At 61.4% G+C, this 57,671-nt stretch carries 43 protein-coding genes and 6 pseudogenes (1 of these 49 running past the window's edge); 23 read left to right on the top strand and 26 right to left on the bottom strand.

Annotated elements, in window-relative coordinates; all coding sequences use genetic code 11:
- From hisS to X750_RS138425, 5 genes are all read left to right on the top strand, one after another.
- Positions 1 to 1,214, top strand: partial view of a histidine--tRNA ligase gene (hisS, locus tag X750_RS138405; RefSeq protein WP_023748620.1) — the 3' portion only. Its footprint begins 340 nt before the window's first position; 1,214 of the gene's 1,554 nt are visible here — the last part of the coding sequence; its start codon lies off the left edge, out of view; the stop codon is at positions 1,212 to 1,214.
- 87 nt (positions 1,215 to 1,301) lie between these two features.
- On the top strand, positions 1,302 to 2,423 hold the full coding sequence (locus X750_RS138410; protein WP_023748619.1) for an ATP phosphoribosyltransferase regulatory subunit: 1,122 nt from the start codon (positions 1,302 to 1,304) through the stop codon (positions 2,421 to 2,423).
- Positions 2,420 to 3,121: an ATP phosphoribosyltransferase gene (hisG, locus tag X750_RS138415; protein ID WP_023710119.1), complete on the top strand. Its 702-nt coding sequence runs from the start codon at positions 2,420 to 2,422 to the stop codon at positions 3,119 to 3,121. The genes X750_RS138410 and hisG overlap by 4 nt, the downstream gene beginning before the upstream one ends.
- A 231-nt stretch (positions 3,122 to 3,352) precedes the next feature.
- Entirely contained in the window at positions 3,353 to 5,113 is a 1,761-nt protein-coding gene (locus X750_RS138420) for an AMP-binding protein (RefSeq protein WP_023748618.1), read from the top strand.
- Positions 5,114 to 5,209: 96 nt separating this feature from the next.
- Positions 5,210 to 6,313 (top strand): calcium:proton antiporter, encoded by a 1,104-nt coding sequence (locus X750_RS138425; protein WP_031243557.1) that lies wholly within the window; start codon positions 5,210 to 5,212, stop codon positions 6,311 to 6,313.
- 109 nt (positions 6,314 to 6,422) lie between these two features.
- Here X750_RS138425 and X750_RS138430 read toward each other — a convergent pair whose 3' ends face one another.
- The gene (locus X750_RS138430; protein WP_023704464.1) at positions 6,423 to 7,331 is read right to left on the bottom strand and encodes a hydrogen peroxide-inducible genes activator; all 909 of its coding nucleotides are present in this window, start codon (positions 7,329 to 7,331) and stop codon (positions 6,423 to 6,425) included.
- Between the two features lie 140 nt (positions 7,332 to 7,471).
- On the opposite strand from X750_RS138430, the gene katG reads away from it, so the two are divergent.
- A complete protein-coding gene (katG, locus tag X750_RS138435; RefSeq protein ID WP_023704463.1) occupies positions 7,472 to 9,667 on the top strand; it encodes a catalase/peroxidase HPI in 2,196 nt (731 codons plus the stop codon).
- Between the two features lie 64 nt (positions 9,668 to 9,731).
- Here the strand turns inward: katG and X750_RS138440 are convergent, their stop codons facing one another.
- The gene (locus tag X750_RS138440; RefSeq protein ID WP_023681822.1) at positions 9,732 to 10,409 is read right to left on the bottom strand and encodes an MIP family channel protein; all 678 of its coding nucleotides are present in this window, start codon (positions 10,407 to 10,409) and stop codon (positions 9,732 to 9,734) included.
- Between the two features lie 319 nt (positions 10,410 to 10,728).
- Here X750_RS138440 and X750_RS138445 point away from each other — a divergent pair, with 319 nt between their 5' ends.
- The 7 genes and pseudogenes from X750_RS138445 (at position 10,729) to X750_RS138470 (ending at position 16,657) form a co-directional block, all read left to right on the top strand.
- Positions 10,729 to 12,018: an RsmB/NOP family class I SAM-dependent RNA methyltransferase gene (locus tag X750_RS138445; protein ID WP_023704462.1), complete on the top strand. Its 1,290-nt coding sequence runs from the start codon at positions 10,729 to 10,731 to the stop codon at positions 12,016 to 12,018.
- A 72-nt stretch (positions 12,019 to 12,090) separates the two neighbouring features.
- The gene (locus tag X750_RS138450) at positions 12,091 to 12,543 is read left to right on the top strand and encodes a TspO/MBR family protein (RefSeq protein ID WP_023704461.1); all 453 of its coding nucleotides are present in this window, start codon (positions 12,091 to 12,093) and stop codon (positions 12,541 to 12,543) included.
- 82 nt (positions 12,544 to 12,625) lie between these two features.
- Complete coding sequence (locus tag X750_RS138455; RefSeq protein ID WP_031243555.1) at positions 12,626 to 13,084, top strand: PaaI family thioesterase; 459 nt, start codon at positions 12,626 to 12,628, stop codon at positions 13,082 to 13,084.
- Entirely contained in the window at positions 13,084 to 13,749 is a 666-nt protein-coding gene (locus X750_RS138460) for a 5'-methylthioadenosine/S-adenosylhomocysteine nucleosidase (RefSeq protein ID WP_023745697.1), read from the top strand. The genes X750_RS138455 and X750_RS138460 overlap by 1 nt, the downstream gene beginning before the upstream one ends.
- Positions 13,750 to 13,804: 55 nt before the next feature.
- Positions 13,805 to 15,367, top strand: a complete 1,563-nt coding sequence (guaA, locus tag X750_RS138465; protein ID WP_023738283.1) for a glutamine-hydrolyzing GMP synthase — start codon at positions 13,805 to 13,807, stop codon at positions 15,365 to 15,367.
- 291 nt (positions 15,368 to 15,658) lie between these two features.
- Positions 15,659 to 15,909 (top strand): annotated as a pseudogene (locus X750_RS1000000167185) (Arm DNA-binding domain-containing protein); the annotation flags it as partial.
- A gap of 199 nt (positions 15,910 to 16,108) precedes the next feature.
- Positions 16,109 to 16,657 carry a hypothetical protein gene (locus X750_RS138470; protein WP_023738284.1) on the top strand — a complete coding sequence of 183 codons (549 nt, stop codon included), beginning with the start codon at positions 16,109 to 16,111 and terminating at the stop codon, positions 16,655 to 16,657.
- Between the two features lie 172 nt (positions 16,658 to 16,829).
- On the opposite strand, the pseudogene X750_RS1000000167180 reads toward X750_RS138470, so the two are convergent.
- Together X750_RS1000000167180 and X750_RS138475 are read right to left on the bottom strand one after the other, a co-directional pair.
- A pseudogene (locus X750_RS1000000167180) lies at positions 16,830 to 16,955 on the bottom strand (MucR family transcriptional regulator); the annotation flags it as partial.
- Positions 16,956 to 17,410: 455 nt separating this feature from the next.
- Entirely contained in the window at positions 17,411 to 18,757 is a 1,347-nt protein-coding gene (locus X750_RS138475) for a family 1 glycosylhydrolase (RefSeq protein ID WP_023738285.1), read from the bottom strand.
- 712 nt (positions 18,758 to 19,469) lie between these two features.
- Here X750_RS138475 and X750_RS138480 point away from each other — a divergent pair.
- The 7 genes from X750_RS138480 (at position 19,470) to X750_RS138510 (ending at position 27,126) form a co-directional block, all read left to right on the top strand.
- Positions 19,470 to 20,684, top strand: a complete 1,215-nt coding sequence (locus tag X750_RS138480) for an ROK family transcriptional regulator (protein ID WP_023753922.1) — start codon at positions 19,470 to 19,472, stop codon at positions 20,682 to 20,684.
- Complete coding sequence (locus X750_RS138485; protein WP_023748614.1) at positions 20,681 to 21,934, top strand: M20/M25/M40 family metallo-hydrolase; 1,254 nt, start codon at positions 20,681 to 20,683, stop codon at positions 21,932 to 21,934. The genes X750_RS138480 and X750_RS138485 overlap by 4 nt, the downstream gene beginning before the upstream one ends.
- Before the next feature lie 31 nt (positions 21,935 to 21,965).
- Positions 21,966 to 23,027 (top strand): substrate-binding domain-containing protein, encoded by a 1,062-nt coding sequence (locus tag X750_RS138490; protein ID WP_023748613.1) that lies wholly within the window; start codon positions 21,966 to 21,968, stop codon positions 23,025 to 23,027.
- A 68-nt stretch (positions 23,028 to 23,095) separates the two neighbouring features.
- A complete protein-coding gene (locus X750_RS138495; RefSeq protein ID WP_023729114.1) occupies positions 23,096 to 24,157 on the top strand; it encodes a substrate-binding domain-containing protein in 1,062 nt (353 codons plus the stop codon).
- Between the two features lie 35 nt (positions 24,158 to 24,192).
- Positions 24,193 to 25,161: an ABC transporter permease gene (locus X750_RS138500; protein WP_023748611.1), complete on the top strand. Its 969-nt coding sequence runs from the start codon at positions 24,193 to 24,195 to the stop codon at positions 25,159 to 25,161.
- Positions 25,162 to 25,173: 12 nt separating this feature from the next.
- Positions 25,174 to 26,373 (top strand): alanine racemase, encoded by a 1,200-nt coding sequence (locus X750_RS138505; protein WP_023726201.1) that lies wholly within the window; start codon positions 25,174 to 25,176, stop codon positions 26,371 to 26,373.
- A gap of 9 nt (positions 26,374 to 26,382) precedes the next feature.
- Positions 26,383 to 27,126 (top strand): ATP-binding cassette domain-containing protein, encoded by a 744-nt coding sequence (locus X750_RS138510; RefSeq protein ID WP_023748610.1) that lies wholly within the window; start codon positions 26,383 to 26,385, stop codon positions 27,124 to 27,126.
- Between the two features lie 23 nt (positions 27,127 to 27,149).
- Here X750_RS138510 and X750_RS1000000167175 read toward each other — a convergent pair.
- Positions 27,150 to 27,403 (bottom strand): annotated as a pseudogene (locus tag X750_RS1000000167175) (MBL fold metallo-hydrolase); the annotation flags it as partial.
- A 4-nt stretch (positions 27,404 to 27,407) separates the two neighbouring features.
- On the opposite strand from X750_RS1000000167175, the pseudogene X750_RS1000000166060 reads away from it, so the two are divergent.
- A pseudogene (locus tag X750_RS1000000166060) lies at positions 27,408 to 27,521 on the top strand (peptide ABC transporter ATP-binding protein); the annotation flags it as partial.
- A 158-nt stretch (positions 27,522 to 27,679) separates the two neighbouring features.
- On the opposite strand, the pseudogene X750_RS1000000165135 reads toward X750_RS1000000166060, so the two are convergent.
- A pseudogene (locus X750_RS1000000165135) lies at positions 27,680 to 27,880 on the bottom strand (GMC oxidoreductase); the annotation flags it as partial.
- Positions 27,881 to 27,956: 76 nt separating this feature from the next.
- A complete protein-coding gene (locus X750_RS1000000167170) occupies positions 27,957 to 28,139 on the bottom strand; it encodes a hypothetical protein (RefSeq protein WP_050588819.1) in 183 nt (60 codons plus the stop codon).
- Between the two features lie 4 nt (positions 28,140 to 28,143).
- On the opposite strand from X750_RS1000000167170, the pseudogene X750_RS1000000165130 reads away from it, so the two are divergent.
- Positions 28,144 to 28,659, top strand: a pseudogene (locus X750_RS1000000165130) (ABC transporter permease); the annotation flags it as partial.
- A 204-nt stretch (positions 28,660 to 28,863) separates the two neighbouring features.
- Here X750_RS1000000165130 and X750_RS138520 read toward each other — a convergent pair.
- From X750_RS138520 to X750_RS1000000167165, 14 genes are all read right to left on the bottom strand, one after another.
- The gene (locus X750_RS138520; protein ID WP_023704358.1) at positions 28,864 to 29,715 is read right to left on the bottom strand and encodes a sugar phosphate isomerase/epimerase family protein; all 852 of its coding nucleotides are present in this window, start codon (positions 29,713 to 29,715) and stop codon (positions 28,864 to 28,866) included.
- A complete protein-coding gene (locus tag X750_RS138525; protein WP_023667740.1) occupies positions 29,712 to 30,737 on the bottom strand; it encodes an ABC transporter permease in 1,026 nt (341 codons plus the stop codon). The genes X750_RS138520 and X750_RS138525 overlap by 4 nt, the downstream gene beginning before the upstream one ends.
- Positions 30,734 to 31,741: an ABC transporter permease gene (locus X750_RS138530; protein WP_023708371.1), complete on the bottom strand. Its 1,008-nt coding sequence runs from the start codon at positions 31,739 to 31,741 to the stop codon at positions 30,734 to 30,736. The genes X750_RS138525 and X750_RS138530 overlap by 4 nt, the downstream gene beginning before the upstream one ends.
- Complete coding sequence (locus X750_RS138535) at positions 31,734 to 33,248, bottom strand: sugar ABC transporter ATP-binding protein (RefSeq protein WP_023704356.1); 1,515 nt, start codon at positions 33,246 to 33,248, stop codon at positions 31,734 to 31,736. The genes X750_RS138530 and X750_RS138535 overlap by 8 nt, the downstream gene beginning before the upstream one ends.
- Before the next feature lie 80 nt (positions 33,249 to 33,328).
- Positions 33,329 to 34,321, bottom strand: coding sequence for a substrate-binding domain-containing protein (locus tag X750_RS138540; RefSeq protein ID WP_023704355.1), 993 nt, complete (start codon positions 34,319 to 34,321; stop codon positions 33,329 to 33,331).
- Positions 34,322 to 34,684: 363 nt separating this feature from the next.
- Positions 34,685 to 35,764: a substrate-binding domain-containing protein gene (locus X750_RS138545; RefSeq protein ID WP_023686867.1), complete on the bottom strand. Its 1,080-nt coding sequence runs from the start codon at positions 35,762 to 35,764 to the stop codon at positions 34,685 to 34,687.
- Between the two features lie 950 nt (positions 35,765 to 36,714).
- Positions 36,715 to 37,467 (bottom strand): GGDEF domain-containing protein, encoded by a 753-nt coding sequence (locus X750_RS138550; RefSeq protein WP_031243550.1) that lies wholly within the window; start codon positions 37,465 to 37,467, stop codon positions 36,715 to 36,717.
- A 165-nt stretch (positions 37,468 to 37,632) separates the two neighbouring features.
- Positions 37,633 to 38,340, bottom strand: coding sequence for a thermonuclease family protein (locus X750_RS138555; RefSeq protein WP_245271914.1), 708 nt, complete (start codon positions 38,338 to 38,340; stop codon positions 37,633 to 37,635).
- 13 nt (positions 38,341 to 38,353) lie between these two features.
- Complete coding sequence (locus tag X750_RS138560; protein WP_031243547.1) at positions 38,354 to 39,553, bottom strand: ABC transporter substrate-binding protein; 1,200 nt, start codon at positions 39,551 to 39,553, stop codon at positions 38,354 to 38,356.
- A gap of 97 nt (positions 39,554 to 39,650) precedes the next feature.
- Positions 39,651 to 40,406, bottom strand: coding sequence for a transglycosylase SLT domain-containing protein (locus X750_RS138565; RefSeq protein ID WP_023748603.1), 756 nt, complete (start codon positions 40,404 to 40,406; stop codon positions 39,651 to 39,653).
- A 36-nt stretch (positions 40,407 to 40,442) separates the two neighbouring features.
- Complete coding sequence (locus X750_RS138570) at positions 40,443 to 40,814, bottom strand: hypothetical protein (protein WP_031243544.1); 372 nt, start codon at positions 40,812 to 40,814, stop codon at positions 40,443 to 40,445.
- Between the two features lie 68 nt (positions 40,815 to 40,882).
- The gene (locus tag X750_RS138575; protein WP_156932456.1) at positions 40,883 to 43,384 is read right to left on the bottom strand and encodes an Ig-like domain-containing protein; all 2,502 of its coding nucleotides are present in this window, start codon (positions 43,382 to 43,384) and stop codon (positions 40,883 to 40,885) included.
- A 726-nt stretch (positions 43,385 to 44,110) separates the two neighbouring features.
- A complete protein-coding gene (locus X750_RS04335) occupies positions 44,111 to 47,038 on the bottom strand; it encodes a VCBS domain-containing protein (protein WP_023748599.1) in 2,928 nt (975 codons plus the stop codon).
- The gene (locus tag X750_RS1000000167165; RefSeq protein WP_023704346.1) at positions 46,959 to 47,657 is read right to left on the bottom strand and encodes a DUF5801 repeats-in-toxin domain-containing protein; all 699 of its coding nucleotides are present in this window, start codon (positions 47,655 to 47,657) and stop codon (positions 46,959 to 46,961) included. Before X750_RS1000000167165 ends, X750_RS04335 begins: the two co-directional genes overlap by 80 nt.
- A 1,959-nt stretch (positions 47,658 to 49,616) precedes the next feature.
- Here X750_RS1000000167165 and X750_RS138595 point away from each other — a divergent pair.
- Positions 49,617 to 50,555, top strand: a complete 939-nt coding sequence (locus X750_RS138595; protein ID WP_023748597.1) for a transglutaminase-like cysteine peptidase — start codon at positions 49,617 to 49,619, stop codon at positions 50,553 to 50,555.
- Between the two features lie 85 nt (positions 50,556 to 50,640).
- Here the strand turns inward: X750_RS138595 and X750_RS138600 are convergent, their stop codons facing one another.
- The 5 genes from X750_RS138600 to X750_RS1000000166560 all read right to left on the bottom strand — a co-directional run bounded on the left by X750_RS138600 (position 50,641) and on the right by X750_RS1000000166560 (position 57,476).
- Positions 50,641 to 51,282: a ribbon-helix-helix domain-containing protein gene (locus X750_RS138600; RefSeq protein ID WP_023667950.1), complete on the bottom strand. Its 642-nt coding sequence runs from the start codon at positions 51,280 to 51,282 to the stop codon at positions 50,641 to 50,643.
- Positions 51,272 to 52,561, bottom strand: a complete 1,290-nt coding sequence (locus X750_RS138605; protein ID WP_023738302.1) for an HlyD family type I secretion periplasmic adaptor subunit — start codon at positions 52,559 to 52,561, stop codon at positions 51,272 to 51,274. The genes X750_RS138600 and X750_RS138605 overlap by 11 nt, the downstream gene beginning before the upstream one ends.
- Before the next feature lie 45 nt (positions 52,562 to 52,606).
- Positions 52,607 to 54,739, bottom strand: coding sequence for a type I secretion system permease/ATPase (locus tag X750_RS138610; RefSeq protein ID WP_023691465.1), 2,133 nt, complete (start codon positions 54,737 to 54,739; stop codon positions 52,607 to 52,609).
- 37 nt (positions 54,740 to 54,776) lie between these two features.
- Positions 54,777 to 56,225 (bottom strand): TolC family protein, encoded by a 1,449-nt coding sequence (locus X750_RS138615; protein ID WP_023704343.1) that lies wholly within the window; start codon positions 56,223 to 56,225, stop codon positions 54,777 to 54,779.
- A 1,107-nt stretch (positions 56,226 to 57,332) separates the two neighbouring features.
- Entirely contained in the window at positions 57,333 to 57,476 is a 144-nt protein-coding gene (locus X750_RS1000000166560; RefSeq protein WP_023709548.1) for a hypothetical protein, read from the bottom strand.
- Between the last annotated feature and the right edge of the window lie 195 nt (positions 57,477 to 57,671).

Here is a 57,671-nt window from a genome sequence, read left to right as displayed (position 1 = left end):
GGGTGTTCCGCAACGAAAAGCCCGGCCCGGGCCGCTTCCGCCAGTTCATGCAGTTCGACGCCGACACGATCGGTACGCCGGGCGTCGCAGCCGACGCCGAGATGGCCATGATGATGGCCGACGTGATGGAAGCGCTTGGCATCAAGCGTGGCGACTACGTCATCCGGGTCAACAACCGCAAGGTGCTTGACGGCGTGCTGGAGGCGATCGGCCTTGGCGGTGACAACAATGCCGGCCGCCGGCTGACGGTGCTGCGCGCCATCGACAAGCTGGACAAGCTCGGGCCGGAAGGCGTGAAGCTTCTGCTTGGGCCGGGCCGATGGGATGGCGGCAAGGAAGGCGAGGGCGACTTCGCCAAGGGCGCTGGTTTGGACGACGGGCAAGCTGAAGCAGTTCTTCTCGCCACGGCAAGGAACGCACAGGTCGACCAGGTTTCCATAGTGAGCTCGAACTCGACTTACCAAGAAGGCGTCGGCGAGCTCGCGACGATTGAAGCCCTGGTCAGGGCGGCCGGATATGGCGAAGATCGCATCGCCATGGACCGCTCCGTCGTGCGCGGCCTCGAATACTACACCGGCCCGGTCTTCGAAGCCGAATTGCTCGCCGAAATCCCCAACGAAGACGGCCAGATCGTGCGCTTCGGTTCGGTCGGTGGTGGCGGCCGCTATGACGGGCTGGTCTCGCGCTTCCGTGGCGAGCCGGTGCCGGCGACCGGCTTTTCGATCGGCGTCTCCCGCCTGATGACGGCGCTGAAGAACCTCGGCAAGCTGGACACCACCGATGTCATCGCGCCGGTCGTCGTGCTGGTCATGGACAAGGATACGGGAAGCCTTGGCCGCTACCAGAAGATGGTCGCAGAGCTACGCGCCGCCGGCATCCGCTCAGAGATGTATCTCGGCGGCGCCGGCATGAAGGCGCAGCTGAAATACGCCGACCGCCGCGGTAGCCCGGTCGCCATCATCCAGGGCGGCGATGAGCGCGCCAAGGGCGAGTTGCAGATCAAGGATCTGATCGAAGGCGCGCGCATGTCCGCTGAAATCGCCGACAACGCTGAATGGCGGGCTGCCCGCCCGGCGCAGGTGACGGTGGCGGAGGGAGAGCTGGTCGCCGAGGTNATGCGTGGCGCGAGGCACCCCCCTCTGGCCTGCCGGCCATCTCCCCCTCAAGGGGGGAGATTGGATGTCGCGCATGGTTTCGCCAATCTCCGGCGTTGAAGAAGAGGCGCTGCGCTCCGAGCTGCCAATCTCCCCCCTTGAGGGGGAGATGGCCGGCAGGCCAGAGGGGGGTGCCTCGCGCCACGCATGACCTCCCGCTATCCCGCCATCGCATTCGAAATCACCAAACTCTTCGCCACCCGCAACACCCATGCGGTCGAGGTCGCGGTGCTGCAGCCGGCCGACCCATTCCTCGACATGGCCGGCGAGGATCTGCGCCGCCGCATCTTTCTCACCGAAAGCGAGACCGGCAAGACGCTGTGTCTGCGGCCCGAATTCACCATCCCCGTCTGCCTCGACCACATCGCCTCGCAGGCCGGCACGCCGCGCCGCTATTCCTATCTCGGCGAAGTGTTCCGCCAGCGCCGCGAGGGCGGCAACGAGTTCTTTCAGGCCGGCATCGAGGATCTCGGCGACCGCGATACGGCCGAGGCCGATGCGCGTTCGCTGGCCGATGCGCACGCGCTGCTGCAGCTGGTGCTGCCGGCGCAACCTCTTGCGATCACGCTCGGCGACCAGACCATCTTCGAGGCGGTGCTGGCGGCCCTCGGCCTGCCGCGCGGCTGGCGCATGCGACTTGCGCGCGCCTTCGGTTCGGCGCCGATGCTGCAGGCAGCGTTGTCCGATCTTGCCAACCCGCCACGCAACGGTGAGCTTGACGGCGAAGTCGCGGCCCTGGTGCTCGATGGCGATCTCGAAGCGCTTTCCGCCCACATTGCCGGCGGCATGGAAGAGGCCGGCCTGCTGGCATCCGGCGGACGCGCGCCAGTCGACATTGCCCGGCGGCTGATCGAAAAGGCCGAATTGCGCAGCGTGCGGCTGTCGAACGAGGCCTTTGCAGCACTCAGGGATTTCCTCGCAATTGACGTGCCGCTCGACGGCGCGAGTGCTGCGCTCGAAAGTTTTGCGGCCTCTGCCGGGCTTTCGCTGGGCGCGGCGCTCGAAAAATTCGCTGCCCGCGCCAAGGCCATCGAGGCGCACGGCTTGCCGACGCAAACAGTTCGCTACGACGCTGCCTTCGGCCGTCCGCTGGATTACTATACCGGCATCGTCTTCGAGATCGCGGCACTTGGCGGCGAGCGGCCGCTGGCCGGTGGCGGACGCTACGACCGGCTGCTGACCCTGCTCGGCGCCAAGACGCCGATCCCCGGCGTCGGCTTCTCCGTCTGGCTCGACCGCATCGAAGCGCTGCGGGGAGAGCCGCAATGATCACGCTGGCGATCCCATCGAAAGGCCGGCTCAAGGAGCAGGCCTTGGAGGTACTGGCCAGGGCCGGGCTTGCCGTCAGCCTGCCCGGCGATGAGCGCCAGTACCGCGCCCGCATCGACGGCGCCGAGGGCATCGAGGTGGCGTTCCTGTCGGCGTCCGAAATCGCCGGCGAGATTGGGCAAGGTTCGGTCGACCTCGGCATTACCGGCGAGGACCTGCTGCGCGAAAACCTCGCCGACTGGGAGGCGCGCGCCGAAATCGTCGCTCGCCTCGGCTTCGGCCATGCCGATGTCGTGGTCGCGGTGCCCGGCATCTGGCTCGACGTCGACACCATGGCCGATCTCGACGATGTCGCCGCCGATTTCCGCCAGCGCCACGGCAGGCGGCTCAGGATCGCCACCAAATACTGGCGGCTCACGCAGCAGTTCTTCTCGCAAAAGCACGGCATCCAGGTCTACCGCATCGTCGAAAGCCTCGGCGCCACCGAAGGCGCGCCGGCGGCAGGCCTTGCCGATGTCATCGTCGACATCACCACCACCGGCTCGACCCTGCGCGCCAACCATCTCAAGGTGCTGGCCGATGGGGTTGTGCTGGAGTCGCAGGCTTGCCTGGTGGCTGCCCGGAAAGATCGTGCGCCGGCGGATGAGGCGCTAGTGCGGGAAATAGCCGCGAAGATGAGCGCGCTCCCTCCCCCTTGAGGGGAGGGTGGACAGCCGCCAAAGGCGGATGGACGGGTGGGGTCGCTCCGGCAGTGCTCGACGCGAGACCACCCAAGCCGGGTCGACCGTGACCAAGGAAGCCGAGCACTTCGCCGAGGACCCCACCCGCCTCGCTTCGCGAGGCACCCTCCCCTCGAGGGGGAGGGGAACCGCCTGTACTTTCCACCACCCCATCAGGCTGCTAGGCTCACTCATCGGGAGGAAACGGCGATGGCGATTAATCTCGACGAGCTCAAGAACGCCACCAATCTGCGCGGGCGCGGCAGGGCGTTCATCGCTCCGCTCGACGGCCGGGCACATGTGTCGGGCGACCGTTCGGTGCCGCTGCTCGACAAGACGATCCCTCAGCTTTTCTCCGACACGGTCGGCAGATACGCCACGCAGGATGCTGCCGTCTTCGTCGGACAGGACAAGCGCTTCACCTGGAGCGAATTGTCGGACACGGTCGATACGCTCGCCGCCGGCTTCCTGGCGCTCGGCCTCGAAAAAGGCGACCGTGTCGGCATCTGGTCGCCCAACCGCTGGGAATGGCTGGTCACCCAATTCGCCACCGCTCGCATCGGCCTGATCCTGGTCAACATCAACCCGGCCTACCGGCTGACGGAGCTGGAATATGCCCTCAACAAGGTCGGCTGCAAGGCGCTGGTCACCGCCGCCAGTTTCAAGACCTCCGACTATCTCGGCATGATCGAGACGCTGGCGCCGGAGCTCGCCAACGTCACCCCCGGCAAGCTCAAGGCGCAGAAATTGCCGACGCTGAAGATCGTCATTCGCATGGGCGACGACAACTCGCCCGGCATGTTCAATTTCGCCGATGTTCTGTCGATGGCCGGCCGCGACGAGCATGACAGCCTCGACCGCATCTCCGAAGGGCTGAAGCCGGGCGAGGCCATCAACATCCAGTTCACATCAGGCACGACGGGCGCGCCCAAGGGCGCGACGCTGACCCACACCAACATCGTCAATAACGGTAATTTCGTCACCGCGGCGATCAAGCTCACCGTCGACGACCGGCTCTGCATCCCGGTGCCGCTCTATCACTGCTTCGGCATGTCGATGGGCACGATGGGCTGCGTCTCAAAGGGCGCGACCATGGTCTTCCCGGGCGAGGGTTTTGACGCCGGCGCGACGCTGAAAGCGGTGGCGCAGGAACGCTGCACCGGCCTTTACGGCGTACCGACCATGTTCGTCGCCATGCTCGACCATGCGGATTTCGCCAGCTTCGATCTCTCCAGCCTGCGCACCGGCATCATGGCGGGCTCACCATGCCCGATCGAGGTGATGAAGAAGGTGGTGTCGCTGATGCATATGGAGGAAGTGACCATAGCCTATGGCATGACGGAGACGAGTCCCGTCTCCTTCCAGAGCAGCGTCGACGACCCGCTGGAAAAACGCGTCTCCACCGTCGGGCGCATCCACCCGCATGTCGAGGTCAAGGCCATCGATGCCAGTGGCGCCACCGTCGCAATCGGCACGCCCGGGGAGCTTTGCACACGCGGCTATTCCGTGATGAAGGGTTATTGGGACGACGCGGAAAAAACCCGCGAGGCGATCGACGCCGACGGCTGGATGCACACCGGTGATCTCGCCACCATCGACGCCGAGGGCTATTGCAACATTGTCGGCCGGGTCAAGGACATGGTCATCCGCGGCGGCGAAAACGTCTATCCCAGAGAGGTCGAGGAATTCCTCTACCGCCATCCCAAGGTCAAGGAGGTGCAGGTGTTCGGCATTCCCGACGCCAAATATGGCGAGGAGCTGTGCGCCTGGATCGTGCTGAAACCCAACCAGATCGCGACCGAGCAGGAGATTAGGAACTTCTGCGCCGGCCAGATCGCCCACTACAAAATCCCCCGCTACATCCGCTTCCGCACCGAACTGCCGATGACGGTGACGGGAAAACCGCAGAAGTTTCTGATGCGCGAGGCGATGGTGGAGGAACTGGGGCTGGTGGTGCAGAAGACGGCTTGAGGGTTGAACGCCGGGGGACGGGACTGCCCGGCTTCGAAACGACACTGGGGTGCTCGACAGGCTTCCGCAAGGTTCGCCGAACGCATTGGGGCTTGAATGACTGGTTTCGCACGATCAGCGACTTCCTATGCGATGCCTTTGGCCGCGCTGGCACTAGCCGTTGCGGTCAGAGTCAGCGGGCTATCGGTGGACGAAGGTTCGCCGAGCGTCAGGATTCTCGTCGGAGCGCTCTCGAGTGCGATCATGTTCATCACTATTTTCGTGGTGCTCGATCACGCCGAGGCGGTGGCCCACCGTGTGGGGGAGCCTTACGGCACATTGGTGCTGACTTTTGCCGTGACGGCAATCGAAGTGTCGATCATCGTTTCCATGATGCTGCATGGAGAGAACAACCCCACGCTTGCACGTGAATCCGTCTTCTCGACAGTGATGATTGTCTCCACCGGCGTTGTCGGAATGTGTCTCACGTTTGGCGGCTGGCGGCATCGCAAGCAGGCAATTGTCCGGCAAGGGACCAGCGCATATCTGGCGGTTCTGGCCGCACTGACCGTCATGACGCTTATCCTGCCGACCTACACGCGGACCACCGATCCCGGCACATTTTCGGCAGCTCAGCTTGGCCTGGTAAGCGTTCTTTCCGTGCTGCTCTATGCAAGCTTTGTGTTCGCGCAGACAGTCCGGCATCGGGACGATTTCATCGAAGGACTGGCACACGACCTTTCGGCGCGAACCGCCCCTCACAAAAGCATCTCTTCCAGCGCTCTGCTCCTGGTAATCGGACTGATCGGAATTGTCGTGCTCGCCGAGCAGGTCGCCGCAAGTGTTGAAAATGCGCTCGTTGCTTACCAGGTGACCCAGGCTGACAGCATTGTAGGGGCAATGATCGCGGGTCTGGTTTTGATGCCGGAAGCCATTTCGGCGGTTCGCGCTTCACTCAACAATGAGCTGCAGCGCGGCCTGAATGTCGCAATGGGTTCGGCTTGCGCCACGATTGGTTTGACGATACCTGCGGTCGCAGCAGCCAGCCTGCTTACGGGACGAGGGTTGACCCTGGGGCTCCCGGAAGCTGACGCAGTACTTTTGGTTTTAGCGCTTTTCATATGCGGCGTAAGCTTTAGCAACGAAAGGACGACCTTCCTGACCGGAATCGTCCATGCCGTTGTATTTTTTACGTATGTATTTCTGGTATTTATCCCTTGAGGCTTTTTGGTGCGATCTGGCGACCAGCCGTCAAGGCGGGTATTCTCGAACGCGCCTGATTTGAGTTTCTTTTCGGGGTTCCCAAGGCGCCATCCAAGACCCGAACGACTCACACCCCCAGCACCGCCGCATCCAACCCCCGAATGATCTTCGCCAGTTCCACGCATTCATCATGCCGCACCTTGTTGCGGCGCCAGGCGAGGCAGATCGTGCGTTGCGGCATTGGCTCCTGGAACGGCACGATCCTGAGGTCCGGCATGGCGCTGGCCGGCTTCGCCGCCATTTCCGGGATAAGCGTGACGCCGAGACCATGCGCCACCATCTGCAGCAGCGTCGTCAGGCTGGTGGCGCCGTAGCTTGCCATCGCTACGGGACGCACGCTGCCGCACAGGGCCAGCGCCTGTTCGCGCAGGCAGTGGCCTTCCTCCAAAAGCATCAACCGCTCCAGCGCCGGGCTTTCCGGCGGCACCGGTGGCGAGGCGAAGGCTGGATCTCCGGCTGGCACGGCGAGGAAGAAGCGGTCGGCGAACAGTTCCTCGGTGACCAGGCCCGGCTGCTCGAGCGGCAGCGCGGCGATGAAGGCGTCGAGCCGTCCGGTTGCCGTGTCTTCGACCAGTGATGCCGTCACTGCTTCGCGCAGTTCGAGCTGCAGGGACGGAAAATGCCGCTTCAGCTCCGGGAGCACATGCGGCAAAAGATACGGCGCCACGGTCGGGATGATGCCCAGCCGGAAGCGGCCTTCCATGGCCGGGCGGCCGCGCCGGGCCGTCGTCTCGACATCACTGATGTCGCGCAGGATGCGCTCGATGCGTGGCAGCAGCGCTTGCGCCTCTTCCGTCATCCGCACCGTCTTGCCGCCGCGCTCGAACAGCCGGCAGTTCAGCCTTTGCTCCATCTCGGCGATCTGCGCGGACAGCGCCGGCTGGCTGACGCCGGCGAGTTTTGCGGCGCGGCCGAAATGCAGCGTTTGCGCCAAAGCCTCGAAATATTGCATCTGCCGCACGGTCAAGCCAATCATAAGGAAAACCTATCGCAACAAACAGGAAAGGCAATTTGTTTTTATCGAAGAGACGGCTTAGTCTGGAACCATTCCAGAGTGGCGCGGCTCCCGGCCGGCCCGGAAAAAACAACACATAAATCAGCAATTCGGAGGCCAAGATGGATGCGATGACCGACGACAACAGCGCCGGCAAATGCCCGGTCGCGCATGGAACCTCCGCCAGGACCAACCGCGACTGGTGGCCGAACCAGCTCGACATCGGCGTTCTCCACCAGCAGTCGAGCCTTTCGGACCCGATGGGCGAAGCTTTCGACTACGCCGCGGAGTTCAAGACGCTCGACCTCGACGCGGTGATCGAGGATTTGCACAAGGTGATGACGGATTCGCAGGATTGGTGGCCGGCCGATTTCGGCCATTACGGGCCGCTGTTCATCCGCATGGCCTGGCACAGCGCCGGCACCTATCGCATCGGCGACGGCCGGGGTGGCGCCGGTGCGGGCCAGCAGCGTTTCGCGCCGCTGAACAGCTGGCCGGACAACGCCAATCTCGACAAGGCGCGCCGGCTGCTGTGGCCGGTCAAGCAGAAATACGGCCGCAAGATCTCCTGGGCCGACCTGTTGATTCTCACCGGCAACGTCGCGCTGGAATCGATGGGCTTCAAGACCTTTGGCTTTGCCGGTGGCCGCGCCGATGTCTGGGAGCCCGAGCAGGATGTCGACTGGGGTTCGGAAACCAAGTGGCTCGACGACAAGCGCTATTCCGGCGACCGTGAGTTGCACGGCCATCTCGGCGCGGTGCAGATGGGCCTGATCTACGTCAACCCGGAAGGGCCGAACGGCAAGCCGGATCCGCTGGCCTCAGCCCGCGACATCCGCGAGACCTTCGCGCGCATGGCAATGAACGATGAGGAAACCGTGGCGCTGATCGCCGGCGGCCACACATTCGGCAAGACCCATGGCGCCGGTGATGCAACACTGGTCGGCGCCGAGCCGGAAGGCGCGGGCATCGAGGCGCAGGGCCTCGGCTGGTCGAGCAAGCATGCCACCGGCATTGCCGGCGATGCGATCACATCCGGCCTCGAAGTTACCTGGACGACGACGCCGACCAAGTGGAGCAACAACTTCTTCGACAATCTCTTCAACTTCGAATGGGAGCTGACCAAGAGCCCGGCCGGGGCCCATCAGTGGACGCCGAAGGGCGGCTCTGGCGCGGTTACGGTGCCGGACGCGCACAATCCCTCGAAGCGTCATGCGCCGGCAATGCTGACCACCGACCTCGCGCTGCGGGCCGACCCGGCCTATGAGAAGATCTCGCGCCGCTTCCATGAGCATCCGGAGCAGTTCGCCGATGCCTTCGCCCGTGCCTGGTACAAGCTCACCCATCGCGACATGGGGCCGGTCGTGCGGTATCTCGGCCCGTTGGTGCCGAAGGAAGAGCTGATCTGGCAGGATCCGGTTCCGGCCGTCGACCATGAGCTGGTCAGCGACCAGGACATCGCATTGCTGAAGGCCAAGATCCTGGCTTCGGGCCTCAGCGTTTCGCAATTGGTCTCGACCGCCTGGGCCTCGGCCTCGACCTTCCGCAACTCCGACAAGCGCGGCGGCGCCAATGGCGCGCGCATTCGCCTGGCGCCGCAGAAGGACTGGGAGGTCAACCAGCCTGTCGAACTGGCTACCGTGCTGGCGAAGCTCGAAGCCATCCAGAACGAGTTCAACGCAGGCGGCAAGAAGGTCTCGCTGGCCGACCTCATCGTGCTCGGCGGCGTCGCCGCGGTCGAGAAAGCCGCAACGGATGGCGGCAATGCGGTGAAGGTCCCCTTCACGCCCGGCCGCACCGACGCCTCGCAGGCGCAGACGGACGTCCATTCCTTTGCGGCGCTCGAGCCGAAAATTGACGGCTTCCGCAACTATGTCAGTGGCAAACCGCCCATGTCGGTCGAAGCCATGCTGGTCGACCGGGCGCAACTGCTCAACCTGACGGCGCCGGAGATGACGGTGCTGGTTGGTGGCCTGCGCGTGCTCGGCGCCAACACCGGCGGCTCGAAGCATGGTGTGTTGACCGACAGGCCGGGCACGCTGACGAACGACTTCTTCGTCAACCTGCTCTCGATGAGCACCATCTGGGATCCGGCCTCCGAGCCGGGCTCGCATGAGGTCTACGAAGCACGCGACCGCAAGACCAGGGCGGTCAGGTGGACCGCCACGCGCGCCGACCTGATCTTCGGCTCGCATGCGCAGCTGCGCGCGCTGGCCGAGGTCTACGGGTCGGCGGATGCCGGGCAGAATTTCGTTGGCGATTTCGTCAAGGCGTGGACCAAGGTGATGAACGCCGACCGTTTCGACATCGCTGCCTGATACAACCTCCCAAACGAAGGGCGCGGGCCGAGGCCCGCGCCCTTCGTTTTCGCAGGCTTCGAAATCAGTCCTTTTCGAAGATGCGTGCCTTGGCGACGACGCCAGCGATTGCGCCGCCGATCAGCGGCGCAACGATGAACAGCCAGAGCTGGCTGAGGGCTGCGCCGCCGGTAAACAGCGCCGGGCCGATCGAACGCGCCGGATTGAGCGAGGTGCCGGTCACCGGGATCATTGCGAAGTGCAGTCCGGCCAGCGTCAGGCCGATGACCAGGCCGGCGAACGCCGTCGAGTGCTTCTCGGCGGTGACGCCAAGGATGACGGTGACGAAGGTGAAGGTGCCGATCAGCTCCCATAGGAAGGCCGAACTCGTCCCCCATTTCGCCACGTCCCAGCCATTGGCGCCGAAACCGGTGGTGTGCCCGCCGGTCTGGCCGGAGACGATGATCCACAGCGCCAGCGAGGCCAGAATGGCGCCGATGATCTGCGCGATCCAGTAAGGAATGACATCCTTGGCCGGCAGCCGGCCGGCAAGGAAGACGCCGAGCGTGACGGCCGGGTTGAGATGTGCGCCTGAGATGGGACCCACCGCGTAAGCCGCCGCAATCAGGCCGATGCCGAACGCCAGGCCGATGGCTTCCTGGCCCAGCGGCAAGTCGGCGAGAAAGCCACCCGTCGCCACCGACGCCGTGCCGATAAACACCAATAGAAATGTCCCTAGAACTTCCGCAAGATACGTTTTCATTGCCCTCTCCTCGTATCGATCCGTCGGTCCGCTTTTCCGCGCCGCGAATCATGGCGCAAAGAGTATTCCCAACGCAAAAGCTTGGAAAGCAGAGCAATTGCGCCACAGATCGTGCTTACGGCGGCCAGTTACCAACATTAGAGACCTTGCATATATTTGAGATTTGTTATCGCCGGCGTGCAGACATTTGCCGGCGGGGAAAATCGTCGGCCGCGAGCGGAAGGCCTCGTCGCCGCGAAATTCAAGCGGGGTTCAATCTCGACGCGAAACGCTCTAAGAGCAGGCCGAAAGATACTGTGCTCGATAGATGGAATGACGAATGCGACTGGGCGGACGGCTGGCGGCAGCCATTGAAGTGCTGGACGACATTGGCCGGCGCCACCGGCCGGTGGCCGATGCGCTGAAAGATTGGGGCCTGTCGCATCGCTTTGCGGGCGGCGGCGACCGCGCGGCGATCGGCAACATCGTCTACGACGCGCTGCGCCACAAACGTTCCGCCGGCTGGCTTTTGGGTGAAGACACGCCCCGCGCCATCGGCTTCGGCGCGCTGCTCATCGAATGGGGCCAGACGCCGCAGTCGCTCAACGATGCGCTCGAGGGCGACAAGTTCGCGCCACCGTTGCTCAGCGCCGCCGAGTTGCAGGCGCTGGCCGAGCGCCGGCCTGAAGACGCGCCGGAGGCAGTGCGGGCGGACGTACCCGACTGGTGCGCGCCGTTGTTCGAACGAGCCTTTGGCGCAGACTGGGTTGCGGAAGGGGCGGCTTTGGCGACCCGCCCGCCGCTCGACATCAGGGTCAACACGCTGCAGTCCGACCGCGCCAAAGTGCTGGCGGAACTCGCCGACACCGGCGCCAAGGCAGCCGCTATTGCGCCGCAAGGCATTCGCATCCCGCCCATCGACGGCGACGGCCGGCACCCCAACGTACAGGCCGAGCCGGCTTTCCAAAAGGGCTGGTTCGAGGTTCAGGACGAGGGTTCGCAGATCGTTGCAACCCTTGCCGGCGCGCAAGCCGGGATGCAGGTGCTCGATTTCTGCGCCGGCGCCGGCGGCAAGACGCTGGCGCTATCTGCGGCGATGGCCAACAAAGGTCAGGTCTTCGCCCATGATGCCGAAAAGGCGCGGCTGGCGCCGATCTTCGACCGCATCCGCCGTTCGGAAAACCGCAACGTCCAGGTTGTCACCAAGCCGGCTGAGCTCAGCCCCCTCGCAGGCCACATGGACATCGTGCTGGTCGATGCGCCCTGCACCGGCAGCGGCACCTGGCGGCGCCGTCCAGACGCCAAATGGCGGCTGACGCAAAGACAGCTCGATGCCCGCAAGGGCGAGCAGTCGGCGATCCTCGATGCGGCGAATGCCTATGTCAAACCGGGCGGCCTGCTGGTCTACATCACCTGTTCGGTGTTCGACGAGGAGAATGGCGAGCAGGTCGCCGCCTTTCGCGAACGGCACAAGGGCTTCGTTCCGGTCGATCATCGCGCGCTCTGGGATGCCAGCTTCCCCGGTCACGCAGCGGCCGCCCGGATCGGCAAGACAAGCGATATCTCGCTGTCGCCGGCTCTGAGCGGCACCGACGGGTTCCATTTCTGTGCGCTGCGTCGGGCGAATTGACGCTCCGATTGACAGGCTGACATAGCGCCAGTTGCAGATGCGCGGCGTCGGCCGCCAGACGGGGTAGAATTCTTGCAAAGATATGTGTCGCTTCTGCTTTTCCTCCTTCTGGTGCTCGGCGGCGGCCTGTTGATCGGCTATGCGACGCTGCCGGGTGAATGGTATGCCTCGCTCGCCAAGCCGCCCTTCAACCCGCCCAACTGGGTCTTCGCGCCGGCCTGGACGCTCCTCTATGTGCTGATCGCCGTGGCCGGCTGGCGGACATGGGAGCGGGAACGAGCAGCCGCCGCGATGAAGATCTGGGCCCTCCAGCTTGTTCTGAACTTCGCGTGGTCGCCGACTTTCTTCGGCGCCAAACAGATGGGGCCGGCACTGGTCGTGATCCTGGCTCTTCTCGCCAGCATTGCGCTGTTCATAGCCACGGTGTGGAACCGCGACCGGGTTTCCGGCTGGCTGTTTGCGCCCTATGCCGCGTGGGTAGCCTTCGCCACCTTGCTCAACGCGTCGCTGCTCCTGTTGAACTGAGTGCTTTGCTGCAGTGCAGCAAGCATTTGCGTGGCGTTCAGGCGTCTGCGATAAGCTTTGCAGATAAATCAGGGCGATGGCCATGGCAGCAAAGATCGTACCCGCACCCGATTATGAGGACCGCGTCAGGGCGTCGTTCGCGCGCCAGCAGGCGATGGCGACCATCGGCGCCGAACTGACGCTTGTGACGCCGGGCATCATCGAGATAGAAATGCCCTATTCGGCCGCACTCACGCAGCAGCATGGTTTCCTGCATGCCGGCGTGATTTCGACCGCACTGGACTCGGCTTGCGGCTACGCCGCGTTCTCGCTGATGCCGGAAAATTCCGGCGTGCTGACCATCGAGTTCAAGGTCAATCTCCTGGCGCCCGGCCGGGGCGAACGCTTCCTGTTCCGCGGCTCGGTGACCAAGCCCGGCCGCACCATCATCGTCGCCGACGGCCAGGCCTACGACTTTGCCACCGATGGCGAGGCCAAGCTGATCGCGACCATGACCGGCACGATGATGACGGTGGTTGGCCGTGGCGGGATAGCAGGCTGATGGCCAAAATTACGCGAATTGGTGGCAAGGACGTCCTCTTCGTCATGGCGGCGCAGGCCGAGTACGGTCCGCATCTGCAAAAACTGTTCACGCCGCTGATGACGGGCGTCGGCCCGGTAGAGGCAGGTGTGCGGCTCGGCGCCGAACTGTCATGGCTGAAATCCGAGAAGGCGTTGCCCGATCTCGTCGTCTCGCTCGGCTCCGCCGGCAGCCGCACACTGGAGCAGACGGAAATCTACCAGGCGGTCTCGGTCAGCTATCGCGACATCGACGCTTCGCCGCTAGGCTTCGAAAAAGGCGCGACGCCGTTCCTCGACCTGCCGGTGACCGTCCCGCTATCATTCAGGATACCGGGCATTAAAGAAGCCAGCCTGTCGACCGGCGGCGCCATCATCACCGGCGCCGCCTACGACGCCATCGCCGCCGATATGGTCGACATGGAAACCTTCGCCTGCCTGCGCGCCTGCCAGTTGTTCGATGTCCCGCTTATCGGCCTGCGCGGCATTTCAGACGGTGCAGCCGATCTGCGCCACGTTGGCGACTGGACCGAATATCTGCATGTCATCGACGAGAAGCTGGCGGATGCGGTCGCTCGGCTCGAACAGGCCATCGGCTCCGGCACGCTACACAAGGAGCAGCCTGGGCAAGAGTCGGCGCCGCTCTGAAAGTCGGGTTGCGCACCCCATTGCGCCGACTCGTTTCTTTCTCTAAAGGCTCGCCATGACGACAGCCAATCATCCCGATACAGTCCTGATTGTCGATTTCGGCAGCCAGTTTACGCAACTCATCGCCCGCCGCATCCGCGAGGCTGGCGTGTTTTCCGAGATCGTGCCGTTCCAATCGGCCGAAGCTGCCTTCAAGCGCATCAATCCGAAAGCCGTGATCCTGTCGGGCGGTCCCGCCTCGACATCGGACATCGGCAGCCCGCGCGCGCCGCAGATCGTCTTCGATGCCGGCGTACCTGTGCTCGGTATCTGCTACGGCCAGATGGCCATGTGCGTGCAGATGGGCGGCGTCGCCGAAAGCTCGAACCATCGCGAATTCGGCCGCGCCTTCGTCGAGATCGAAAAGGACAGCCCGCTGTTCGAGGGCCTGTGGGCGCCAGGCCAGCGCCACCAGGTGTGGATGAGCCATGGCGACCGCGTCATCTCGCTGCCCAAGGGGTTCGAAGTCTTCGGCAAGTCGGAAGGCTCGCCTTTCGCCATCTTCGGCAACGTCGCGCGCAAGATGTACGGCATCATGTTCCACCCGGAAGTTGTGCATACGCCGGATGGCGCCAGGCTGCTGAGAAACTTCGTGCACAACATCGCCGGCATCGAAGGCGACTGGACGATGCGCGCCTATCGCGAGCATGCGGTCGAGACAATTCGCAAACAGGTCGGCAAGGGCAAGGTGATCTGCGCGCTGTCGGGCGGCGTGGATTCATCGGTCGCTGCCTTGCTGATCCACGAAGCGGTAGGCGACCAGCTGACCTGCATTCTTGTCGACCATGGCCTTATGCGCAAGGACGAGGCCGCCGGCGTGGTGGCGATGTTCCGCCAGCACTATAATCTGCCGCTGATCCTTGTCGACGCGTCGGAAAAATTCATCTCCGCGCTGGAAGGCGAGTCCGACCCCGAGACGAAGCGCAAGACCATCGGCCGGCTGTTCATCGAGGTGTTCGAGGAAGAGGCCAAGAAACTCGGCGGCGCCGATTTCCTGGCGCAAGGCACGCTCTATCCCGACGTCATCGAGAGCGTCTCCTTCACCGGCGGCCCGTCGGTGACCATCAAGTCGCACCACAATGTCGGCGGCCTGCCGGCGCGCATGAACATGCAGCTGGTCGAGCCGCTGCGCGAACTGTTCAAGGACGAGGTGAGGGCACTGGGCAAGGAACTCGGCCTGCCCGAAAGTTTTATTGGCCGCCATCCGTTCCCCGGACCAGGCCTTGCCATCCGCTGCCCCGGCGGTATCACCCGCGAAAAGCTCGAAATCCTGCGCGAGGCCGACGCCATCTATCTCGACGAGATCCGAAAGGCCGGCCTCTACGACGCCATCTGGCAGGCTTTCGCCGTGCTGCTTCCGGTGCAGACCGTCGGTGTGATGGGCGACGGCCGCACCTACGAATTCGTCTGCGCCCTGCGCGCCGTGACGTCTGTCGACGGCATGACGGCGGATTTCTATCACTACGACATGGCCTTCCTCGGTGCCGCCGCCACCCGCATCATCAACGAAGTCCGCGGCATCAACCGCGTCGTCTACGACGTGACGTCAAAGCCGCCAGGCACCATCGAGTGGGAATGATTCAGACCTACCCAAACGCCGCCGGAAACACGCCATTGTACGCCACAACCATTTGATAACACGTATAAATCCATTCGGAGACAATTAGCGACAATCGGTGCGGAGATTGGATTTGACGGACCGGCTGACGGACCTTCCGCAAATTGCTAGCTCAGATTTTTCGAAGTACCGTCAGATCCAATGAGGCTCTGACGGTGTTTTTTGATGCCTTAAGGCACTGAAGATAAAACGAATGTTCTGCCGAAGAGCCTCGAAATTGTACTGACGGTACTTTTCAGGAGGTAGCGGGGAATGCTGACGGACGTCGCCCTTAAAGCCCTGAACCAAAAGTGAAATTCTACAAGATTGCTTACCGCGACGGCATGTATGTTCGCGTCATGCCTAGTGGCGCGATCTCCTTTCGGCTGGATTACAGGCTCAACGGACGCCGCGAGACGGTCTGTCTTGGCAGGTATGGACGGGACGGAATCTCACTTGCCCTTGCCCGAGAGAAGTGTCTCGACGCGAAGCGCGCTATTGGCGAGGGACGGTCGCCGGCGATACAAGCGCCGAGTTGTGACACCGATCACCGGCCGACTTCAGCGCCGAATGGCTACCAAACCAAAGCGATGTCCGGGCCGTCAAGGCCTCTTCTGTCTCGGCCAAGCCGGCCCGGAGCCCGCATTCAGTCACATCCCTTGAACCTGGGTGCAGAGCTGCTGCATCGAAGCCATTTGAGCAGCCGAGTTCGCACCCGAACCCGTGCTGGTGCTGGCGGTCGTATCGCCAGCTGTATTCGAGGATCCCGACGTGCCGGTGGTTGTACCCGAACCAGTGCTGTTGCTGGCCGTGGTGTTACTGCCGGTCGAACCAGAGCTGCCTGAAGTGCCGGTGGCTGTGCCAGAGCCGGTGCCGACACTCGCCGTTGTATCACTGCCGGTCGAAGCCGAGCTACCTGACGTGCCGGTCATTGTGCCAGAGCCAGTGCCGTTACTGGCCGTCATTCTCGAGCAGTCGGAGCGAACCTGTGCCTGCTGTTCAGAGCTCAGGGACGACCAGTTCTTGCGGATCTCATCCTGCGACAGAAGTCTTCCCGAATTGGCGTCGCTGAAGAATGAGCCCGAGAGCTTGCTGTCCCAGCCGCTCGGGATACCGCTTTGGCCTGAGCCGGACGTAGAACTCATACCCGACCCGGCCGATGAGCCGGACGTTCCGTTCGTGCCGCTGGATGTTCCCGACGACTGCGCCAAGGCCGCGGTGGCGAGACAGAGAGAGATCGCTGTAGCTGTCAAAATCTTACGTTTCATGTGAGTCTCCTTTGGGGTTCGACGCCGTTGCGGCGTCGAACCCTAATCTCGAGGAAAGGCACTTGTTCCTGTATAGAGTGGAATTCGATGTCATGATCCTTGTGCACCAGCCCTGGTCTCGAATGCGATGCCGGAGCGCTTCAACGACGACTGACGCCTCAGGCGAGAGCTGTCCGCTACTGGGTGTTAGAGGCGATATGCGGAACGCTTCCCGAATAGTTGGGTGCCACCATCGGGTAATTGCGAGGCAGGTTCCACTTGGTTCGGTAATCGTCCGGATTCATGCCCAGTCGGCCAAGGTGCGAACTGCGTCGGGTCTCGGCTAGAGACAGGAGGGTGGCCTTTGCCGCGGCGTATAGCTCGAGATGCGGAGCTCGTCTCGACCGCGCACACTCAATATGTTTTACGATGACGCCGCCAGATGTCATATGAGCGAATGCCTTTCCGGCGAAATAAATTGCTCCCAGCAGGTCGACGCTCAGCACCTTCAGCCAGCCCGCTCTAGTGAATGCCTCAATGGGTTTAAAGATTATCAGGCCGGCGCGTTGTTGACGATTATTACCAACCTGCCGAACGCGTGAGCGCAAGTCGACAGACCGTGATAGCGGCCTCCCCCGGCGCGCCCCTTGTCGAACCGATGCGCGCCTTCTCGACCTTGCCTCCACCCAGGTCGGCTCACCCGTGCACCTTCGGTACCCAACCGCATGGCGATGGCCAGTCCAATGCCGCTTGCAGCACCGGTTGCAATGCAGTCTTGTTATCCAGGCGCATCGGGTTCGACCTCTTTCTGGGGAGCAGCAAGTGGTTCAGTCCAGCCTTCAGCGACCCGATCCACGCTCAGCAGGCTGCGCGCATAATCCTGTTGCGCGCGAACAATGGCATCGTCTTGCTGTGAGGGAAGAAAGACCGGCAAAGCAAGGCAGACACTTTGTGTGGCCAACAGCTTATTCCAGTTCGCGATCAGCGCCTTGAAAGCGCGCCCCACCGCCCTCGGATTTCGGTCGAGGTCATAGAGGCCGAGCGGATTGATCCGTCCGTTGTTCTCCCGAAGCGCACTGTCCCAGTCCACCTGGTCCGTCAGCGAGTACCAGGTGAAGCCTACGATGGGGATGCCATCGTTGCGGATCCGCAGCACGTTGGCCCACTCTTTCCACAGCCAATAGACGGCCTCGTCTCCATTGGGGCCTTCGCTGATGTTGGTCTCCGTATGCATTACGGGAAGCCGGTAGCGATTGAAGTACTGCCGCGTGATCTCGTCATAGCCAAACACCTCGCCGGACCCGGACGTCGTTCCGTCTGCCCAAACCCGATGTTCGTTGGTCTGGTAATAGTCGGTGCCCATCACGCAATGCCTGCGCAGATGGCTCTCCAGGAAGAAACTGTATTCTTCGGCCGTCATCCCGTTTTCGAGAAGATAGCGATAGGTGTGCGCGTCGACGTCATGACCGTAGTTGAGGTCAAGCGACAGGAAACGCTCGCTGTTGAACCGTTCCGCTCTGCCGACCGCCTCGGGAGAATCGGCGTGGAAGTATTCCGAGGATTCGCTCTGTATGAAGATGGCGTCCGGCCGCACCTCGAGGATCGCCCGCATGGCAAGCACGTTCGCCTTCACGATGTGCTTGAGGGCGGTGACGAAAGCAGTGTCGCTGCTCAGTTGTTCGTTCCACCATCCCCAGCGAGCCGAAAAGGTGGCGCAGATGAACATCTCATTTATTGGAGTGAAGAGCTGGATCCACGGATAGCGCATCGCGAAATCCCTGGCGTAGTGCTCGAATAGTGTCGGAAAGTCCGGGTTCTGGAAGTTGCCAACCCAGTCCGGCACGCCAAAATGGCAAAGGTCGACGATCGGAAGAATGTCTTTCGCCTTCAGGTCGGCGAAGGTCTCATCGGCGAATGCCCAATCATAACGTCCATCACCCAGCCACGTTTTGTGGATGGGAGGTCCGTAGCGGAGGAAATGCACCCCGAGATCCTGGACCAGTTCGAAGTCGGTGCGCCATCGTTCGTAGAAGCGGCATTTTTCCATTTCGTCGACGCGCTCCCGGCCTTGTCGAATGGTGGGGGTGCTGTTCTCGATGCCGGTGGCAAACATGAACGTGAACATTGATGGTCCTTAGCCAAGGCGGAGATGCCCGCGCTTGGTCAAACGTTCAGTGCTCGACGCAGTTCCTGCAAGACTGCTTGTCAAGTTCGGTGGCGCCTGGCAACCACGTGCCTGAAATTGGCGGAATTCTATCCCACGGTTCAAGCGAGCAGCTTGCGCCGAATATGATCGGACTATGCTGGACGGAGAGGTCGGCTTCGGGCCAGCCCAGTTGGCGTCAAACGGGTCTTTGCGAGTTAAGGCGGTATGGTAGTTATCCACGTTTGCAAACTGCAAACGGACGTTCCGCGGCCGGCCCCATTTGAGCCATTCACTGGGAGGCAGACCCGCGGTACATCACCGATATTCTCGAAGCCAATAGTTAGTCTCGTTCATCGTCCTTTGGTTCGACAGACCCATACGAGAGATACGAGAGATATGGACCGGCGAACCATCCGCTGTATTGATCTCCTGTAGAAAACAGTGACCCTCAGAGACTAGCATGATCGTTATTTGTCAATGCGTTACGAAGCTGTTCGCCCAATTGATTCAAGAAGCTGATCCAGCCACTCGCTGATCGCATTTTATCTTCTGCCGAACGGCAGCAACGCGCCTGAATCCTGCCTCCGGATCAATGTTCGCGTACGCAAAAACGGCCGCTCGCGAACATACATTGACAGGTCCAGTTCCGAATAATAAGTTCGGTCATAGAACGAATTAACCGGGGTTCAATGTGACTGACCTGCCGCGCATATCCCGTCAGTTCTCACAGCGCTCCGTGATGGAAGCGATCGTCCAGGGCGGGCCGATCTCCCGCGCCTCGATCGCCAAGCTGACGGGCCTGTCGAAGCAGACCATCTCCGAAATCATGCGCGGGCTCGAGCAGGAGGGCTGGGTCCAGGAAACCGGCCGCACCAGCGGCCATGTCGGGCGCACCGCCGTCACCTACGAACTGGTCCACGACGCAGCCTATATCATCGCCGTCGACCTTGGCGGCACCAAGGTGCGGGTCGCGCTGACCGACCTTGCCTGCCAGATCTTTGCCGAAGCCGCCACACCGACCGATCCGCGCGGCGGCCAGTTCGTCGTCGATCAGATTGCAGCGCTGGCCTTCGATGCCGCGGCCAGACAGCACGTCGCGCGCAAGAAGATACGCCTGGCCGTCATCGGCGCGCCTGGCGCTCCTGACCCGGCCACCGGCCGCATTCTAATGGCGCCGAACATTGCCGGCTTCGACACAATGAATGTGCTGGATGCCTTTGAAGAAGCGCTCGGCGTCGCGGTGATGATCGAGAACGACGTCAATCTCGCGGTGCTTGGCGAGAACTGGCTCGGCCAAGGCCAGGGCATCGACAATCTCGCCTACATCGCGCTCGGCACCGGCATCGGCAGCGGGCTGATGCTGGGCGGTCATCTGGTGCGGGGTGCTGGGCACGCCGCCGGCGAGATCGGTTTCATGCCAATCGGGGCCGATCCCTTCGCCGAGGAATCACTGCGCACCGGCGCATTCGAACGCGCGGTGGCCACCCACGCCATGACCGATCGCTACCACGCCCTCGCCGGCAGGCAGGTCTCCGTGCCGGCAATATTCGAGAATGCCGCGCGTGGCGACAAGGACGCGCTCACCGTGCTCGACGAAACTGCCCGCCATCTGGCGCAAGGCGTTGCGGCAATCGCGGCGATCGCCAATCCAGAAAAGTTTATCCTCGGCGGCTCGATTGGGTTGCGGCCCGAAATCCTGTCCAGGGTGCAGGCGCTTCTGCCGCTATGCTTCCCCTATCCGGTCAGGGTCGAGGCGAGCGAACTCGGCGCACGCGCAGCCCTCATCGGCGCGGCGGCAATCGGCCTTGGCCAGTTGCACAACACGCTGTTCGGCGTCGACGCGCCTGATGGCCGGATTTCGCTGCCGCCTGCCCAGGCCGCCGCCCTGAAGGAGGCCGCGATATGACTCACGATATTGCCGCCCGCCTGCAGGCAGCGCTCGACCGCGACGACGCACTAACGCTGTTTCGCCGCGCCATCGGCCGAGAGAGCATCACCGGCAACGAAGCCAACTTCGTCGACTTCCTAGAAGCCAGGATGCGCGACCTTGACCTCAGCGGCCTGACCAGGACGGAATTCCTTCCCGGGCGGCCCAACATCTGGGGCGAGCGCAAGGGGGCCGACCAGGGAAAGCGCCTGCTGTTCATCGGCCATACCGACACCGTCCATGTCGACGGCTGGCGCGAGCATTGGGCAGGCACCCAGCGTGAGGATCCGTTCGCCGCCCCGATCATTGATGGTGCTGTCTGGGGCCGAGGCTCCGGCGACCTCAAGGCCGGCATCATTGCTTCGCTTGCGGCACTCGCGCTGCTCGACAAGGCCGGCGTTCGCCTCAAGGGCGACGTCGCCTTTGCCTTCGTCGGCGACGAGGAGAGCGGCCAGCCCGGCACCGGCATTTCCGCCGGGATCAAGCACTTCGTCGGACGCATCGAGACCGGCGAGGTCACAGCACCCGATTTCAGCGTCTATGTCGAGCCGACCCGCCTGGCCGTCTATGCGGCGCAGATCGGCTTCTTCATCACCGATATCTCGATTACCGGCAAATCTGCCTATTTCGGTGTGCCAGAACTCGGCAAGGATGCGCTCCGTGCAAGCCATGCCGCGATGACGGCGCTTTGGAAGCATTCGGATGAGGTCGCCGCGCGCGCCGAGCACAAACTGGTCGGGCGCGGCTTCCTGCTTATCACCGGGCTTGCCGGCGGCGGCTACATTGCCGTTCCCGAGCGCTGCACGCTCTCGCTGATCCGCAAGCTGTTGCCTGGCGAAGACCTCGACACCGCCGCTGCCGAGATCGAGGCTGCCGTGCGCGGCGCGATCGCCGATCCGGATATTTCGGTAGAGTTCGCCTACCCCGCCGGCCGCGACCACAGGCTGGGCGGCACCGCTGCCGAGATCGGCGAAACGCGGGCGGAAGTCGCCATGCTGTCCGACGCGATGGCTGGCGCAATGAGCGGGCGCGGCGTCATCGAGGGCGCACCGTTCTGGTCGGAGTCCCCCTTCATCATCAATCAGCTCGGTATTCCTGCCGTCTATTGCGCGCCCGGCGACATCAGGAATTGCCACACATTCGAGGAGCACGTGGATGTCGAGGAATATTTCGCCGGCATAGTCGGCTTCGCCGCCTTCATGGCCCGCTACTGTGGCGTGGCCGACTGAACCACCAACGAAGCAAAATGGGAGAACTGACATGTCGATGAAGACACTGATCGCCGCCGCCTTTGCCGGCGGATTGATGCTTGCCGCCGACCCAGCTTTCGCACAGACGGTCGGCCCGCAGGGCGAGAGCGCCACGCCAAGTGCCGACGTGATCCTAAGCGACGCCGACATCGCCGCGCTCAAGGACAAGGGCTACAAGGCTGCCTTGCTCTGGCACACCTCGTCCGATTTCACCAATGCGGTAACCGCCGGCGCCACCGACGAATTCGCCCGCGCCGGCATCACCATTGCGGTCAAAACGGATGCCCAGTTCGACTCCGCCCGCCAGCGCAGCGACATCGAGACGGCGTTGGCCGCCAAGCCCAACGTCATCTTGGCCCTGCCGCTCGACCCGGTCACCTCGGCAGAAGCCTTCCGCCAGGCGGTCAAGGACGGCACCAAGCTGGTGTTCCTGTCCAACTTGCCCAAGGGCTACAAGCAGGGCACCGATTACGCTTCGATCGTGACTGACGATCTATTCCAGATGGGCAAGCAGGCTGCGGACGCGATGGCCAAAGCGATCGGCGGCAAGGGCAAGGTCGGCTACATTTTCCACGACGCTGCCTACTATGTCACCAACCAGCGCGACCAAGCCTTCAAGACCACCATCGAGAAGGTCTATCCCGACATCAAGATCGTCGCCGAACAGGGCATATCCGACCCGGCCCGCGCCGAGGAACTGGCCAACGCGATGCTTTTGCAACATCCCGATCTCGACGGCATCTACGTGACCTGGGCCGAGCCGGCCGACGGCGTGCTGTCGGCGCTACGCGGCGCCGGCAACGCCAGGACCAAGATCGTCACGCTCGACCTCGCCGAGCCGGTCGCGCTCGACATGGTCAAAGGCGGCAATGTCGCAGCCCTCGTCGCCGACAAGGCCTATGAACTCGGCCGCGCCATGGCTGCTTCCGGCATGAAGTCGCTGCTTGGCCAGCCGACACCGGCCTTCGTCGTCGTCCCGGCCCTGACCGTCACCAAGGAGAATGTCGCGCAGGGCTGGAAGGACTCGCTCAACCGCGACGCGCCGCAGCCGGTGCTCGACGCGGCCAAGTAAGGCTCTCGCTCCGGCGCGGCCCGCCGCACCGGAGCTTTTCTTCGACACAACAAAAAGGGAACCGGGACATGCGCAAAGCATCTGTAATCATAACGACAGTGGCGAGCCTGCTAGCCATGCACGCCTTCGCCGCTGAAGGCGTCACCACAGGACCGAATGGTGAAAAGCCGGTGCCGGCGAGCAGTCTTACGCTGACGCCAGCCGAAGAGCAGCAGATCAAGGACGGCAAGTTCACCGCCGCCCTCGTCTGGCACGAGATGAGCGAATACACCAACGCCGTCAACGCCGGCGCCCATGACGAATTCAAGCGCCTCGGCATCGAGGTGGTGGCGCAGACCGATGCCGGTTTCGACGCCGCGCGACAGAAGGCCGATATCGAGACGGTGATGGCCAAAAAGCCGTCGATCATCCTGTCGCTTCCCGTCGATCCGGCGACCGCAGCTTCGGTCTACGATCCGGCACGCCAGGCCGGCGTCAAGCTCGGCTTCGTCGACAATTCCCCGGCCGGCTACAAGCAGGGCAGGGACTATGTCACCATCGTCTCCGACGATCTCTTTCAGATGGGCAACAAGGCCGGCATCGCCATGGCCGAGGCGCTCGGCAAGAAAGGCAAGATCGGCTACATCTTCCACGATGCCGACTTCTACGTCACCAACCAGCGCGACCAGGCCTTCAAGAAGACCATCGAGCAGGACTATCCCGATATGAAGATCGAGGCCGAGGCCGGCATGGCCGACCCGGCGCGCAGCGAAGACATCGCCCAGGCGATGATCACCCAGCATCCGGACCTGGACGGCATCTATGTCACCTGGGCCGAACCGGCGCTGAGCGTGCTTTCGGCCTTGCGCGGTGCCGGCAACACACACACCAAGATTGTCACGCTCGACCTCAACGAGCCTGCCGCGCTCGACATGGTCAAGGGCGGCAACATCGCGGCCCTCGTCGCCGACGAGGCCTACAGCATTGGCGTGACGCTGGCGCGCGCCTCGGCAGGTTCGCTGGTCGGCAAGAAGGCCGAACCATTCTATGCCGTAGATTCCATCGCCGTCACCAAGGACACGGTGAAGGACGGTTGGAAGAAGTCCCTCAACAGGGACGTACCGGCGGCCATCGCGGACGCGGTGAAATAGGCTCGAGGCGAAGCGCTCACCACCGGAGGGATAAAATGTCCAGTGCCAACACCAGTGCCGGTGGCAGCTTCGCAAGCCGCTTCAATCTGCAGCAATATGTCGTCTACCTCGGTTTCCTGGCGATCTTTCTGTTCTTCGCCATTGTGCTGCGGGACAGCGGCTTCCTCACCGTCCGGAATTTATCGAACATCGTGTTGCAGACGACGCCGGTCACGATCATGGCCATCGGCCTGGTCTTCGTCATGTCGGCCGGCGAAATAGATTTGTCGATCGGCTCGATCGTGGCGGTGGCGGCCCTTGCAGCCGCCGTCACCATCAACGCGTACGGCATGCCAGCAGGGATAGTCGCCGGCCTCGGCGCCGGCCTGCTGATCGGCGTCATCAACGGCGTGCTGGTGGCGTATGTCAGGCTGCCCTCCTTCCTGGTGACGCTGGCGACGCTCGGCCTGTTCGCCGGCGTTTCGCGTTCGATGACAGACCTTCGCTCGATCTCGGTGACCAACGAAGCGTTCACCGGCTTCTTCGGTTCCGGCTCGCTGTTCGGTGTCCCCTCACTCGTCTGGTGGTCGGTGATTGCCGTGGCCATCGGCCACCTGGTGTTCCGCGAAACCCGTTTCGGCGCGCATGTGCTGGCGACCGGCGACAATGCCCGCGCCGCAAGCGTATCGGGCATCAGCGTGCCCAGGATCAGGCTCGCCGTGCTGACCATCAGCGGCGGGCTCGCCGGTCTTGCCGGCTTGCTCTATGCCGGTCGCCTGCAGGCGGCGAAATATACTCTCGGCGAAACCGACCTGATGACGGTCATCGCCGCCGTCATCGTCGGCGGCACGCTGCTCAATGGCGGCAAGGGCTCCGTGGTCGGCGCGCTGGTCGGCTCGTTGATGATGGGCATGCTCAACAACGGCCTGATCCTGATGGGCCTGTCGGTCTCCGACCAGATGATCGTGCGCGGCCTCATTATCCTGACCGCAGTCGCCGTGTCGCTGCGCGAAAAGAACCGCTGAAGGAAGCCATCCATGTTTCTCGAGATTCTGCGCCGCCGCAACCCCGCCTTCATCGAATCAGCTATCCGGTTGCACCAGCAAGGTAAGCTGCCGGCCAATGCTTATGTGCTCGATCTCGACACGGTTGAGGCCAATGCGCGGGTTCTCAAGAGCGAGGCCAACCGCAACGGCCTGAAGATCTTCGCCATGACCAAGCAGGTCGGCCGCTCCTCGTCGTTCTGCCGGGCTGTGACGCGCGGCGGCATTGACCGCGCGGTCGCCGTCGACATGGCTTGCGCCCGCGCCACCCACAAGGCAGGCATGAAGCTTGGCCATCTCGGCCATCTCCAGCAGGTCGCAAAATTCGAAGCGGCGGCTGCGGCGAAAACCTTCAAGCCGGACTACTGGACCGTGTTCAACGATACCAAGGCTGGGGAAGCGGCAACAGGCGCCAAGGCGGCCGGCTATGTGCAGGACCTGCTGGCCCGCATCGCCGCCGAAGGCGATATCTTCTATCGCGGCCATGAAGGCGGTTTCAATGCCGCCGACATTATCGATGTCGCCGACCGGCTGGATGCCGTCGAAGGCGGCCGTTTCGCCGGCATCACCACTTTCCCTGCTCTGCTGTTCGACCATGCTTCGCGAAAAGTGCTGCCGACCCCCAATCTGGCGACGCTCGCGAAAGCTGCGGAAGCGCTGGCTAAGGCAGGCCGCAAGGACATTGAGATCAACGCGCCGGGCACCACGTCGAGCGTTATGCTGGCGGCACTCGCCGAGGCCGGCGCGACGCAATGCGAGCCGGGCAATGGACTACATGGCACCACCGCGCTGCATGTCATGGAAGATTTGCCGGAGCTGCCGGCGGTGCTCTATCTCACCGAGGTCTCGCATCTCTCCGGCGGCAAGGCCTATTGCCTTGGCGGCGGCTTCTACATCGATCCGATCTTCCCCGACTACGACGTCAAGGCGATCGTCTCGGCTGAACCGACGACGGCAGGCTCGGCACTGCGCAGCGTCGAGGTGCCGCCGCCCTCGGCGATCGACTATTACGCCATGATCGATGCCGCCGGCGCGAACGCGCCGAAGCCTGGCGACAGCGCCGTGTTCGGCTTCCGTGGCCAGGCCTTCGTCACCCGCGCCCATATTGTCGGCGTGTCGGGCATTTCGACGGACAATCCGAAAGTGGAAACCATCGAGAACGGCTTCGGTGAACCCTATGCCTGGCCAGTCTAGGAGAAACACATGACGGTGAGCGCGCCCATCCTTCAGCTGCACGACATTCGCAAGAATTTCGGCGGCATCACCGCGATCGAGAGTTTTTCGCTCGAGGTTTTCCCGGGCGAGATCGTTGCACTCGTCGGCGACAACGGCGCCGGAAAGTCGACGCTGGTCAAGATCGTCTCGGGGCTCCACCCGCCCTCGTCCGGCACCATCGTCATCGAAGGAAAACCGGTGACGATGTCGAATGCCACCATGGGGCGCGCGCAAGGCATCGAGGTCGTCTACCAGGACCTGGCGCTGGCCGACCAACAGACGGTCTACATGAACATGTTCCTCGGCCGCGAGCCGCTGAACTGCCTCGGTTTGCTCGACCGCCGCCGCATGATCGACGAGACCGAGAAACTGGTGAAGGAACTGGACGTGCGCATCCCCTCCGCCCACGCCACTATCCGCGATCTCTCCGGCGGCCAGCGCCAGGGCGTTGCGATCGCGCGCGCCACGCATTGGGCAAGCAAGCTGATCCTGCTGGATGAGCCGACGGCGGCGCTGGGCGTTGCCGAAACCGCCCGGGTGGAGTCTATCGTCCAGTCGCTGAAGCAGCGCAATGTCGGCATCCTGATCATCAGCCACAGCCTCGACCAGGTCTTCAAGCTCTCCGACCGCATCTGTGTTCTCAGGCGTGGCAAGCAGATTGGAATTCGCGAGACCGCGAAGACCGATAAGAACGAGATCATTGCCATGATCACCGGCCTGCAGCAGCAATAGCAGGAACCTCTCTGAGAGCCCCCGCCCGAGATCCGGATGTTGTCGGCGATCACGCGATCGATCAGCTTGTGCCGCCTGGTGATCGCCATCGGCCCGTCCTGGTCGTAGCTGCCTTGCCACTCCGGATGCGGCGCCAGCAGCGCTGGCACATACATCGTGTCGGCCGAAATCATGCGCTGTTCCTTGCCGTAGTTTGCGAGGTAGACCGAGTGGCCGGGCGTGTGGCCGGCGCAGCGATGATCTGGAAGCCGGGCGCGACTTCGGCGCCGTCATGGATGCTGTTGGAACTGCTGCGTCTGGTGAAGCTGCCTGCATCGCCTGAATTTCTCCAGGCGTATCCGCACCAGCTTTCTGGCGGCCAACAGCAGCGCGTTGGCATCGCTATCCCAGTCTCGATTTGATAGGACCTATGCAATGTATGGCGGCGCCGACATCACCGTGCCGCCCGGCGGCGTCAAGCTGTCCGGTTTCGGTCGCGACAAAGTCGCTGCATGCGCTGGACAGATACACCGTCTCAAAACAGCCTGGATTTCTCTGGGCTGCCCGTTTCTCGCTAAGCGCTGCCGAGGATGAAATCGGCGCACCGATCGGCGATCATGATCACCGGCGCGTTGGTGTTGCCGCTGATGAGACGCGGCATGATCGAGGCGTCGCAGATGCGTAGGCGCGGCACGCCGCGCACGCGCAATTGCGGGTCGACCACCGCCTGGTCATCGGTGAACATCCGGCAGGTGCCGCAGGGGTGATAAACCGTCTTGGTTCGAGGATGTGGTCTGTTATGGACTGATCGGAAAGGTCGGCGGCCCCGCCCGGCGACAGCTCCTCGGCGATCACCGCCTGCAGGCCGGCTGACGCAGGATGGTGCGGGCGATCTTCATGCCGGCGAGCAGCAGGGCAACACGCAAGATGCGACGGCAGGCTTTCCCTACGAAACCCGCTTCGAGGATCTGGAATATCTCACCACCGGTCGCACCGATCTGGTTTCGGTTCTTACCAACAATGCCTACCTCCATTCCCATTCCTCATTCTTTTGTCTTCCTGCTTGTCCTGGCGGCGGTGATGTTGGTCGTTCTGCACCGTACCGCCTTCGGACTATACCTCTACGCCGTCGGCAAAAATGAAGAGGCCGCGCGGTTTTCGGGAATCCGTACCGGCCGGGTGATCATCTGCGCCTATGTGATCTGCGCCGGGCTGACGGCGCTGTCATCCATCTTTCTCGCAATGTACACACGCTCGATCCTGCCAAGCTCGCACGGCAATTTCTACGAGCTCTACGCGATCGCCGCCGCCGTCCTTGGAGGGTTCTCGTTGCGGGGCGGGGAAGGCTCAATCATTGGTGTGGTGCTTGGAACGATCTTGCTGCAGGTGCTTCAGAACCTTGTCAATCTTCTAGGCATTCCCTCCTCACTCAACTTTGCCGTGAGTGGATCGGTGATCCTGATCGGGGTACTGGCCGACCAGGAATACACAGAGTTTCGAAAGCGCCGCGAATTGATGCGGGGCCGGCTCGCAACCGCCGAAGGTAGGCTGTGATGCCCGAGCCGATGAAATAGATTGTTCACGGCAGTTGCGATCGCCGACCGGTTGGCTGCTTGCGCCCGGGGGGCAGCCGAAGGCCGGGATCTAAAACGCCGCAATATCGCCTCTCGAGCGGCTCCTGCTTCGAAGGCAGTCGCCGCAATGTCGATGCAGTCGGCTCATGATGTGCCGAGTTTCGATCTCGCATGGCGATGTAACTTATGCGATCAGCCCGTACTGCCGTGCCTTGTTGCGCAAGAACGGCAGACCGTTGCCCATTACAACCGCTTCACTCTCGGCCACCGGACGCCACACGCTGAGGCCAAACGCCAGACGCGGATCCATGTTGATGAAGCTCTCCATCGCGAGCCCGCCCTTGAAGCCGATCGCGGCCAGCGTTGCGAACGTCTCATCCCAATTGCAATTGCCCTCGCCTGGGGTGCCGCGATCAGACTCGGAGAGGTGGATATATTTGAGGTAATCGCGGGCGACGATAATACCGTTGCCCATACCTTTCTCCTCTATGTTCATGTGATAGGTATCAAGGTGCACGAACATATTGTCGGCGCCGACTCTCTCGATTAGTGCCACCGCCTGAGCCGCGGTGTTGATGATGTGGTTCTCGTAGCGGTTCACGGCTTCAACACCGAGTTCGATGCCGCGAGACTTGGCTTGCGCGGCGGCGGACGTCATCACTTTCGCAATGTTATCAAGTTCGTCCTGCGTAGGTGGCACGCCAGTACGCTCGCCGATGCCGCCATAGATTACGCCGCATAGCGCCTGGGCTCCGATGTCGGCCGTCTTGTCGATAGCCACCTTGAGAAAGTCAATCGCCTCCTGTGGGTGGCGCGATGCCCACGCATATTCGGGCAACCCTAGCGAGCACACCGCCTGCATGCCATTTGCCGCCAGCAGCTTGCGGGTGTGATCGGCATCGCAAGAAAATGGATCGGCCAGCGAAATTTCAATGAAATCGAGATCGTATTTTTTTACCGCCGCTACAGTGTGCTCGGCGCCCTCTACGGACCAACCACTCGTCCACATGCTCGTATGAACGCCAAAACCCTTCATCGTGTTATCCTCATGAAATTGAGCTGCCCGGCAGCCCACCGCAAGATCATGACGCCGATCAGCATGATGCCCCAAATGGCTGTGGCCAGGTGCTGGCTGGCGCCCAAGAGATTCAGTCCCGAAGAAAGCAACTGCAAAACGATGAGGGCTAGGAAGACCGAAACGACCTTGCCGAAGCCGCCAAACGGATTCACCCCGCCCAAGAAGCAGGCAAGCACCGTAATCAGCACATAGGACTCGCCATGGCCGACACGGACGGAATTGAATCGTGCCATCATGATAATGCCGGCCAACGCACACATGGCGCCAGACAGCGCGTAGATCAGAATGATCACGCGTCGCGTCGAGATGCCGGAATAGCGCGTCGCCTCGATGTTGGAGCCGACCATATAGTTTGAAAAGCCAAGCCTGGTTCGGGTCATCAAGACATGCCAGACGATGACTGCGCCGAGCAGTATCAGCAGCGGGACAGGAATGCCGACGATGCTGCCGTGACCCAGGGGCTGGATGAATTCGGGAAAGCCCGAAATATCGGCGCCGCGGGTCAGAAACTCGCCAAGGCCGCGCAGGAAAATCATCACCGAGAGCGAAACGAGGATGGGGTGCGCGCCGGTATAGGCTATCACCGGGCCCATGACCAAGCCGCTTGCCGTGCCAACGCCGACCGCAAGAACGGAACCGAGTAGAAAGGCATAGATGCTTGCGTCCGGTCCTCCGTTGGCCTGAAGAACCCAGGCGAGCGTGAGGCCACAGAGATTGGCCGTGAACGTCACGGCGAGATTGATGCCGCCCGAGATGATCGGCATCAACATCGCGAGCGTAAGCAGTCCAAGTTCAGGCAACTGGAAGGCCACCGATTCAAAGGTAGCTTTGGACAGGAATCGCGGCGAGAGAGATCCGAAGAATGCAATCACCAAAATCAATGCCAGCAAAAGTCCGATATTCTCGGCGCCCAACGTGCCGGCAAGACGGCGCAAGAATCCGTGCCGTAGCGCTCCAGTTTCGAGCACGCGCTGCGTCATGTACCCATCCTCTGCCGCAAGCCCGCGAGGATATGCCCGAGCGGCGCGTTGGACAGCGTGATGGCAATCAAGATGATCGCCCCGACGATCATCTTGAAAGCATAGGGAGAGATGCCGAGGAGGTTCAGCCCGTTTTGCGTCACCGACACAAGAAACACGCCAAGGATGCAACCGAGCACGGTGCCGCGCCCGCCACCCAGCCTGGCACCGCCAAGGACAACAGCTGCCAGCACGTCCAGCTCGCGCCCCACCAATGCGTTGGGCACGACTTCCTGGGAATAGTGCACCTGCACAAGTCCCGCGATCCCGGCCATCAAACCAAGCCAGCCGAAGGCAATGAAGTGCATCGCCGCGATGTTGATACCGAGGCGACGGGCGCCCTCCGGGTTATCGCCAAAAGCGTATAGCTGCCGTCCCGTGGTGGTATACCGGATAAGCCCCCAGGTGGCGGCGACGCAGACCGCCATGATCGCAACCGGCAGTGTTAGCTCGGCCCAATTGCCATTCGCCTGTTGGACCTCGAAAAGCACAGTGCGATGCGTCCACCATGCAGGCAGATTGTAGATCGATACACCGTGCGTGAAGAACATCAGCAGGCCGAAAAAAATATTGAAGGTGGCGATGGTGACAACGATTGAAATGATCTGGAAATAGTAGATGAGGCCGGCGTTCACCGCACCCAGGGCGAGCCCGACAATTGCCGCCAAGGTGAGGCCGATGAACCAATCACCACCTCCCATTTGGGCTAGAGCCAGCGCCACAACGTATTGAACCACTGACGCGGCCACAGCGAAGGAGATGTCGATGCCCCCAGCGATCAACACCACCAGCAGCCCAACCGCGAAGATCAGATTTGTCGAGCTTGTGTTGAGCAGATTGAAGAGATTGGCAATGGTGAAGAATTTGTCGCTCGCAACGGAGAGACCTGCGCTCATGATGAGAAGAACCACAACGAGCCATGTCTCGGTGGGATGAGCCCGGAAGAGCTTGCCGCGGTTACGCATAGACGGCAGCTTCCAGGTCGCCGAGCGGGATGGCGTGCGGATCGTATTCGGCGACTATCTTGCCCGCAGCCATATGAAGGATACGATCGGCGTTGAAATAGACCTCCGGCACTTCATCGGATATCAGCAGAATCGCCAGGCCTTCGGCAGCGAGCTTGGCGACAATCTCGAAGATGCCGGCCCGCGCGCCAACGTCCACCCCCACGGTTGGCGAATCAAGAATGATCAGTTTCAGGCCGACCGCCAGCCATTTGGCGATGGCCACCCTTTGCTGGTTGCCGCCCGAGAGCGTGGAAATCGCATCAGTCTGCCGCCCGACTTTTATCGCCAATTCCTCGATCCAATGATTGACGAGCGCGTCCTTCTTCTCCGAGGAGATCAGCCCTCGATCAAGGATCTTGTCGAGCACCGGGATAACGGCGTTGTCGGCGATGGACTGAGCTTGTATGAGACCAAGGGACAAGCGGTCTTCGGAGAGATATCCAATACCCGCGCGGATTGCGTCGCGGTTGGAGTTCAGATGAAGAACCGTCCCGTTGAGTGCGATGCTGCCGCGGTCTGGGCGCAGCATGCCGAAAATAGAAAGCGCGAGTTCTGTGCGACCGGCGCCGAGTAGCCCGGTCAGGCCAAGCGTTTCACCGCGCCGTATTGTCAGCGAAACGTCGTCATAGTCGCCTGCGCGGGTCAATCGATCGATCTTCAACACGACGGGTGATCCACTAAGGTTTCTCGTGCTCACGGTTTGGTCGAACGTCTTGCCGGTCATCAGTTCGGTGAGGCGTGATTGGGTCATTCCGGCGGTCGGGAACACCCCAACGACCTTACCGTCGCGCAGAACGGTGACGCGACTTGAGATCTCCAGAACTTCCGCAAGGCGATGGCTGACGAAGACGATGGCCATGCCTTCATTCGAGAGTGTTCGAACGATCGCGAGCAACCGGTCTGTTTCCGATTGAGTAAGCGACGATGTGGGCTCGTCCATGAAAATAACCTTCGCATCGCCGGCGAGCGCCCGGGCGATGGCGACGATCTGACGTTGGGCGATTGCAAAGCTACGCAGAGGCGCGTCGACATCGAGGTCGGCGCCAAGCCGCGCCAACAGCCCTCGCGCCACCTCGCGAATGCGCGAATGATCGACGAGCCGAGGCATGTTGCCGAGGACAGTTCTGATCCCGATATTTTCCGCGACTGTCATTTCAGGAAACAGTGCGAGGTCCTGCCAGATGACTTCCACCCCGGCGCTGCGCGCCGCAGCCGGCGACATGATGTCGACAGACTTTCCGGCGATCGACATGTTTGCGCCGGCTAGCGGCTGACAAACGCCGGTGATTACCTTGATCAGGGTGCTCTTGCCGCTGCCGTTCTCACCGGCGATGCATTGCACTTCACCCGGGAGAACCTCGAAGGCGACATCCTGGAGGGCTCTAACGCCACCAAATGTGACGCTTATGTTGCTAAACGACAGAACCGATGGGAGGTCCTGCGTCGTAGACGCGACGAGGTTCACGGCGGGCCCTTCTGAAATGACAAGGATGGGGCGTGCCGGGATTGATTTGCCACCCCGGCACGCCAGCCATGGTCCGCCATCTAAAGCCCTAGGGCTGCAAGACCATCGACCGTTTCGACCGTGATAGGCTGCACAGCGTCCACGATGATGGTGCCGGTTTTGAAGTCAGGGTGAACGACACCCAGACCTTCGATCGTCATGCCGTCGGTAATTTCACCGCCGCCCGCCAGAAAATCAGCCATCGTTACGAATACTTTGCCCGCTTCCAGAGGATTCCACATATAGCCGCCGTCAATAATGCCGGATTTGAGCATTGCGCTGCCTTGGCTAGGCGAGAATGAACCGACAAGAACCACCTTGTCACCAAGCTTCTGCTCCTCGATCGCGCGTCCGGCGCCGATCGGTCCCTGACTGCCGAACGTCAGGAAGCCGCCGAGGTCAGGATTGGCGGCAAGCACATCCAGAGCCGTCTTTCGGCTGTCATCGGCGCTCTCGGCGACGCCATATCTGTCGCCAACCATCTGCATGTCGGGAAAGTTCTTCTTCAGGTAGGCGATTGCAGCATCGGCCCAGGCATTGTGTGCGGGCACAGTAAGAGAACCTACGTACACAACGTACTTGCCTTTGCCGCCCATTTTCTCGGCAAATAGCTTGGCATGGGCCTCACCGAAACCAACGGCCGAGACCATTTCGAAGTCCCAATCAGCGTTCACCTGGTCTGGCGATTCATGGGTTATGACCTTGATGCCCGTGTCGCGCGCCTTTTTTAGAACCGGCTCGAGAACGTTTGCATCATTCGGCACGACGCCAATTACGCTGACGCCCTGAGCTATCAGGTCTTCGATCGCGCGGACCTGAAGTGCCGGGTCGGCGCTGGTCGGCCCGACCATGAAGCCGTCGTCGCCAAGCTCTTTCGACTTTTCCTTTATTCCCGTTTCCATGGCATTGAACCAGGGAATGCCGCCGATCTTCACGACGACTCCAACCTTGACGTCCTTTGCCAGCGCAGCATTCATTGTGGCGACCGAAAGGGCTGCGCCGAACGCTGCCGCGAGTATAGTTTTTGCTAACATTTAATTCCTCCCTGATTGACGAGTTTTTCAGTTGCCTATTGCCCATGTCGGCTTTGTTTGGCCCACCCCTTTGTGCCCGACGGCATTGACGCACTCGGCGCCGCATTCCTCCCAGAACGCGCCATAAAAGACTTTGAATGCCGGCCGGTCAAGGTGCTAAATAGATTTAGCAAGGCGGTCACGCCACCAGCGTCTAAAAACATTTCTCGATTGATGTAAACGATCCGCCCTTCGCACTCAGGCTGCACCCGTAGAACGACATGCGATCGCCCGCGAGCCTTGGGTGGAGGCGGTGCTACCCAGATCCGAGGTGCTGATGAACGGAGTTGAACTTCTGCAACGATGTCTCGTGACAAAGAATTGCTAGTGGTCGATGCTCGATTTGGATGCCGAATCCCAATCTTCTTGGGCGCCGTCATGCTCTCCGGTTCGCCCAAAGCTGGTCGGTACGGTCACCAGCGGAAAGTGGTCTATCGAATAATTCTCGAGAAGCGAAAATCCTTCAGCAATCATCACCTCGACATTCTGTCGGACCATGGTCACATCGAAGGGCAAATGCGCCGCGAATGGATCCCAGTCGAAGCTTCCGACAACAACCCGTCCAAGCTCACTTGAGGCTAGTGTCGAAGTGAACCGCAATGTTCCTTCAAGAGCGGTCACGCCGTTGACGAACATACCTGAGGGCAGATGCCCAAGCTGAGCGTATCGTGCAGCGAGAGACCGAGCAGCGTTGGTCGGTGCGTATCCGCAGCAGTCAATCGTGCCCGGGCCCGTAACAATCCCATGCGCTGCCAGCGCATCGTGAAAACCCAGCAAACGGCTACGTGTTGCGTCATCATCGCTGACCCCGCCAAAGAAGAAGAGATCTTCGGTGGAGCCCCCTCGTTCTTTCAATTTCTTAACAATGATCTCTGTGAGCGCCTTGGCGCCCCCGTAGTTGTCAGAAACAACTGAGGGAGCCCGGCGGCCTGGCAGATCGATGTTGATGCACCGGACGCCCGCTGCCCGGCACAGATCATTCAGCGGATCGGGGTCACGAACGCCCGCAAGGAAGAGAAATTCCACCTGCTGAGCCAGCAGGGTTTCCGTCACACTCAACTCGTTATCAGGATTGCGATGGGTGCTGACGACGATCGGGCACAAGCGGTGGACGCGGGATTCCGCTTCAAAGGCTTCGGCCAATCCGGCGAAGAAGCGATTGCGGTAATGTGGCAAGATCATTCCAGCGAGTCCGGATCGGGAAAGCCGCAATCCTCGTGCCTTGAGGTTGACAGCATAGCCAAGCCGCTCAGCCCAATCGAGGATGGTCGCTGCGGTTTCCGCCTTGATCCGGTGCTGTTGCCACGAGCCATTGAGGACGAGACTAACCGCTGTCGGGGACGACTTTGCCGCCACCGCGATATCATAAATCGTTGACTTGCGTCGGACAGACTTTCTCGCCATTGGTGACGCTCCCGCTGGGAGATGCAGTAGACGCTAGTGCGGGGTCAAGGCAACATCTCTAAATTGCGTCAAACGGTTTGGAGGAGCGACCCCACGGAAGGACGCGGCGTCTCGTGCCTCCGGTCCGGTCTCCCTGATTGTCTCGATCGTTGCAATGACAGCGCCAGGGAAATCGGCAGATTTGGGATTTTCCCTGAAGCTTCGTTCAGCGTCACTGGAGACACCAACCCCAGTGTTTCGGCTTTGGTCTCCCCGATGATCAATCACCTTGCAAAGGTCGACGAGAAGTTTCGATCAGTTTGGAGCCCACCGTTGGCGATGGTCGGGCGCACGCGTCACGATCGAGTCCCTCCGATTTCAATATGCTGTTTGGACGAGTGGGAGTAGGGGTTAGCCAGTCTGGAGTGCCCAAGCGTAGGTTGCGCGGAAAACAACGATTTGCGGTTCATCTCATTCAAAATCGACCCAGATCAGCAACTGGAGTCTTCGACTGCAACGTTCGAGAAAAGTACCGTCAACAGCTTTCTCGGCCTGCGGTACTTTTTGAAGAGCAACGTTTTGGAATATATACGGAACTCGCTTTTCGAGTGATGTATGCGCGTGAACGGCACTTTAGCATGTTCCAGCGAAAGCCTTGATACGGCCGTCCGAGCCGACTAGATTCTACAAGACAATGCTACCGTGAACGCGGGACCAACTGTCTCTGCTGCAGCGGTGGTTAGATCGCGGCTGAAGCCCGCAAAGTCCCGGATTTTGCGGATCAGCCTTACGCTTGCGGGGAGCAAGGCCGCCGTAGCGTTGTATTTTCTCATTCCAAATACCCGTCAGGTGCTGATCAATGTTCTGACTGCCAAGAGCAACTCCAGGAAAAGTGCGTGCGGTTTTCCGTCCGGAATTTGCGTAAAAACAAAGACATAGCGGTTCGCCGCTTCCGTGAAACGGTGAACGCTCTAGTTGTGGAGGTGCGACAATTGAAATCCAGGCTGGCGTTCGACGCCGGATAACAGCGATTCCGCCGATCGGAACATGTCCTCGAATTCCAACTCGTTTTCAAACACCACGCCGCCGACGCTGATGGTCAGCGTGTCCGCGGTTCCTTTTGGCGCGAAATAGGCTTGGGCCACGCGCGCCCGGATACGCTCGCCGATCTCCCTGGCGTCGTCTTCTGTCGCACCGGGCAGAAAGACCCCGAACATGGAGGTTCCGATCCGGCCCACCAGATCTTCCTTGCGTACCGATGACTGGATGGTCGAGGCTATGAGCCGCAAGGCTTCGTCACCCCAGCCAAGGCCGAAGCGCAGATTGATGGACCTGATGTGTTCGGGATGAATGACCAGGAAGGCGCCAGATCTTGGACCAGACGATTTTGGCCTGGTTGCTCTCCTTTCGACCATCGAAGTGAAGACCGTCCGGTTGAGGCAGCCTGTCAGGCTGTCAAAGGTCGCCGACTTGTTGAGTTCTCTTCGATAACGGACGAGCTCGGTCCGCTGCAGGCCAATGAACAGCAAAAGCGGGCCACCGACCATGACCGGCAACAGGATCGCTGTGACCATGCTGCGGCCGAACGGCGTCAAGACTTCCGAAAACAGAAGCAGATAGTTGAGGCCAACCGAGAGGAGCAGAATTCCCGCCGATCCCAGGGCAGTCAGCCATGCGATATCTTTCCATTGCCGGGGCGAGCTATTCGCCATTGGTGTCATCATAAGCCAATCTCCCGCCTGATCGGCTGTCATAAGGCCAAGGTGCTGCACTTTCAGTTTCGAGGAAACATACAATTTTAGTAATGGCGCAATCACCTACCATCGGCCCGAAATCAGGCCTTCAAAAGCAAGGCTACGGCGGTAAAAGCGACGACACCGAATTATCGGCTATTGCGGCGGGCCGAATATCCCCATCTGCGCGTCTCTGGCCACTGCCTCCGCCTTGCCGTAGATGCCACTCGCCAGGGCCGTCGCCCAGCCATTGGAAACAAGCCAGGCGCCGACATCCTGCTTGCCCAAGCTGCACGGTGCCGCAATGGCAAAACGATCGATTTCCGGCGGCACGACGCATTTCAGCGCCCGGCCGCGCAGCCAGGAATTGAACGTCGCGCGCGCACGCTGGCCGCAAGGCCAGGCGATGCCACGAAACGAACAGGTCTCATCCAGGTCAATGCCTTGGATCCCGCTGATGGCTACCTTGCGCCCTACGGATTCGAAGGTTGCCGACGAGGTGGCAACCGGTTGGTACAGCAGGACCTCTTTCCAATCATTTGGCATCCGCATCCCTGCAGGCGAAGCCAGACCAAGGTCGCTGAGCGGCGGGCGCGGCTCGACCCGTTCGATTTGCGCCGGATCAAGCTGTGGCGGCGCGATAAGGTCCTGAGCAATCTTGCGTGCCCGTCCTCGCCATGGCGTATTGGCGGCGCTCGGAGGTGGTCGCATTGCCTGGCTATGATCGATGGATTGACGTGGCGCCGGCCGATTGTTCGGAAGCAGATCTGCGGCCCGGATGATCAACAAGACCCCGGCCAGGAGGAGCAGGCTTCCGAGCGCTATCAAGCGATTGTGCCTCAGCCAGCCCATCAACTCAAGCAAGGTTCCTTGCCCCTCAATACCCCGATGTCGATTTGGCGACCAGCTTGAGTGCACCTTTTTGAACCTGATAGAAGGGCATGGATCGCTCACTGGAGCCATCCGCCCGAAACCGGAACAGGCCGGTCGATCCGCGAAATCCGCTCCGATTTTCGAGCACCTGCTTGCTGAAGCCGTCAGGCCCGGCCGAACTTGCAATTCCTGCTGTCAGGGCGACCATATCATAGGCGTAGGCGACATTGGCGTCGGCTGGATAATTGTAGGTCGTCTTGAAGCGGTCGGCGATCGGGCCGGTTTCCGTTGGGTCGAGCGTGGCGATGTAGGAGCCTTCAAACAGCGGCTCCATCGGATGTTCCAGCCAGCGGTTGGTTCCAACGACGGCAATTGCTTTTCCAGGAATGCCTTTCGTTTTGAGCGCCGCAAGGATCGGCGCCGGATTGTCGTCGCCGCTGGCGATGATGATGGCATCGGGAGCCTCGACCAGCGAGCCCACATCATTGACCACTTTGGTGCCGCCATCGCCGGCCCGATACGGAACGGTGACGGCGAGCGTCGCGCCATAGATGCTGAGACTGTTGGCGACCCGCTTTTCAACCGCGCTGGCATTCGCGCCCGCCGCAACGAGCAACACGAACTTCTTGCTGCCTTTGGCCGCCAGGCCGGCTGCGCCCGCGGCCGCGCTGTCGGCCTCGTTGAGGCGCACCGCATAGACGCCCGGGCCGCCAGCGAAATTGTCGGCCAACGCCAGCACCGGCGGTCGCTTCGATCCCGACAGCTTGGCTATGTGCTGCGCGGCCGCGAGTTCGACCGGGCCGATGACGATCTTGGTTCCAGTGGTGATCGCCTTCACAGCCAATTCGCTGGCGTGCGCGCTGTCGCCCTTGGTGTCCTCGACCGTGACCGTGAGCAGGACATTTCCAAGGTCGGCCATCGCCAGCTTGGTCGCATCGAGCATCTTCCTGCCGTTTTCGCCGGCGTTGCCCGGGGCCGACAAAGGCAGCAGCATCGTGACCTTCGTCGATCCCGTGCCGAGCGATTGCGTCGCCTGGGCGGGACCGGCAACAGCGCCGGCGGCCGGCGCTCCGGGTGCGGCTATCGCCGCCGGGTCGAGCGCGTCCGAGACGCTGCCCTTCGACTGGCAGCCCGACACTATGCCCGCGAACGCAAAGACGATCGCCCACGTCCACGAACCGTGTCGCTGCCGGCCAGAATCCATGATGCCTCCCTGATATCCCGCCGGGTATTTATCCGGTCTCATCCGTTCATCTTACGGCAGACTTGCCTCGCCGTCTTTGCAATTGCTGGATTATGGCTCAGCCGTCGAAAAGTCTTGCCCGGAGCGCCTTGATCATTCTGGCTTGCCCGGCGCTTCGATAGTCCGTGCATTTCATATATCGCGGGCCCGGCACGAACAGCCGGCGCACACAAATCCGCCTCGCCGGGGCAGGGGCACCATCGTCTCCTGCTGTCGGGAATGCGGAGAATCCGAACGTCGCCACCGGCAATGGCCCGGCCACCGCAAAACCTTCTCTCGCCAGGATTGCACGCGCACGCCGGCAGTAGCGGACCGAAAGTTCGGAGAACCGGGTTTCACCGTGCCCGGCACGATACTTCATGACGGCGGTGCAGAGATCGCCTGCGGCAAGGCTGTTTGCCTGCGCCAGATATCTGACGCCGAGCGCGATGTTGGTCGCCGGCGCGCCAAGCTCGTCGAGCGAGCCACGAAAGCCCAGCATTCGGGCCGTCGCGGGCATTACCTGCATCAACCCGACCTCACCATCGGCGCCGTGCACATCGGGATCGAATCCGCTTTCGATCTCCATCACCGCGTGCGCCAGCACCGGCTCCAAGCCGTAGAGCGATGCCTGGCATGTCGCAAACGCCTTGAATGTCGCGCGCGTCCATTCGGAGGCGGCGTCGCAGCGAACCGGCCGCCTTAAGCCGAACGGTGCTGGTCTCTCCAGGCTAGGTCGTTCCAGCCAGTTGGCGCAGGCTTGAGTGGCAAGCTGGCCAAAACCGGTCAATGCGATCGCTCCGGCGATCGCCCTCGTCAATCGTCCGCCGACCATCGGGTCAGCCAACCGGCACTGCCGGATCCCTTCCGGTCAGTTCATGTACTCGACCATGCGGTCGTGGAAGCACTCGCACTTGTTGAGCGTGTCCTCGTCCTTGTAGTTCGTCTTGAGGTAGCCATAGGCCATGCCGCAGGCGACCTTGGCTTCCGACGCCCAGACGAAGGCGGGGCGGGATGAATTGATCCATTCCGAGCTGTTGGCGACGGCCACCGACTCGTCCATCAGCTTGACCACCTGGACCTTGAGATCGACGATGTTGTCGTTCAACACCAGGTTCGATGTGCCGACGGTCCGGCAATAGTCGGCCACCGGCCCTTCGATGATGTCGGCGGCATAACCCGTCGACCCGACTGCCAGAAACAGCGTCGCAGCGGAAACCAACAGTCTTACGGAACGTTTCATGATGAGATCCCCCTCTGTATTCCTAATCTCTAATACATAGCATAGTCGCGTGGCCCCGCACCATGCTCCTAGACCACGTTTGCCGTTGTCGTATGCTGCGTCACTCCGTCATCGTAGAGCAGGGTGATCGTGTTGGCGACGGGTGCATTCGTCAAGGTGGCCACGTCCACGAAATTGGCGCCGTTGGCCAAACCGTCGGCGTCGACGCTGACAGTGTTCGTTCCCGCATTGTAGTTCACGAAGTCGCCGACATTGGCCCCTCCGGCGGCTGTATCGAACAAGGAGGTAAGGTCGATGATGTCGCCATGGCCGCCGACACCGCTGTAGTCAGCGATAAGATCTTTGATGTCGAGGTGCTCGAGCTTGAACGTATCGACGCCTATACCACCGGTGAGCGTGTCCTGACCGGAACCGCCGATCAGCAGGTCGTTGCCGTCGCCGCCGAACAATATGTCCGCTCCCGAGCCGCCGTAAAGCGTGTCGTTACCGGAGTTGCCCGACAAGGTATCATCGCCGCGTCCGCCGGAGAGGATATCAGCCTGGAGATTGAGTCCATTGAGGGTGTCGTTACCGTCCTCGCCGAGCAGCGTGGTTTCTGTCGCGGTCGTGGTGTGAGTGTCCACGCCCGAATTTTTTTTTTTTTTTTTTTTTTTTTTNGTCGCCGTGACCGGGATCGAGATGTCGAACGGTGTGACGGCGTTGGCGGTCGTGTAGGTGACCGGGCCTAGCTTGAAGTCATTCGAGCCTACATTGGCCGAAATTTCGATTGCGCTGAACGGGTCTGAATTTGCAACCACGGTAAAGGTGTCGCCTTGCGCGAGACCGGTGATCGTCCACGTTCCGTCCCCATTGTTCGTTGCGGTCGGAGTAGCTCCGCCGGAGCCGTTGACGACAGTGACCAAGGCGCCGAGGGCCGTGCTTTCGCCGGTAACATCACCTATGTAGGTGTTATCATAGTCGGCGTTGACCGGGCGGATCGTTATCGAAACCAGGCCCGGTCCCGAGACATTGCCAATCCCCTGTGTATAGCTAGCCACCTCGTAGTGATCCGTATAGTGGGTTCCCGCCCCGATGCCCGCGGGGGTTCCGGCGATGGTGCCGTCGGTGGTTGCATTGCTGACGAAATCGAAGCGGATCTTCTCACCAGGGCTGATGCTGTTTCCGCCATCGACGCCCCAACTGCCTGTGCTGGTGTTCACGAAATTGGGGCTGTTGGCGGTTGCAAGCAGGTCGCTGGTTGAGCCGATGGAGTCCAGGACAATCGCTTGGTTGTTGCCGCCGCTTGGCGAGAAGTTCGCCGTATTGAACTGGTTGCCGGCAAACATCGTCGCGGCCTGGGTGTATGTCCAAGTATCTGTCGCCGGGTTCAGGGTCGCCGTGAAAGCGAGGTCGCTGCCGTTCGCGGCCGAGGTCCGTCCCTCCACAGTATGCGTATCGACGACGTGGAAGAAGACCTGCTCGCCATTCAGGAATATGTTTGTGCTGCCTGATGTGACGGCCGCGCCTTCGGTCACGTTGAACACGACATTGCCAACGCCGTCAGCACCGGCGCTCGCGGCAAAATTGATGCTCTCCGTCAGCACCGTATGCGTGGTGTTTTCCACGAAGATGCCATCCGGCTTGAATGGCAGCGGAGCGTCGTCCAGTACCGTCAGATTGACCGATCCGGAAACATGATCACCGCTGGTGTCGGTGGCCACCACCTGAAGCCCGTTGATGGTGACGTTGCCCGAGCCGGCAAGATGCTGGAGCTGGTCGGTCAGTGTCGCGGTAACGACGGGTGTCAACGAACTGTTGGCGCCGGCGCTTGTGTTTGACAGCGCCAGATAGACGAATGCGCCGAGGTTCACGCTGCCGGCCGTTTGTATCAGACTGCCGACGAGTTGGTTGCCCACGAGCGCCCAGCTGATTGTGTATCCAGAGGCTAGGCCAGAAACAGTCGGCGCCACCCAGTTTGGATCGCCGGTCGGGTTGGCGAATGCAACATTAATGGCTTCGCCGGTCGTGGTGAAGGTGATGCCGCTGATTGCTTGCGCCGTCTCGCCGCGGCTGCCTGGGTTGGTGCCGGTCACGGCCCCGGCTTGGAGATCCGCAGGCGCCGAAGCATCGAGCGTGGTGTCGAGCGCGGCTTCGTTCAATGTCAACGATGCAGTCCCGCCACCCGATGGAACGGTGTTGGTCTGCACATTCAGGGTCACCGTGGCCGTCGAAGTGTCGCCGTCGCCGTCCTTGATCGTGTATGTGAAAGAGTCCGAGCCGACATAGATGCCCGTCGGCGTATAGGTGAACGTTCCATCGTTGTTGTAGGTGACGGTGCCGTGAGCACCGTTAGTGACGGTCACCTGACCGCTGACCGGACTGTTGTCCGTATCGACGCCATCGGCGCCAAACTTGTCATTGGTCAGGAGGCCGGTGAGGACCGTCGCACCGGTGATCGTTGGCCCCCAGGTGTCATTCGTCGCGGTCGGCACGTCGTCGACGATGGTGATGACGAGATTGCCGGCTGGAGCGCTGTCGCCGTCGGCGTCGGTGACGNCCGGTCTCGGCGGTGAACTGGTTGGACGCAACACTGTCGGTATCGGCGTGTGCGGTCGGCACGTCGTCGACGATGGTGATGACGAGATTGCCGGCTGGAGCGCTGTCGCCGTCGGCGTCGGTGACGACGACCGCGAAGCTGGTGCTCGACGGATCGGTCAGCGTGTTGTCGATCAGCGTATAGGCGTAGCTGATGGTGCCGATGCCGGTGGTTGCATTGTAGACATAGCTGGCCGTCAGCGATCCTGTGGTGCCGTCGGCAAAAGTCTGGGCCGAGCCGGTCAGCACATGGCCACCCAGCGAGACGGTGGTCAGGCCGTCGGGCGAGGTGAAGCCGATGGTGCCCGAAGTGGTCTCGGTGGTTGCAGGCTCGTTGGAGCCGGCCGGTTCGCCGGCGCGTGCCGGCAGGCTGGCTTCATAGACGGTGGTGGTGGCGCCGCCGGCAGCCGGAATGGCGTCGGTCGGGGTTGAATCGCCGATGGCGATGGTCAGCGTGGTGTGCGAGGTGTCGCCGTCGCCGTCCTTGATGGTGTAGGTGAAGACATCGCTGACGCCGCCCTGCGTGCCGGCATCGCGAACATAGGAGTAGGAGCCGTCGGCGTTGAGCGTCAGCTTGCCGTAGCTGCCCTGGACCTGGGTGCCGAGCGTTGCGGCATTGTCGACATCGAGATTGGTGTTGCCGGCGGCAACGCCGACCACGGCAGCGCCATCGGCGCCCTTGACGTCGATGCCGGTGACCGGCGAGGTGGTGCCAACCGCGCTCAGCACATTGCCGGTCTCGGCGGTGAACTGGTTGGACGCAACACTGTCGGTATCGGCGTGTGCGGTCGGCACGTCGTCGACGATGNGGTCTCGGCGGTGAACTGGTTGGACGCAACACTGTCGGTATCGGCGTGTGCGGTCGGCACGTCGTCGACGATGTCGATGACGATTGCCGCCGGGGCTGACGAGGAGGTGCCGTCCGACACGGTGAGCGAGAAGGTCTCGGTCTCGGTGACGGCGGGAACGTCCGTGGTCGGACTGGTCAGCGTGTACTGGTAGGTCGCTACGCCGGTTACCGCGTTGTAGCCGGTGATCAGCAGCGTGCCGTGGTCGCCCGGGAAGGTCGAACCGTTGAGGCTGCCGATGGCAACCGTGGTGCTGCCGATGGTGACGCTCTGGACGTCGTCGAGGCCGTCGGGGTCCGATACCGTGAAGGTGCCTGTCGCCACCGTGCTGCCGTTGCCGGCCGCCGAGCCCGCCGGAAGGCCCGCTTCATAGACCAGGTCGTGGGCGCCGGCCGGGTTGCCCTGGTTGACGAAGATCTGCGGCACGTCGTTGGTGCCGTTGATGGTGATGGTCAGGGACGCCAGAGCGGTATCGCCGTCGCCATCCGCCACAGCATAGTCGAAGCTCTCGGCCACGGTCTGGCCGACATCCAGCGCCTGTACCGCGGCATACCCGGCCGGGTTCTGGGCCTGGGTGTAGAGCACATATGTGTAGCTGCCGTCGGCGCCCACCGTAAGCTGGCCGTAGGTTCCAGCAACGTGGTTGGCAACGGCGCCGTCCCAGGTGATCGAGCCCAAGCCGTCGGTGCCGAGGTGATCCGCGTGGCCGTCGGTTGCGTTGGCGTCGGCGCCACCCACGCCCGTGATCACATTGCCGTCCGCCGTGAGCGGCCCATCTTCGGTGACCGAGTCCTGATCGTTGACCGCAACCGGGCCATCATCCTGGAATTCGATGCTCAACGCGACATGGGATACGGCGGTGCTCGTGTCGCCGTCGAAATCGGTGATGGTGGCCTTGACGTGCAGGTCGGCGGCGACGGTCGCTATGTCGTCAAAGGCTGCGGTGCTTGAACCGTCGACATTGTGAGCGATCGGCTGATATTGCCCGATCCAGACCGCTCCGGTCGGATCGACATAAACCTTGAAGACGTCGACGCCGTTGGCAGAACCAACGAGAACGCCGTCCGCATTTGTCGAGAGCATGATCGCCGAGCCGTCGAGTGTCTTCAGACCGGAATCGACGTTTGACAGCGGATTGCCAATCGCGTCGGTGACGGCAAACGAGAATGTCGCGTCGTCATCGGCGCCGACCGAGGCGTTGAAAAGGCCGAGCGCGCTGGCTGACGATTTTGCGTAGCCCAACGCCCCCGGCTCGTCCACCAGAGCTGGCGGGGAGAGAGCGGTGTCATCCGCCGGATTGGGATCTGCGGCGTTGTTGACGCCGGCGGACTCGTCGTGGCTGACCCGGAAGACCTCGGTCTGCGTTGTGACTGTCGTGACCTTGGCTTCGATGCCGAAGATCTTGAACGGGTTGCCGCCAGTCAGGGTCGCATCGGTTCCGCCAGCGTTGGAATCGAAGGTAAAATCGTTGTAGTTGCCCACCTTGAGCTGGTCGAACGGGGTGCTGCCGATGACCTCGACAGTCGCACCATCGGGCACGCCGGCGAAGGCATAGCCCACCTGCACGCCGCCCTCGAAGACAGCCGTGCCGGCCGTCAGCACACCATTGATGCTCACGGTGAACGGCTCGAATGTGCCACCGTCCTTGGCGCCGATGAACATCACGGCGGCTTCGACACCCTGGGCTTCCGCAACATCGATCGTGAACTTGACCGAGTCGACGTCGTATGAACCACCGTCGGTGATGCTGGGCGGATTCGGATTGTTGGGGGCGATGACAAGATTGTTGACGAAGTCCATCGTCACGATTTCGGGGCCGGTCAAATGCGGATGGGTTTCGTATCCGTCGATGATCTGGCCGTCGCCAACGCCGATCTTGGTGCCGGTGGTGTTGACGGAATTGTCGCCTTCGTTGATGTCGACGGCGCTGAGCTTGATGTCGTGGTTGCCTGCGCCATCCATGCCGCGAACATCGGTGTTGCCGGCCTGCAGCGTGTAGACGATCGTTTCGGTCGTGGTTGTGGTCGTCGTGCCGGCATCCCGCGCGACGATCTGCGGAACGTCGTCGAGCACCTGGACCTTGAATGTACCAGCCGCCAGTCCGATGGTATCGCCGTCACCGTCCATGGCAACGACAAAGGCCGAAAGATCGATACCGCCATTGGCAAGCGTATTTTCGGTGTTGTCGCCCGGGAGCGTATCCAGAGTCGGATGATCGATCTGATCGATCAGGGTGAAGACATAGGAGCCGTCCGCACCGACGGTCAGGGTGAAAACAGGACGATCCGTGCCCGCCTGATAGCCGGCGCCGGCGCCTACATCGACATAGCCGGTCAGGGTCGTGCCGTCGGAGACGATGAGGACGTTGCCGCCTTTCGAATCAAATCCCGAATCCGATGGGGTGGTTTGGGTGACAAGGCCGAAGGCCGAGGTCGCATTCGGGCCGTCAGAGCCGAAGTCGACGATTGCATTCAATGCGCCGGCAGCACCGATGGCAACCGCGGAGTTTGTTCCGGTCACTTCGCCAGGCTGAAGATTGTCGGCATTTCCGGTGGACTGGCTGTTGTGCAGGCCATCCTCGTCGACATTCGCTGTGATCTGGGCGGTGCCAATGGCCTTCGGCCCGTCATCGTCGAAGGAGAATGCCGAGCCCTTGCCGTCGATCAGGTCGACGGTCGCCTTCTCGGTGACGGTGTCGCCGTCGCCGTCCTGGCGCGTCACCTCATATTGCAGCTGAACCTGGCCGCCATTGGTCAGCGACAGATTGAGTTCGGAATCGAACTTGTTGCCGTCTNACCTCATATTGCAGCTGAACCTGGCCGCCATTGGTCAGCGACAGATTGAGTTCGGAATCGAACTTGTTGCCGTCTGCGCCATGGTTGAGCGCTTCGTAGAGCGTGGTCTGCAGCTGCTCGGCGCCCGGCGCGCCAGTGATCGCGATGGTCAGAACCTGATTGAGCTGCGTGTCGCGGCCGACGATAACGCCGCCCTCGAGGAACAGTGTGATGGCGCCGCCATCGGTGGCAGTGAGATTCGTGGCAAGGCCACCGGCCGGAATGCCGGTGAAGCTCAAAGTTCCGGTGACGGTTCCAGGACCGTCCGAACCATAGCTGCCGCCGATCGTGAACAGATTGGTCAGTCCGCCCGATACTGCCGTGTTGACCTGTGCCAGGCCCGGACCGGCATCATCCGTGTTGGCGTTGCCGCCGGCGTCTTCGGTCTCGCCGATAGCGCCATTGTAGCGGTCCGCGCCAACCGTCTCGTCGAGCTCGACCGAAAGCAGGCCAGCGGCTCCATCGTGGGTGCCGACCGTAAGGCTTGGCCCGTCATCGTCGAAGGAGAATGCCGAGCCGTTGCCGTCGATCAGATCGACGGTAGCCTTCTCGATGACGGTGTCGCCGTCGCCGTCCTGGCGCGTCACCTCATATTGCAGCTGAACCTGGCCGCCATTGGTCAGCGACAGATTGAGTTCGGAATCGAACTTGTTGCCGTCNGGTGACGGTGTCGCCGTCGCCGTCCTGGCGCGTCACCTCATATTGCAGCTGAACCTGGCCGCCATTGGTCAGCGACAGATTGAGTTCGGAATCGAACTTGTTGCCGTCGGCGCCATGGTTGAGCGCTTCGTAGAGCGTGGTCTGCAACTGCTCTGCGCCGGGCGCGCCGGTGATCGCAATGGTCAGGACCTGATCACCCTGCGTGTCGCGGCCGACAATCACTCCTCCTTCGAGGAAGAGCGTAATGGCCCCGCCGTCCGTGGCAATGAGATTCGTGGCAAGGCCACCGGCCGGAATGCCGGTGAATGCCAACTGCGCGGTCGTGCTGCCTGGCCCGTCGGCACCGTAGACGCCGCCAACGGCGAACAGCGAAGAAAGGCCACCCGCCAGGCCGGTCGTCACCTGGGCCAGGCCAACGCCGTCATCGGTGTTGGCGTTGCCGCCGGCATCTTCGGTCTCGCCGGCATTATAGCGGTCGCCGCCGACCGTCTCGTCGAGCTCGACCGAAAGCAACTGTGCCGCTTGCGCGGTTGCCTGGACCGAAAGCGTAGGGCCGTCGTCCAGCACACCAATATTGAGGGTCGCGGTGGCCGGATCATTGTCTGTGTCTGTAACCACGACGGCAAAGCTGTCGGAAACCCCCTCGGTCGTTCCGGTCGATGAGTTGTCGTGATGATCAAGAGTGTTGTCGGCAAGGGTATAAATCCAGCTATAGCCGTTCGTAGGATTGCCGGTGACCACGAGCGTGCCGTATTGCCCGGCAACGCTGCCGCCGTTGGTCACGTCCACACCGTCAATGACAAGCGTCCCGATGCCATCACCCGAGACGATGTTGAAGGTCCCTGAAACCTGCTCGGCGGTGCTGGCCGGGTCCGTCCCGTCGGAAAGCGCGGCCTCGTTGACGACAAATCCGGAGCCAATGTCGATTGTCGGCGTCGTATCTTCTTCCCTGACCCCGATCGTCAGCTCACGCGGCTCCAGCCGTCCAAATTGCAGGTCCGTCGGCGGCAACAATGCGGAAAGATCGAAGCCGTCGCCGATACCACCTGGGGGAATGGTGAAGTCGCCGCCGGCACTGCCTGGGGCGCCGCCCGGGCCGGCCGAGATCGAACCATCGGCACCGAAGGCGACATCGACGTGGCTCGCTTCAAGAGCGGCCAGCAAGGCCACGCGCGGAACTTCGACATCACCGATGATGAAGGTCGGCACGTTGAGCGCGCCATCCTTGATGAGGATGACTGAACCGTCCGCCTGTTCCAGCAACAGATTGTGGCCGTCGACCTTGATGTTGTCGATGGAGACGTCCGCCGGAAGTTTCACGATGTTGCTGGCGTCGGCCACGTATTCATGCGGCGCGGCTGCCGCCGGCGCTTTCGCCTCCGCGGGTGCTGCCGGCTGAACGGGTGCGCCACTGCCGACATCGACCGGCACCGGCTCGGCAGGCGCCGCCTGAGCGGCCTGCGCTACCTGGATGCCTGCCTGCGATGGCGAGCCGCCATGTTCATGTGAAGAGTGCTCGTCCCAAGAATTCGAGACGGTATCCAAATCGTTACTCGTCGTCATCGCCAAACCCCTCCGGCATTTCCCGGATAGAGACAGTGACGACTTCTGCTTTGCAACTGTCCCGCAATCAATTTCATATATCCTGGTATGCAAGTCTCGGCATTTTTTACGCGTGGTAAACCCGGAAGATATAATCTGATATGCATTGGCCGCGCCGCGCCTCGTTTGATATCCGCCGGCTGAGCTGGATTGGTAAACAGAAGTATAAATTTGAATAAAATTTTAGACAAAATGGGTATTCCCGATTGAAGGAAACTTATCCACCTTCCTTTCCAGTAATTTGAGACAAGATTGGTACCGTCCACAGTCAAGAGGTGGGCGTTATGAAAAAAGAAAAATCTGCCCTGGGAATAACCGGGCTCAGGCTCATCCTGCTGGCAATGGCGATCACAAGCCTGCCGCAGCCATCATCCGCGAAAGCAATTGCCGTGAATGCCGGCGCTGCCGCTGGAGTTCTGGCGGCGGTCGAAACCCCTTCCAGTCTCGGCGGCGTTTCGCTGGCTCGGCCGCAGCCATGGCAGCCGGTTTCAGCCTACCGGATCGGCATGATTTTCAGCAGCTCTGTTGCCGTTGATGAAAAGCGTGGTTCTTCGATCGCGCCGCCCGCCGCCGGGATCGACCTGATCCAGACGGCGGCGATCATTCCCGGCGTGTTCGGTTCTGTTGCCCTGTCGATGCGCAATTTCCCGGTTTCGGCGCGCTGGGCGCCGGTCTACAAGGCAATTGTCGACTGTACCGCGAGCAGCGCGTGCGAACGCAAGAACAGCGCCTTTGCCGAGATAGTCAAGGCAGCCGGGAACAAGCGCTTCATCGACAAGTTGTCCTTCGTCAACTCAAGTATAAATCGCGCCATCGCCTACAAGAAGGACAGCGTGGTTTACGGCAAGCTCGACTACTGGGCCAAGCCCCGGGAAATCCTTGAGCGGCGGGCAGGGGACTGCGAGGATTTCGCCATCCTCAAGATGGCCGCGCTGCTGCATGCAGGCATCCCGGCGCAGAGCATGTCGCTGGTCGTCTTGCAGGATCGCAAGCGCGGTTTCTTTCATGCCGTGCTGTCGGTCAGCACCGGCAGCGGCGTCTTCATTCTCGACAGTTTGAGCAATGTAGTTTCCCGCGACACAGACCTGCCGACCTACGTGCCGCTGTATTCGTTCAGCACCGATCGCGCGTGGATCCATGGCGCGAAGACCGGTTCTGCTCAAATAGCCGATATCAAGGGCGGCCTTTCGACGGTCGCGCCTGGTGAAGGTGTGCAGCCGTAAGCTCCCATCAGAGAGTCTTGAGCGCTCTATCTCTTGTTTGACGCAATTTTCCACGGAAACCGCTCACACTTTTCCCGGAATTGCTCTAGCCGCCGAAGACGAACGCCATCAGCAGTTCCGGCTCGACCACCGGCGCCCGCACCGCGCTCAGTTGACCGCGGTAGCGGCGGTCGCCGGCGCCTATGACGAAACCGGTCGCGACCGGCGTCTCGCCATTGGCGTCGAGCCTAGCGAATATGTCGGCGACATTGAGGTCCAGCGCCAGCTTGAGATCCTGGCGCGCGTCCTCGTTCGGCGCCACCGGCAATTGCCGCCGCACCAGTTGCTGGAACGGCGCATTGAAGGTCAGGATCTTCTTCGACGATGCCAGGGCAAAGGCCGGCGAGGGACAGGCGACGAGAATGGCGCTGATGGTCTTGATCGACGCGAGCCTCTGCAAGGTGAGGTTTTGGTCGGCCAATCCACGCATGCAGGCTACGCGAATTGCCGATGTCAGGTTTCCGGCGTTGGCGTGGCTCTCTGCAATTTCCTCGATCAGTGTGCCGATCGTGCATTTGCGGCTTTCCGCCATCTGCTTCAGCGATGTCCAGAACGCCCGTTCCAGACGAATGCCGCGGCGCGTGCCGCCACGCGCCACAACCCGGAACTCGAGACCGAAATCCTCACTCGCCAGCGGTGGCAGCAGCCGGTCGCGATCGACCGGGCGGGAGATCGCACTATCGCTCACTCATTGCCTCCTCCCGCGCCTTGTTGATTGGTTTCAGAAGGTAGGTGAGAATCGTTTTGCGTCCGGTCTTGATGTCGACCGAACAGATCATGCCGGGGATGATGGAATAGGTCTTGCCGTCGCGTGTCAGGGTCGATTTGTCGGTGGCGACACGCACCTGATAGTACGGTTCGCCGGTCTTCTGGTCGACAAGGCTGTCGGCAGTGATGTTCGACACCTTGCCTTCGATGCCGCCGAAGATCGAGAAGTCATAGGCGGTCACCTTGATCAGGGCATCCTGGCCCGGCCGGATGAAGGCGACGTCCCGCGGTGAGACCCGGGCTTCGACCAGCAGGGTCTCGGACGTCGGCACGATACCCGCGACGACCGCGCCGGGCTGGACGAAGGCGCCGACCGTGTTGATGTCAAGCGTGTTGACGATACCATCGACAGGCGAACGGATATCGGTACGCGCCACCTTGTCGGTGGCACCGCGTATCGTCTCGTCCACCACCGAGAGATCGGCCAGCGCCTGCGTCAGATCGCTGAGCGCTTCCTGTTGCAGCTGGAGGCCAAGTTCGTCGACCTGAAGCTTGGCTTCCGTGATGGCAGACCTGGCTTTCTTGATGGTCTCTCCGGCAAGCGTCAGCTGACCATTGAGCTCGGTCTGCTCGCGCTCGACGCGGAGCTGCTCGGTTCGCGCCATCAGGCCTTTCTTGACCATCGCTTCGACCAGCTTCGCCTCCTGGTCGCTGACGGCCAGGTTCTTGGTGAGGCGATCGGCATTGGCGTTGGCTTCGTCGAGTTCCTTCTCACGCTGATCGAGCCGCGACTTTAGAACCGACAGTTTGACTTCGAAGTTGTCGCGCCGCGCGATTAGCAGCTTCTGCTCGTTGTCACAGATTTCCGGCGCCACCTTCTGGATCTCGGGCGGGCAGGGAAACGCGCCCTCTAGACTTCCGGTCTGTTCGAATTTGAGCCGTGCAATGCGCGTCTGCAATGCCCGCGCCTTGGCCTGCTGCTCGCCAAGGCTGGAAGTGTTGAAGGTGTTGTCGAGACGAATGATGAGGTCATTCTTCTTGACGACCTGACCGATCGTCACGGCGATTTCCTGAACCACGCCCGGCTCGCTGGCCTGGATGATCTGGGTCTTCGACGCCGGTATGATCTTGCCGTCGCCGCGTGCGATTTCATCGACCTCGGCGAAGGATGCCCAGGCTACCGAACTCGCAAAAAGCGCTCCGATAATGAATATCGAAGCCGACGCAAAAAGCGGCGGACGGTCTTCCCTGGCTAGCATTTCCAACGCCCCAATGTGTTGAATTAACCCAGTAATTCTGTTCGATCAGGCGCTTGTTTTCTGCAGCGCTTGTATCACTTGGTCTTTCGGTCCATCGGCAACGATCTTGCCCTGCTCGATGACGATCAGGCGGTCGGCCAGCTCGAGCATGCTGAAGCGGTGCGTCGATACGATCAGGGTCGTGTTGCGATCGAAAGCCACTTTGAGCTGCTTGATCAGCTGGCGCTCGGAAGCCAGATCCATCGAGCCGGACGGCTCGTCCAGGAACACGATTTTCGGTTTGGTCAGCAACAGGCGGGCAATTGCCATTGTCTGCCTCTGACCGCCCGAGAGATTGGTGCCGCGCTCGCCGACATTCATGTCGTAGCCTCGCGGATGGCGGGAGACGAAGTCGTCGACGCCTGCAGCCTTGGCCGCCTCGACGATCTGCTCATCGGTCGCCTCCGGGCACGCCATCAGGAGATTTTCCTTGATGGTGCCGGAAAATAGATCGTTGGCTTGCGCGACGATCCCGACCGCGGCGCGAACCTCAGATGGGTGGTATTGGCGGATGTCGATCCCGTCCAGCAGCAGCTCGCCGGAGGTCGGCAGGAAAAGCCTGCCGATCAGCCGCCCCATGGTCGTCTTTCCCGAGCCTATGCGGCCGATGATGCCGATCCGCTCACCGGGCTTCACCGAGAAATTCAGGCCGGTCAGCACTTCGTTTTCGGAACCCGGGTAGACAAAGCCGACATTCCTGAATGCCATTGCACCGTTGCGAATGGGGCGGTTGACGAAACCAACCGTGTCCGGCCGATCCTCAGGCTGCGCCATGATCGAATTCACCATTCGCAGGGACAGCATCGCCTGGCGAAGTCTGGACAAGGTGATCGCAATCTGCCCAAGCGGGGCCACCGCCCGGCCCGCCAGCATGACGGTGCCGATGATGGCGCCGGTCGAGACATGCCCTTCCGAAAAGGCATAGGCGCCGGCCACGATCAAAGCGACGGTGACCATCTGCTGGATGGCTTGGGTTATGTTGCCGGCGGCAGCCGAAAGCTGTTTGATCTTCTCGGACGTGTTGGATGCGTTCTTGGAATGCTCCGCCCATTTTCGCAGAAGGTAAGCCTCTGCGCGCAGCGATTTGATCGTTTCCAGCGTGGAGATGGATTCCACCAGCAGGGCCTGGCGCTGCGAAGCCTCGTTCATGGAAGCGGCAACGCGTTTGCCGATGCGCCGTTGCGTGATCAGCCCGACGATCACCGAGGCGACAAAGGCAATGGCCGGTATGACGACCAGCCAACCGCCTATCGCATAGATGACAAGAAGAAAGACGAAGACGAAGGCTGTGTCGATGAAGACGCTGATGGTGTTCGACGTGAAAAACTCGCGCACGAACTCGTACTGGGTCACCCGATTTGCATATTCGCCGGTTGAGCCGGGCCTTGCGGACAAGGACGAATTCAGCACCTTCTCGAAAAGCATATAGGAGATGCGAAGATCGGCCTTGCGCCCGGCATAGTCGATCAGTGACGCTCTGGCGGTCTTCAAGAGCAGGTCGAACAGAATGACCGCGCCGATCCCGATCGACAGCACCCAGAGCGTCGATATCGCCTTGTTCGGCAAGATCCTGTCGTAGACGTTCATGGTGAAGATCGGTGAGGCAAGAGCCAGCAGATTGATGAATACCGCCGACAGGATGACCTTCGAATAGGTGCGCCAGAACGGCCCCATCGTGCCGGTCAGCCAATGTCGCCGCTCGATCTTGGCCGCCGAACCGACGCTCATCGCCTCTACTGCGTTGGCATAGGTTATCGAGAAGGAAACGCCGCCACTAATATAACTTCCGGAAAACTCGGATTTGCTAATTGTGGTGCGCCCGTCTTCCTGGGGAGCGGTCGTAAATCCACCGTCCTCGGTCTGGGCAAGCAGCGCAACCGGCAACTGGCTGACGCGAAACAGAATGGCGGGAAGGTCGATGCGTCCGCGAAGAAAGTCGCGATGGCTGAATTCCGTGATTTCAAGACCGATGCGTTCGGCAAGATGCCGGATGGCGTCGATATCGATGCGGGTGTCTGACAGCGGCACGCCGGCAAACAGCACGGTCTCGGAACTCGGCCTGCCGAGGTACCCGGCAACAGCGGAGAAGCAGGCCTTGAACGCCTCTTTTGGGGAGAGGATTTTGGGTTGTGGGTTCACGATCAGCCCGCAGGACTATCGTTCGTCCTTGACCTTCCTACTTCTTTCTTACCGGTGCGAGGATGTCGAAAGGCAGATCGTTCGTCTGCTCCGACGGCGTGCGCGCATACGTTTCGGTGTCGGCCGTTTCAGGCGCATTGAACTCGGCCTTGGCATAGGCGGTGGCCTGTTTTGCCGGCTGAAGATTCATGGTCTTCAGCAACTGCCCGGTTGCCGCCAGCAGCCGGTACTGCGCGAAAAGCGACGCGTAGGATGCGGTGTCGGCAAGCGTAGCTGTGTTGAACCGCGTGTTCTGCGCGTCGAGCACGTCGAGCAGCGAGCGCTGTCCGACCTTGAACTGCTCGCGATAGGACGCCACCAGCCTTTCGTTGGCGGCAGCCTGAAGCTTCAATGTCTTTGCCAGATCGGCCTGCCGGAAGCGGCGATCCCATGACGTACGGACGGCTTCCTCGATCTCGCGCAGAACCTGGTGCAGCACAAGGCGCTGCTCGCTGGTGCGGCGGACCTGCTCTTGCTCGTTGGCTTTGTCGATGCCGCCGCGATAGAGGTTCCAGCGCAGCACCAGCCGCGCCTGCAGGTCGCTAGCGTCGCCATCGTCGCCGTCGATGTCATAGCCGCCGCGGGCGCGGCCTTCGGCGATGACGGAGGGCCCGAATTTCGCCCGCGCCGCATCCACCAGGGAGGCGGCGGCGTCGATATCGCTGTTGGCCATGTGGACGCGCGGATTGTTCTGTCGCGCCAGCCCTAGCGCGTCGTCGAGCGACCTTGGCAGCGCGCTCGAGACATCGCCTGGCCTTGACGCGTTGGTCAGCGGCTTACCGACCGTCTTGAAGAACCGTATCTTGGAAGCCTCCAGTTCTTCGGTCGCCTCCTGCATACGTGCCTTGGCAGCGAACAGCCGCTCCTCGGCCTGCTGGCGATCAGCCTCGTTCAACGCGCCGCCTGCAATACCTTGCCGGATGTCGCCGAGGATTGCCTGGTGAAAGCCCAGATTCTTCTTCGCTTCCGAAACGATCGAAGCCTGCAGCATGTATTCGAGATAGTCCTGGACGACAGACAGTCCAATGAATTCAGACCGTTCCAGCACCCGGAACGATGCGCCGTCGACCCGCGACGCCTGACGGTTCAGTTCCGCCCGCCTTGCGCCGCTGTCATAAAGCGTCTGCGTGACAACGACATCGGCTTCCGCCGGATAGAGCGCGTCATCCTCTATGGACAGCGAACGCCGGGAGGAATTGTCGAGACGACGAACCCCCGCCGACGCCTCGACATCGACGCTGGGAAGATAAAGTCCCTTCGCTTGGCGTAGCTCGAATTCGATTGCTTCGCGGTTTTCGATCGCTTGGCCAATTTCGGGGTTGGACTCCACCGCAACCGCCATCGCCTCCTGGAGAGTGAGCGCGTGAGCATTCCCACAGCTCAATATGGCGACCGTCGTCAGCAGGCCAAGGCGCTTGCCAATGGCCGGCATAACTATTGTTTTCATTTTGCCCATCCCAACGTTTCCCCGCGCCCTTATCTCCGGGCGCTACAACTCAAGCGTGATTGTTCACAAATTTACAAAATATGTGAGCGCTTATTGATTTAGTGACCGGTAAAACGCTGAGTTCAAGCCATAAATCTAAGGAATGTAGCAAAAATAGCACATAAAGATACTCAGGTGCGGTTTCTGGCAACAGCCATCCGGGTTCGCGCAGGCAAAGGAGAATGCTCCCCGGGAAGGGACCGCAGTGGCAACTTACAACCAATCTGCTCAGATAGCCTGACTATTTCTGGGGCGCATATTCATCTGCGAGCCCACATGGCAATTGGTTGGCAACAGGATGAACTTCGAGGCAAGTGAGCCCGTCCTAATCCGGCGCGTCAACTCGTAAATCCGTTCCACGGATTACAACTGCCTGCAAGCTGCCGCATGTTCGTACTTCCCAAGTCTCATCGGCCATATCGAGACGCTAGACCGTCAGCTGGTCGCGCGGCTGTTGCCACAGCTGCCGATCTGCAACCGGCCCCAATTTCCGACGTTCTGGACCTGGTCTCCCAAGGTTTGGAAAACGAGGTCAGCTATGGTCGGCAGTTCGGGGTCGCGGGAGCATACGGGAAGCTTTCAGATTTTGGCCCACGAAGAACTCAACAAAATCAACGATTTTCATTCGCCCTCCGGGCCTACCATAGCCATTGATTTTGAAACGCGCAAATGCACCTGGAGCAGTGACGGTAATTTCGAAAAGTGTTGGGCGCGGCTGTCGAACGCCACAAACTGCAAAAAATCGTCCGATTGATCCCGATAGTTGGTGAAACCTCAAAATATTTTTTGCGCCGATTTTTCCTTTAAATCAAAAGGGTAATTTTTTGACGGTTCTGGTGGCGGACTTTTTTGCTGTGATGGAAAATACTGACAGTCGTTCAATGGGTTATAGGCTGTATAAACAATCGAGTGGGAATGATTCAGGCCCACTCAAACGCCGCCGAAAATACGCCAATCTGACGTAACGCGCTGAAATAAAAACAAATCCTTTCAGGATGATCAGCGACAATCGGTGCTTAGAGATTGCCTTTGACGGACCGCCTGACGGACCTTCCGCATATTCCGCGGCTATCGCAAGAGTGCCGGGCGTTTTTGCGTACTGGCCGAGGTCCCTTGCTTGGCAAGTTCCTCCGCGACAAGGATCTGCTCGACAGCATTTTCGTCGCTATTGCCCATGCGGAGCCCCGGAGGATCAAAACCGGTCAGCAGCATGACGCGGACGGTTCAGAGCAAGCGACTCAGATTTCCGATTTGCTCAGAGTCCCCCAGCCTGTGGCTCTGTGCAGCAGGCCTTGAGAGTCTGGGTCGACCTTTTTGGAAGCTCGCCTGCAATCGGGTAGTGTGCTGAGAGTTCTGCAAATTCGCTGAGAGGGGGCGGTCATGGCAGGCTGGTGATTGTTCACGTCA

The organism is Mesorhizobium sp. LNJC391B00 (assembly GCF_000502535.1).
GTDB lineage: Bacteria > Pseudomonadota > Alphaproteobacteria > Rhizobiales > Rhizobiaceae > Mesorhizobium.
Note: the sequence above shows the minus strand (reverse complement) of the source record. Positions and strands in the feature narration are given on the sequence as shown.

Excerpts from the sequence above, each read along its gene's own strand:
- X750_RS138410 (WP_023748619.1), top strand. The coding sequence starts at position 1,302 with ATGACCTCCCGCTATCCCGCCATCGCATTCGAAATCACCAAACTCTTC.
- X750_RS138530 (WP_023708371.1), bottom strand. The coding sequence starts at position 31,741 with ATGCGTAACCGCGGCAAGCTCTTCCGGGCTCATCCCACCGAGACATGG.
- X750_RS138440 (WP_023681822.1), bottom strand. The coding sequence starts at position 10,409 with ATGAAAACGTATCTTGCGGAAGTTCTAGGGACATTTCTATTGGTGTTT.
- X750_RS138455 (WP_031243555.1), top strand. The coding sequence starts at position 12,626 with ATGGCAGCAAAGATCGTACCCGCACCCGATTATGAGGACCGCGTCAGG.
- X750_RS138540 (WP_023704355.1), bottom strand. The coding sequence starts at position 34,321 with ATGTTAGCAAAAACTATACTCGCGGCAGCGTTCGGCGCAGCCCTTTCG.
- X750_RS138475 (WP_023738285.1), bottom strand. The coding sequence starts at position 18,757 with ATGTTCACGTTCATGTTTGCCACCGGCATCGAGAACAGCACCCCCACC.
- X750_RS138525 (WP_023667740.1), bottom strand. The coding sequence starts at position 30,737 with ATGACGCAGCGCGTGCTCGAAACTGGAGCGCTACGGCACGGATTCTTG.
- X750_RS138500 (WP_023748611.1), top strand. The coding sequence starts at position 24,193 with ATGTCCAGTGCCAACACCAGTGCCGGTGGCAGCTTCGCAAGCCGCTTC.
- X750_RS1000000166560 (WP_023709548.1), bottom strand. The coding sequence starts at position 57,476 with ATGCTGCTGACCGGTTTTGATCCTCCGGGGCTCCGCATGGGCAATAGC.
- guaA (WP_023738283.1), top strand. The coding sequence starts at position 13,805 with ATGACGACAGCCAATCATCCCGATACAGTCCTGATTGTCGATTTCGGC.
- X750_RS138520 (WP_023704358.1), bottom strand. The coding sequence starts at position 29,715 with ATGAAGGGTTTTGGCGTTCATACGAGCATGTGGACGAGTGGTTGGTCC.
- katG (WP_023704463.1), top strand. The coding sequence starts at position 7,472 with ATGGATGCGATGACCGACGACAACAGCGCCGGCAAATGCCCGGTCGCG.
- X750_RS138485 (WP_023748614.1), top strand. The coding sequence starts at position 20,681 with ATGACTCACGATATTGCCGCCCGCCTGCAGGCAGCGCTCGACCGCGAC.
- X750_RS138430 (WP_023704464.1), bottom strand. The coding sequence starts at position 7,331 with ATGATTGGCTTGACCGTGCGGCAGATGCAATATTTCGAGGCTTTGGCG.
- X750_RS1000000167170 (WP_050588819.1), bottom strand. The coding sequence starts at position 28,139 with ATGGAGGTAGGCATTGTTGGTAAGAACCGAAACCAGATCGGTGCGACC.
- X750_RS138605 (WP_023738302.1), bottom strand. The coding sequence starts at position 52,561 with ATGCTAGCCAGGGAAGACCGTCCGCCGCTTTTTGCGTCGGCTTCGATA.
- X750_RS138490 (WP_023748613.1), top strand. The coding sequence starts at position 21,966 with ATGTCGATGAAGACACTGATCGCCGCCGCCTTTGCCGGCGGATTGATG.
- X750_RS138545 (WP_023686867.1), bottom strand. The coding sequence starts at position 35,764 with ATGGCGAGAAAGTCTGTCCGACGCAAGTCAACGATTTATGATATCGCG.
- X750_RS138560 (WP_031243547.1), bottom strand. The coding sequence starts at position 39,553 with ATGGATTCTGGCCGGCAGCGACACGGTTCGTGGACGTGGGCGATCGTC.
- X750_RS138595 (WP_023748597.1), top strand. The coding sequence starts at position 49,617 with ATGAAAAAAGAAAAATCTGCCCTGGGAATAACCGGGCTCAGGCTCATC.
- X750_RS138420 (WP_023748618.1), top strand. The coding sequence starts at position 3,353 with ATGGCGATTAATCTCGACGAGCTCAAGAACGCCACCAATCTGCGCGGG.
- X750_RS138615 (WP_023704343.1), bottom strand. The coding sequence starts at position 56,225 with ATGAAAACAATAGTTATGCCGGCCATTGGCAAGCGCCTTGGCCTGCTG.
- X750_RS138460 (WP_023745697.1), top strand. The coding sequence starts at position 13,084 with ATGGCCAAAATTACGCGAATTGGTGGCAAGGACGTCCTCTTCGTCATG.
- X750_RS138505 (WP_023726201.1), top strand. The coding sequence starts at position 25,174 with ATGTTTCTCGAGATTCTGCGCCGCCGCAACCCCGCCTTCATCGAATCA.
- X750_RS138425 (WP_031243557.1), top strand. The coding sequence starts at position 5,210 with ATGACTGGTTTCGCACGATCAGCGACTTCCTATGCGATGCCTTTGGCC.
- X750_RS138445 (WP_023704462.1), top strand. The coding sequence starts at position 10,729 with ATGCGACTGGGCGGACGGCTGGCGGCAGCCATTGAAGTGCTGGACGAC.
- X750_RS138495 (WP_023729114.1), top strand. The coding sequence starts at position 23,096 with ATGCGCAAAGCATCTGTAATCATAACGACAGTGGCGAGCCTGCTAGCC.
- hisG (WP_023710119.1), top strand. The coding sequence starts at position 2,420 with ATGATCACGCTGGCGATCCCATCGAAAGGCCGGCTCAAGGAGCAGGCC.
- X750_RS138570 (WP_031243544.1), bottom strand. The coding sequence starts at position 40,814 with ATGAAACGTTCCGTAAGACTGTTGGTTTCCGCTGCGACGCTGTTTCTG.
- X750_RS138550 (WP_031243550.1), bottom strand. The coding sequence starts at position 37,467 with ATGATGACACCAATGGCGAATAGCTCGCCCCGGCAATGGAAAGATATC.
- X750_RS138510 (WP_023748610.1), top strand. The coding sequence starts at position 26,383 with ATGACGGTGAGCGCGCCCATCCTTCAGCTGCACGACATTCGCAAGAAT.
- X750_RS138565 (WP_023748603.1), bottom strand. The coding sequence starts at position 40,406 with ATGGTCGGCGGACGATTGACGAGGGCGATCGCCGGAGCGATCGCATTG.